The 57,671-nt window shown below is 58.8% G+C and carries 39 protein-coding genes and 1 other RNA gene (2 of these 40 only partly in view); 17 read left to right on the plus strand and 23 right to left on the minus strand.

Features of this window, described 5'->3' with window-relative positions:
• Positions 1-1,971: the 5' portion of a SusC/RagA family TonB-linked outer membrane protein gene (locus ROI90_RS13960; RefSeq protein ID WP_315998969.1), read on the minus strand. 1,299 nt of this gene lie to the left of the window's left edge; only the first 1,971 of its 3,270 coding nucleotides appear in the window; the start codon lies at positions 1,969-1,971; the stop codon falls past the left edge of the window.
• Positions 1,972-2,428: 457 nt separating this feature from the next.
• Here ROI90_RS13960 and ROI90_RS13965 point away from each other — a divergent pair, with 457 nt between their 5' ends.
• Positions 2,429-3,457: a LacI family DNA-binding transcriptional regulator gene (locus ROI90_RS13965; protein ID WP_315998970.1), complete on the plus strand. Its 1,029-nt coding sequence runs from the start codon at positions 2,429-2,431 to the stop codon at positions 3,455-3,457.
• A gap of 147 nt (positions 3,458-3,604) precedes the next feature.
• Here the strand turns inward: ROI90_RS13965 and ROI90_RS13970 are convergent, their stop codons facing one another.
• The 7 genes from ROI90_RS13970 to ROI90_RS14000 form a co-directional block, all read right to left on the minus strand.
• Positions 3,605-5,533, minus strand: coding sequence for a glycoside hydrolase family 88 protein (locus ROI90_RS13970; protein WP_315998971.1), 1,929 nt, complete (start codon positions 5,531-5,533; stop codon positions 3,605-3,607).
• 183 nt (positions 5,534-5,716) lie between these two features.
• A complete protein-coding gene (locus ROI90_RS13975; protein WP_315998972.1) occupies positions 5,717-8,056 on the minus strand; it encodes a glycosyl hydrolase family 28 protein in 2,340 nt (779 codons plus the stop codon).
• A gap of 278 nt (positions 8,057-8,334) precedes the next feature.
• Positions 8,335-8,517, minus strand: a complete 183-nt coding sequence (locus ROI90_RS13980) for a DUF2905 domain-containing protein (RefSeq protein WP_315998973.1) — start codon at positions 8,515-8,517, stop codon at positions 8,335-8,337.
• A gap of 48 nt (positions 8,518-8,565) precedes the next feature.
• Positions 8,566-9,516, minus strand: a complete 951-nt coding sequence (locus ROI90_RS13985; RefSeq protein WP_315998974.1) for a hypothetical protein — start codon at positions 9,514-9,516, stop codon at positions 8,566-8,568.
• A gap of 70 nt (positions 9,517-9,586) precedes the next feature.
• Entirely contained in the window at positions 9,587-12,133 is a 2,547-nt protein-coding gene (locus tag ROI90_RS13990) for a type IA DNA topoisomerase (protein ID WP_315998975.1), read from the minus strand.
• A 100-nt stretch (positions 12,134-12,233) separates the two neighbouring features.
• Positions 12,234-13,193, minus strand: coding sequence for a formylglycine-generating enzyme family protein (locus ROI90_RS13995; protein ID WP_315998976.1), 960 nt, complete (start codon positions 13,191-13,193; stop codon positions 12,234-12,236).
• 104 nt (positions 13,194-13,297) lie between these two features.
• A complete protein-coding gene (locus ROI90_RS14000; RefSeq protein ID WP_315998977.1) occupies positions 13,298-14,542 on the minus strand; it encodes a M20/M25/M40 family metallo-hydrolase in 1,245 nt (414 codons plus the stop codon).
• Positions 14,543-14,753: 211 nt separating this feature from the next.
• On the opposite strand from ROI90_RS14000, the gene ROI90_RS14005 reads away from it, so the two are divergent.
• On the plus strand, positions 14,754-15,191 hold the full coding sequence (locus ROI90_RS14005; protein WP_315998978.1) for an META domain-containing protein: 438 nt from the start codon (positions 14,754-14,756) through the stop codon (positions 15,189-15,191).
• A 74-nt stretch (positions 15,192-15,265) separates the two neighbouring features.
• Here ROI90_RS14005 and ROI90_RS14010 read toward each other — a convergent pair whose 3' ends face one another.
• Together ROI90_RS14010 and ROI90_RS14015 are read right to left on the minus strand one after the other, a co-directional pair.
• Positions 15,266-16,006 carry a hypothetical protein gene (locus ROI90_RS14010; RefSeq protein ID WP_315998979.1) on the minus strand — a complete coding sequence of 247 codons (741 nt, stop codon included), beginning with the start codon at positions 16,004-16,006 and terminating at the stop codon, positions 15,266-15,268.
• A gap of 77 nt (positions 16,007-16,083) precedes the next feature.
• Complete coding sequence (locus ROI90_RS14015) at positions 16,084-19,533, minus strand: pyruvate carboxylase (protein ID WP_315998980.1); 3,450 nt, start codon at positions 19,531-19,533, stop codon at positions 16,084-16,086.
• A 200-nt stretch (positions 19,534-19,733) separates the two neighbouring features.
• Between ROI90_RS14015 and ROI90_RS14020 the strand changes: the two genes are divergently transcribed.
• The 5 genes from ROI90_RS14020 to ROI90_RS14040 all read left to right on the plus strand — a co-directional run bounded on the left by ROI90_RS14020 (position 19,734) and on the right by ROI90_RS14040 (position 24,369).
• Positions 19,734-20,447, plus strand: a complete 714-nt coding sequence (locus tag ROI90_RS14020; protein WP_315998981.1) for an SDR family NAD(P)-dependent oxidoreductase — start codon at positions 19,734-19,736, stop codon at positions 20,445-20,447.
• 45 nt (positions 20,448-20,492) lie between these two features.
• Positions 20,493-21,161 carry a TetR/AcrR family transcriptional regulator gene (locus ROI90_RS14025; RefSeq protein ID WP_315998982.1) on the plus strand — a complete coding sequence of 223 codons (669 nt, stop codon included), beginning with the start codon at positions 20,493-20,495 and terminating at the stop codon, positions 21,159-21,161.
• Between the two features lie 153 nt (positions 21,162-21,314).
• A complete protein-coding gene (locus ROI90_RS14030; protein WP_315998983.1) occupies positions 21,315-22,631 on the plus strand; it encodes an ABC1 kinase family protein in 1,317 nt (438 codons plus the stop codon).
• Between the two features lie 114 nt (positions 22,632-22,745).
• Entirely contained in the window at positions 22,746-23,609 is an 864-nt protein-coding gene (locus ROI90_RS14035) for a dienelactone hydrolase family protein (RefSeq protein WP_315998984.1), read from the plus strand.
• Positions 23,610-23,883: 274 nt separating this feature from the next.
• Complete coding sequence (locus ROI90_RS14040; RefSeq protein ID WP_315998985.1) at positions 23,884-24,369, plus strand: Mpo1 family 2-hydroxy fatty acid dioxygenase; 486 nt, start codon at positions 23,884-23,886, stop codon at positions 24,367-24,369.
• Between the two features lie 202 nt (positions 24,370-24,571).
• Here ROI90_RS14040 and phhA read toward each other — a convergent pair whose 3' ends face one another.
• The 11 genes from phhA to ROI90_RS14095 form a co-directional block, all read right to left on the minus strand.
• Positions 24,572-25,330 carry a phenylalanine 4-monooxygenase gene (gene phhA / locus ROI90_RS14045; RefSeq protein WP_315998986.1) on the minus strand — a complete coding sequence of 253 codons (759 nt, stop codon included), beginning with the start codon at positions 25,328-25,330 and terminating at the stop codon, positions 24,572-24,574.
• Positions 25,331-25,595: 265 nt separating this feature from the next.
• On the minus strand, positions 25,596-26,330 hold the full coding sequence (locus ROI90_RS14050; RefSeq protein ID WP_315998987.1) for a phenylalanine 4-monooxygenase: 735 nt from the start codon (positions 26,328-26,330) through the stop codon (positions 25,596-25,598).
• A gap of 602 nt (positions 26,331-26,932) precedes the next feature.
• Positions 26,933-27,946: a 3-deoxy-7-phosphoheptulonate synthase gene (aroF, locus tag ROI90_RS14055; RefSeq protein ID WP_315998988.1), complete on the minus strand. Its 1,014-nt coding sequence runs from the start codon at positions 27,944-27,946 to the stop codon at positions 26,933-26,935.
• A gap of 63 nt (positions 27,947-28,009) precedes the next feature.
• The gene (gene trpA, locus ROI90_RS14060; protein WP_315998989.1) at positions 28,010-28,789 is read right to left on the minus strand and encodes a tryptophan synthase subunit alpha; all 780 of its coding nucleotides are present in this window, start codon (positions 28,787-28,789) and stop codon (positions 28,010-28,012) included.
• A 144-nt stretch (positions 28,790-28,933) separates the two neighbouring features.
• Positions 28,934-30,130, minus strand: a complete 1,197-nt coding sequence (gene trpB, locus ROI90_RS14065; protein ID WP_315998990.1) for a tryptophan synthase subunit beta — start codon at positions 30,128-30,130, stop codon at positions 28,934-28,936.
• 27 nt (positions 30,131-30,157) lie between these two features.
• Positions 30,158-30,841: a phosphoribosylanthranilate isomerase gene (locus ROI90_RS14070; RefSeq protein ID WP_315998991.1), complete on the minus strand. Its 684-nt coding sequence runs from the start codon at positions 30,839-30,841 to the stop codon at positions 30,158-30,160.
• Between the two features lie 13 nt (positions 30,842-30,854).
• Complete coding sequence (gene trpC, locus ROI90_RS14075; protein WP_315998992.1) at positions 30,855-31,667, minus strand: indole-3-glycerol phosphate synthase TrpC; 813 nt, start codon at positions 31,665-31,667, stop codon at positions 30,855-30,857.
• 172 nt (positions 31,668-31,839) lie between these two features.
• Entirely contained in the window at positions 31,840-32,832 is a 993-nt protein-coding gene (gene trpD / locus ROI90_RS14080; protein WP_315998993.1) for an anthranilate phosphoribosyltransferase, read from the minus strand.
• Positions 32,833-32,925: 93 nt separating this feature from the next.
• The gene (locus ROI90_RS14085; RefSeq protein ID WP_315998994.1) at positions 32,926-33,495 is read right to left on the minus strand and encodes an anthranilate synthase component II; all 570 of its coding nucleotides are present in this window, start codon (positions 33,493-33,495) and stop codon (positions 32,926-32,928) included.
• Positions 33,496-33,603: 108 nt separating this feature from the next.
• Positions 33,604-35,019 (minus strand): anthranilate synthase component I family protein, encoded by a 1,416-nt coding sequence (locus ROI90_RS14090; RefSeq protein WP_315998995.1) that lies wholly within the window; start codon positions 35,017-35,019, stop codon positions 33,604-33,606.
• Positions 35,020-35,286: 267 nt separating this feature from the next.
• Positions 35,287-36,591, minus strand: a complete 1,305-nt coding sequence (locus tag ROI90_RS14095; RefSeq protein ID WP_315998996.1) for an alpha/beta hydrolase-fold protein — start codon at positions 36,589-36,591, stop codon at positions 35,287-35,289.
• A gap of 1,062 nt (positions 36,592-37,653) precedes the next feature.
• On the opposite strand from ROI90_RS14095, the gene ROI90_RS14100 reads away from it, so the two are divergent.
• From ROI90_RS14100 to ROI90_RS14110, 3 genes are all read left to right on the plus strand, one after another.
• Positions 37,654-40,701 carry a SusC/RagA family TonB-linked outer membrane protein gene (locus ROI90_RS14100; protein ID WP_315998997.1) on the plus strand — a complete coding sequence of 1,016 codons (3,048 nt, stop codon included), beginning with the start codon at positions 37,654-37,656 and terminating at the stop codon, positions 40,699-40,701.
• Positions 40,702-40,720: 19 nt separating this feature from the next.
• Positions 40,721-42,337, plus strand: coding sequence for a RagB/SusD family nutrient uptake outer membrane protein (locus ROI90_RS14105; RefSeq protein ID WP_315998998.1), 1,617 nt, complete (start codon positions 40,721-40,723; stop codon positions 42,335-42,337).
• A gap of 99 nt (positions 42,338-42,436) precedes the next feature.
• The gene (locus tag ROI90_RS14110) at positions 42,437-43,243 is read left to right on the plus strand and encodes a SusE domain-containing protein (RefSeq protein ID WP_315998999.1); all 807 of its coding nucleotides are present in this window, start codon (positions 42,437-42,439) and stop codon (positions 43,241-43,243) included.
• Positions 43,244-43,458: 215 nt separating this feature from the next.
• Here the strand turns inward: ROI90_RS14110 and ROI90_RS14115 are convergent, their stop codons facing one another.
• Positions 43,459-44,547: a T9SS type A sorting domain-containing protein gene (locus ROI90_RS14115; RefSeq protein WP_315999000.1), complete on the minus strand. Its 1,089-nt coding sequence runs from the start codon at positions 44,545-44,547 to the stop codon at positions 43,459-43,461.
• Positions 44,548-44,901: 354 nt separating this feature from the next.
• On the opposite strand from ROI90_RS14115, the gene ROI90_RS14120 reads away from it, so the two are divergent.
• Entirely contained in the window at positions 44,902-45,750 is an 849-nt protein-coding gene (locus ROI90_RS14120; protein WP_315999001.1) for an N-acetylglucosamine kinase, read from the plus strand.
• 97 nt (positions 45,751-45,847) lie between these two features.
• On the opposite strand, the gene ROI90_RS14125 is transcribed toward ROI90_RS14120, so the two are convergent.
• Positions 45,848-48,736: a DUF4961 domain-containing protein gene (locus tag ROI90_RS14125; RefSeq protein ID WP_315999002.1), complete on the minus strand. Its 2,889-nt coding sequence runs from the start codon at positions 48,734-48,736 to the stop codon at positions 45,848-45,850.
• Between the two features lie 252 nt (positions 48,737-48,988).
• Here ROI90_RS14125 and ROI90_RS14130 point away from each other — a divergent pair, with 252 nt between their 5' ends.
• The 6 genes from ROI90_RS14130 to ROI90_RS14155 all read left to right on the plus strand — a co-directional run.
• Positions 48,989-49,924 carry a DUF2279 domain-containing protein gene (locus tag ROI90_RS14130; RefSeq protein WP_315999003.1) on the plus strand — a complete coding sequence of 312 codons (936 nt, stop codon included), beginning with the start codon at positions 48,989-48,991 and terminating at the stop codon, positions 49,922-49,924.
• 318 nt (positions 49,925-50,242) lie between these two features.
• Positions 50,243-51,358, plus strand: a complete 1,116-nt coding sequence (locus ROI90_RS14135) for a Smr/MutS family protein (RefSeq protein ID WP_315999004.1) — start codon at positions 50,243-50,245, stop codon at positions 51,356-51,358.
• A 738-nt stretch (positions 51,359-52,096) separates the two neighbouring features.
• A complete protein-coding gene (locus tag ROI90_RS14140) occupies positions 52,097-53,959 on the plus strand; it encodes a M1 family metallopeptidase (protein ID WP_315999005.1) in 1,863 nt (620 codons plus the stop codon).
• 59 nt (positions 53,960-54,018) lie between these two features.
• Complete coding sequence (locus ROI90_RS14145; RefSeq protein ID WP_315999006.1) at positions 54,019-54,399, plus strand: hypothetical protein; 381 nt, start codon at positions 54,019-54,021, stop codon at positions 54,397-54,399.
• A 27-nt stretch (positions 54,400-54,426) separates the two neighbouring features.
• An RNA gene (gene rnpB, locus ROI90_RS14150) (RNase P RNA component class A) lies at positions 54,427-54,907 on the plus strand.
• Positions 54,908-55,183: 276 nt separating this feature from the next.
• Positions 55,184-57,671: the 5' portion of a membrane or secreted protein gene (locus ROI90_RS14155; protein ID WP_315999007.1), read on the plus strand. It continues 149 nt past the right edge of the window; 2,488 of the gene's 2,637 nt are visible here — the first part of the coding sequence; the start codon lies at positions 55,184-55,186; its stop codon lies off the right edge, out of view.

Genomic DNA, 57,671 nt, shown 5'->3' on the forward strand with positions numbered 1-57,671 from the left:
CAGCTTCAAATCCGATACGGCCGTCAACGATTTAAAGAACTCCTCCTTGGAAATGCGCCAGGCTACCGAAGCCCCGGGGAAGTAGCCCCAGCGGTTACCCTCCCGGAATTTGGAAGAGCCGTCGGCCCGGAACGTGCCCGTGAACAGGTACTTATCATCGAAGGAGTACGTGAGGCGGCCGAAGCCCGAGAGCAAACGGTAGTCGGTGGGAATGCTGGTACCGGGCAGCACGGGCTGGGAGGTTACGCCGGCCGGCAGCACGCCCTGGTTGATGTTGGCCAGGGCCCGCTCGGCGGTAATGTCCAGGGGCAGGAAGTTGGTTTGGATGAACTGCTGCTTGGTTTGCTGCTGGTAGATTTCCTGGCCTACCAGCGCCCCTACCTGGTGCTTGCCCTTCTCCCAGCTGTAGCTCAGCGTGTTGGAGTTGTTGAGGGTGCTTTGGGTAGCCGAGGTAATGGTGGCGAAAGGCAGATTGAGGTACCCCCCGGCCGCCTGCCGGATAGTGGGTGAGTACCGGCCATTGAAGGTACCCAGCTCCGAATTCGTAATGTCAAAGCCGGCAATGGAGCTCAGCATCAGGCCCTTCGTCAGCTCCAGCGAGGCGTTGGCCCCGATGTTGAAAGTGCGGCGCTTGTCGCGGCGGTACTCGTTGTCGATGGTGAGCACCGGGTTTACCAGGCTGGAGTTCGTGAAGAACTCGTCATCGAAGGTGTTGGGGTCCAGCACCTGCCCCGTGGCGTTGGGCACCATCAGGGGCATGTACTGAATGGTGTTGCGCAGGCGGGACGTCACATTGGAACCCGAGGAGGAAGTGCCCGCCCCGTTCACCGTCTGGTCGTTGAAGCGCATGTTCAGGCCCACCCGCAGGCGGTCCATGGGCTTGGTATCAAAGCGGAAGTTCACCAGGTTGCGGGTGAAGTCGGAGCCCCGCTGAATGCCGTCCTCGTCGTTGCGCGTCAGGCTCAGCGAGTACGTAGTGCCCTTCACCCCACCCGAAACCGACAGGTTGTGGGTTTGCTGGAAGGCGTCGCGCCCGAATACCTCGTCCTGCCAGTCCATCACGGGGGCCTGGCGGGCCCGCTCCAGCGTGTCGCTGAGGTAGTTGCGGGAGCCGAACAGCTTGCCAAACGCCGAAAGCCCGCCCTGCCCGGTAGCGCCGGCCAGCTGGGCCCGCTCATACTGGTAGTTCAGGTAGTCGGCGGGCTTGAGCACGCCCAGCTTGTTGCTGATGCGGCGGAAACCGGCAAAGCCGTTGTAGCTGATAACGGTTTTGCCTTCGATGCCTTTTTTGGTGGTTATAATGACTACGCCGTTGGCACCGCGGGCCCCGTAAATGGCCGTGGCCGAAGCGTCCTTGAGCACGTCCACGGAGGCAATGTCCTGGGGCGCAATGACGTTCAGCGCGTTTTCAATCTGGATGCCATCCACCACGTACAGGGGCGAGTTATCCTGCGTTACCGAGCCGCCGCCCCGTACCCGCACCCGCACATCCTGGTTGCCCGGCGTACCCTCCGAGGACGTGAGTTGCACCCCGGCCAGGCGCCCCGTCAGGGCCTCGGCGGCAGAGTTCACCGGAATATCCTTGATCTGCTGGGCACTCACCGACGACACCGAGCCCGTCACGTCGCGGCGCTGCACGGCCTGGTAGCCAATTACCACCACGTCGTCCAGCGTTTTGCTGTCTTCCTTTAGCGCCACCGTCAGGTCGGTTTTGCTACCCACCGCCACCTCGTAGGGCAGAAAGCCGATGTAGCTGAAGCGCAGCGTGGCGTTGTCGGGCACGGCTAGGCTGAAGCGGCCTTCCCCGTCGGTAGAGGCCCCCAGGTTGGTGCCTTTCACCACCACCGTTACGCCGGGCAGCGCTTCTCCCTTGTCCGACTTAACAACCCCCTGTACGCGGCGCTGCTGCGCCCAGGCGGGTGCCACCGTTGCCACCAGAAGCGGCGCCAGTAACAGTAGATTTTTTTTCATGACGTGACGTGATGGTGTGGGAATTGATGTGGGAATGTGGGCCGGCTGGGTGCCTGGGTAAGCAACGCCCGAAACCGCAGGGTGCCAGCGAGGCTTCGGGCTGGCAGGTTTGCTTTTCGCGGCCAGCCGCTGGCGTCTTCCCCAGGGTAGCGTTGTATACTATTTGGAGAAGGTGGCTGCGTGGGGATTGGAGCCGGCCAGCGGTTGGCTTGATTAAGGTTACAGGAAGCCCCCGCGAAAAGGAAGAAATTGACCTGAATAATTTGTGCAAACGATGTCGGGAACGTGACCAATCAGTCACCGCCGGAGTTTTTCCGGGTCATTATTCCGGTTATTCGCCGAGTATGCCTATTTTTCGGGCCGGTGGGCACCTTTCCGGCAACGGGTACATTCTTGTACTTTAGTAAGTACCCACTCTCCTCTTGCCATTCCTTCCGTTCTAGCGCTGCTTCTTCTCGTGGAGACCTACACCATCAAAGACATTGCCCGGGAGCTGGGTATTTCTACCTCCACCGTGTCGAGGGCGCTGCGGGGCAGCTACGAAATCAACGCTGAAACCAAGCGCCGGGTAATGGAGTGCGCCGAGCGGCTCAACTACCGCCCCAACCCCATTGCCCTCAGCCTGAAAGGCAGCGCCAGCCGCGCCATCGGCGTGATTCTGCCCCAGATTGCCAACTACTTCTTCTCCCAGGCTATCAACGGCATCGAGGCCATTGCCTACAACCGGGGCTACCACGTCATCATCTTCCAGAGCCAGGAAAGCTACGAGCGGGAGATGGCCAACGTGCAGCAGGCCATGTCGCGGAAAGTGGACGGCCTGCTGATATCCCTCAGCAGCGAAACCGCCGACGTGGAGCACCTGCAGGAAGTGCTGGACAAAAACGTGCCACTGGTGCTGTTCGATAGGGTTTCCAGCGAGCTGAACGTGACCAAGGTGGTGGCCGATAACTTCGGCGGGGCCTTTGCCGCCACCGAGCACCTGCTGAAGGAGGGCCGCCGCCGCGTTGCCCACCTCACCATTCAGCCCTGGCTCAGCATCACGCAGGAGCGCCTGGCCGGCTACCGCGCCGCCCTGGAACAGTACGGGGTGGAGTTCGACGAAAATCTGATCCGCTACGGCACCTTCGGGCCCGATGAGGTAGGCCCCATGATTGATGAGCTGATGCACCTGGATACCCCACCCGACGCGTTTTTTACGGCCTCCGACCGTTTGGCCGTGGGGTGTTTGCAGGCTTTGGGGCAGCGCAACCTACACATCCCCGAGGATGTTTCCCTTATCGGCTTTACCAACCTCAACGTGGCCCATTTGCTGAACCCGGCCCTGAGCACCGTGGTGCAGCCCGCCCAGGAAATCGGGCAGGTAGCCGCCGAGCGCCTCATCGACCAGATTGAGCGCAAGCACCGCGCCCTTCCCATTGAAACCGTCCGCATCCCCACGGAGCTCATTGTGCGCAGCTCCACCCGGCAGGAAGCGGTGAAGCTGTAGTGTCTGCTACTCAACCAAGCCAAGGCAAAACGGCCGCTGCTCCACCCAACGCGTGGAACAGCGGCCGTTTTCGTCACTTCTTTTCCCTTCAACACGCAGGTGAGCCAGCAACTCACTCACCTAAACTGCTGGCCCGCCTACGCGCCGCTACTTGCGGCCAGACTGTTGCAGCAGCCAAGTCGCTAGGTCGCGGCCAGCGTTGTAGTTCTCGAACGAGGTTGGAATCTTGCGGCCGTCCACGTACTCATTATACAGCCATGGGTCGCCCACGGCCAGCACGGTTCCTTTGCCCATTTTGGCCGTGGCAATGACGGTGTGCTCCCCCATCTTCACGAGCGGCGTGGCGGGGGCCTGCACTTTCAGCGGGGCCAGCTCCTTGATGTAGGCCGATTTGGAGGTTTTGAACACAGCGTTGCCGGCCGGGATATTCACCCGGCCCTGTTCAAATTCGCTGCCCTTCACCATGTTTAGGTTCAGGGGCAGAAACTCCATCCCAAAGGCCCGGGCCAGGGTATTAAAGCGCGGGATTTCGCAGTTGCTGGTGTCGTTGGCCATCAGCATCAGCGTACCGCCATCCTGCACCCATTTCTTCAGGGCCTGCACGTCGGCGGGCTGCACGAAGTTGGGCTGCGGGGTTTCCTTTTTGGTGTCCGGGTCCACGATGATGAACACGTCCACACCTTTCAGCGCGGCGGCCGTAGGCGCAGCGCTGATGGTGGCAGTTTTCGCACCCAGGTCGCGGAACTGCTGGCCCCAGAAATAGAAGCCGCCGTGGGTTCGGTCGTCCCAGGTATAGTGCCAGGTTTCCTGCTGACCGCTCAGGGCGTTTTTGCGCAGCTCGTGGTTGAAGTAATTGTCCACGGCCACGGTTTTACCCTGGCCTACGGCATTGGCGGCGGTTTCCATCTCCACGCTGGCCAGAATGAACGGGCCCACGCCTTTCAGGTCGTTCTTGCGCAGCGGCTCGGTGAGGTAGTACTCGAAGCTGCCGTCGCGGTAGGGCTTGCCGCCGAGGCCGCCCACGCTCACGGTGCCGTTGAAGGTCAGCGCGCCGCTTTCTTCGGCCACAAACTGCTTCAGCAGGCCGTCGTAGCCTTTGCGGGCGGCGGCAGCGTACTTCTTGTCGAGGTAGCCCATACGCACACCTTTCTGCAGGAAATACACGAACATGCTGCTACCCGAGGCCTCCTGGTAGTTGCCCTTGCGCGTGGCCTGGTCCATCACCAGCGCCCAGGTGCCAGTGCTGGCCCCCTGGTACTTCACCAGCACCGGCGCCAGGCGCTGCACATCTTTGATGAGCTGCTGGCGCTGCGGATGGTTCTGGGGGAAATAATCCAGCACATCTACCAGCGCCATGGCGTACCAGCCCAGGCCCCGGTCCCAGAAATTGGGCGACTGGCCGGTGGTTTTGTTGGCCCACTGCTGCTCCCGGCTCTCGTCGTAGCCGTGGTACATGAGGCCGGTTTTGGGGTCGGTGAGGTTCTGTTCAATCAGGGCAAACTGCTTGGCCACATCGTTGAAGCCGGCGGGCTGGTTGAAAACCTGGCTGTACTCGGCATAGAACGGCTCGGCCATGTAGAGGCCATCCAGCCACATCTGGTTGGTGTAGATTTTCTTGTGCCAGAAGCCGCCGGCCTTGGTGCGCGGCTGCCCCTCCAGCTGCTTGCGCAGCTGCTGGGCAGCCAGCCGGTACTTCTCGGCCTGGGGCACCGACATCTGGCTGAGCGTGAGCAGGGCGTGGCCGGTGGTCAGGTTGTCGAGGTTGTAGTCTTCCAGCTTATAGGTGCGGATGCTGCCGTCGGGGCGCACAAACTGGTCGAGGTCTTTCTGGATATAGGTGAAGTAGCGGGCGTCGCCGGTACGCTGCCACACCCGCTCCAGCGCCTTCAGCATCAGGCCCTGCTCATAGTCCCAGCGGGCCGTTTTGCGGTTGCCAATAACAATGGAATCCGGATGCCAGCTGATAAACGCATCGGCCATGCGCTGCGACATCGGCCGCGCCGCGGGTGCGGTCTGGGCCTGGGTGGAAAGCGAGGCGAGCAGGAAACCGGCAAACAGGAAAGAGCGGAAGGACATGAATGGGAAGCTAGAGCTAGAAAACTAGTTCCCCTCCTTGGAAAGGAGGGGCTAGGGGTGGTTGATTCGTTGAACGACTCGGGGTCAGGTCGTTCGGGCAAACAACATCAGCACGCGGGTCAACCACCCCAGCGTCGGCTGCGCCGCCGCATCCCCTCCTTTCCAAGGAGGGGAGCTTCGTTCCTACAGTTTGCTTACCGTCACCGTTTTCTTGGCCACCTTCTCGCCCATTTCCACGCCCTTTTTGGCGGCTTTGGTGTCGGTGTTGCGCAGGGTTACGGCTTTGCTGCGGGCACCCGTTACGCGCAGCAGCAGCTCGGCGCCGGGGGCGTAGCGCAGGTTATCGAAGCTGATGTTGCGGCTGTTCTGCACTTCCAGCACGGGCTTGGTTTCCTTGGACAGCAGCGTCAGGTTTTTGAAGCGGATATCGTCGGCTTCCTGGCACACGAGGCCTTTGTTGCATTCCAGCACGGTGTTTTCGATTTCCACGTTTTGCACCGCCATTTCGGGGAGGCCGCGCACCAGAATACCAGTATTGGCTCCTTTGCACGTCACGTTGGTGATGCGGAAATTTTTGAATTGCGGCGTGCCTTCGCCCAGCGGCTCGGCCTTGATTTCGGGTATGCCAAACGCTTCACCATTTACCTGCACGGGGTCCTTGGCGGCGTAGTACATGTCGAACAGAATAGCCTCGCCGGCAATGTCGGTCATGTCCACGCCGTCCACGAAGATGTTTTCCACCACGCCGCCCCGGCCCCGGGCCGTCTTGAAGCGCAGGCCCACATCGGTGCCCATGAAGGTGCAGTTGCTCACGTACAGGTTGCGCGCCCCGCCCGACATTTCCGAGCCAATCACGAAGCCGCCGTGGGCGTGGTACACTTTCGTATCCCGAATGATGAAGTTCTCGGTGGGCACGCCGCGCCGACGGCCTTCCGCGTCGCGGCCCGATTTGATGCAGATGCCGTCGTCGCCCACGTCAAAGGTGCAGCCTTCCACCAGGCCGTTGCGGCAGGATTCCAGGTCCAGGGCGTCGGTGTTTTGGCCGTACCAGGGGTTACGGGCCGTCACGTTGCGTAGCGTGATGTTGTCGCAGAGCAGCGGGTGAATGGTCCAGGCCGGGGAGTTCTGGATGGTGAAGTCTTCGAGCAGAATCTGCTTGCAGCGCTGCAGGCTGAGCATGTTGGGCCGCAGAAAATCCTTGAACTCGGCAAACTTGCTAAAGTCGGGCTCTTGCCCGGCCGCATAGGTCCAGGGCTTACTGAGTGTCGAGCCTTTGAGGGAGCCGGCCGAGGGGTACCAGGTCGTGCCTTTCTCGTCCACCACTCCGCCCGATTTCACGAGGCGCTGCCACTGGCCGGCGTTGAGCTTTTCCTTTTTCACCATGCGCCAGGCGTCGCCGGCCCCATCGAAGGTGCCTTCGCCGGTAATGGCAATGTTTTCAAGGTCGTAGCCGGAAATGGGCGACTGGTTGCGCACGGCATCCTCGCCTTCCCAGTTGGTTTTGATGAGCTGATAATCGGAGAGCTTGTTGCTGAACTGCACCAGCGCACCTTTGGCTACGTGCAGGTTCACGTTGCTTTTGAGCTGAATGGAACCCGTGAGCCAGAGGCCGCGCGGCACCAGCACCACGCCGCCTTGCTGGCTGCAGGCTTCAATGGCTTTGCGGAAGGCCTCGGTGTTAAGCGTCTGCCCGTCGGCCACGGCACCGTACTTGGTGATGTTGAAGGTATCCTTGCGGAAGTATGGCTGCAGCACAATGGGCAGCTCATAGGCGTACTTGCCGGCGAAGGCCAAAGGCTTGAGGTGAGCGGCAATACCCAGGTTCTGTTTTTTCACGTCCTGGGCTACCAGCTGGGCCACCCGCTCGGCGCCGTAGGCCGAGAAGTGCGTGTTATCAAGCTTGGTGTTGTTGGCGCCGTTCTGGTAGCTCCAGAACAGCGGCTTGGTGCCCGCGTCGCCGAGTTGGGAGTACATGGTCCAGGTAGCTTCGTGGGCGTCAATCAGCGGCACTTTCTGGGCTTTGGCAACTTCGCGCACCACGCCGGGGTATTCGCCGTGGTCGTCCTTGCGCTTGCCGGCCTCGTCAAAGTAGCGGCGGCCGACGGGCGTCAGCAGCACCGGGTTGGCACCCTTGGCGCGGGCTTCCCGCACGTAGCGGGTCAGGTTCTGGCGGTAGGCGGTTTGGGGGGCGGCGTAGCGGGCGGTGTCCTCCTGCTTGCTGTCGTTGTGGCCGAACTGGATGAACACCCAGTCGCCGGGCTTGAGTTGCTCCAGCACCTTGGCCCAGCGGCCTTCGTGGCGGAAGTTGCGGGTGCTGCGCCCGTTCATAGCGTGGTTCTGCAGCGCCACATTCGCATCGAAATACTGCCGGAAGTACATGCCCCAGCCCCGCTCGGCCTTGTCCAGCGGCTTATCCGACATGGTGGAATCCCCGACGAGGAAAATGGTGGGGTTCCGGTTGTCGGCGGGCGGGCGGAAAGCCAGCAGCAGCACGGCCAGCAGCAGAGCACAGAGTTGCTTCATATCGGGCGGGAATGGGAAGGAGCGTAGAACGAAAAGCGGCTCACCAAACAGCAGTTTTCCGGGAAGCCGGGCTGGTGAGTGAGTGCTGAATAGTCGTTAAGGTTAGCGGAATAGTTGGCCCTCACTGCACCCCGGCCGGCTATTTTTTGCGCAAACGTTATCGGGCACGTTGCCGGAAGCGGCCGGCGCCTCTGCTTACAGTAGTAAAACAGCTCTGCTCCCGCACGGCAGAAGACCAAACAACCTGCTCAATCACACCCGTATTTGCACTTCCGCCCCTACTCTCCCAACCGCCTCACCAGCCACAGCAGCGCGCTCAGCCCCGCACTCACCACGAGCATCGACACCCACGGCACGTACAGCCGGAAGCCCGGCCGCTCCACCCGCACGTCGCCCGGCAGCCGCCCGAACCAACTGAGTAGGCTACCGCCGCCCAGCCACAGCAGCGCCCCCAGCACCATCAGGCCCAGGCAGGAACAGCGTTTTACCGAGGTGGGGAGGCATGGAAGTTACGGGCGGGCTAATTCATGGAGTAAGGCATACAGCCGTCGCAAACCCATCGTTCCGTATCCATTCAAATCATCAATACTCTTCTTTTCCCCATGTTCATTCTCTACCGTCAGCTCAACGTGGTTGGTATGATTAACATGAACACTACCGTAATTATTTCGCAGGGCGGAATAATTGATATAAGACAGCAATTGGACGAGCTGCTCCCGTTGCGCGGGCGTCAGTGGTTTTTGCCGTTGAGCTTGTGAATTCTGGGTGCTGTCATATCTATCCGTCCGTTGCTCCCAGAACTGAATAGAGTCCCCTTTTACTGCAATGCGGGTGCGGACAGTTTGATGGTAAGCGTTAAAGCTTTCGTACGTAAGCTGTCTGATGTGACAAGGGACAGGCCGGGGATTATATTCCACGAATCCACCCGCAACGAAGGATAACAGCGAGGTACGGCGGTCTACCAACTTCCCCCCCCGCCCTCTCCACCTGGTAAAATCAGCGTATTCCAGAAGGTCCTGACCATTGCGCACAACCACCCGAGCTACGGGCTGACGACGGCGCACACCATTAGCAAAATTGCGCGCTACCTGAAACTTGGTTCCCATATCCAGCACGCAAAACACAAACGGAATATCCTTACGCCGGGCCAGCACCAGTAAATCAGGCAACCCGTTGTGGTCAAAATCGGCCTTAAACCAAGTTTGTGCTCCGCGTACCGCAAATCGGGTAGAACGATAAGGTCGGTACGCCAACACTGCTGAATCACCCAGCACAACTTCTTCAAATTCCCAACCGAATGGCCGGATAAGTTCCAGCACCTGCGCATCCGTTTCTATGGCAGCAATCCGGCCGGGCACGTACTTCTGCGCCGCTACCTGGCAAAAAATATCTGATGCAGCCCCAAGCACTAACAAAATCAGGGCAGTCAGGAAAAGATATTTACCGAAGTAGGCAGGCATAGAAACTAGTATTGCATATAGTTAAGTAAATACCACGCTTGGGCTCTGATCGGCAGGTTCTTACCGCCCACTACCCCTTGTTATCAAACACCGGCTCAATGCGTCCGTCGGCCCCCACTTGCAACGCGGCTTCGTAGCGGTTGCCGGTTTTGCTGGAGATGAAGCCGCGGATGACGCCGGTTTTGCCTTTGCGCAGGAGTTGGTTCATCTGGGTGTCGGTGAGGGTTTTGCCGCCCCACTCGAACGGAGCCCGGAACTGGCAGTCCTCGCGGAATCGGGAGCAGCCCCAGGCGCTTTTGCCCTTCAGCATCTGGCCCAGGCGGCACACCGGGCAGGGTATCTGGCCAGGGTCCTGGGAGGTCGTGGGCTTACTCTCGGCGGCGCGTACCAGCTCCAGGGTACGTTCGGTCGTGAGCCGGATGGCGGCTCCGAACTTGTTGCCGGCATCGTCCAGGAAACCCTGCATGACCTGGGTACGGCCTTTTTTTAGCAGGTCGCCCACCTGCTTATCGGTGAACTTCTTGCCCTCAAACTCCACTGGCAGCCGAAACTGGCAACCCTCCTTCCACCGTGAGCAGCCAAACGCCGACTTCCCGCGCAGCACGTGACCACCACCGCAGGCTGGGCACGGGCCCAGTGCACCGGGCACAGCGGGCGTGGCCGCTGCCGCCGGGGTTGGACGAGTAGCAGCCGCTTTACCAGCAACTGGCGCGGTTTGCACGGCGTTGGCTACAGTTACGGCGCGGCCGGAGCCGTCGTGCTTTACCTCGTGCACCATCTCGCGCACCAGGTGTTTCAGCTCGCCCAGAAATTGCTCCTGGTCGAGCTGGCCGCCTTCAATCTGGCGCAGCTTCCGCTCCCACTGCCCCGTCAGTTCCGCCGACTTCAGCGTGGGGTTGCGGATGAGGCCGATGAGCTCCACGCCGGTGGGCGTGGGCACTATCTTCTTCCGGTCGCGGCGGATGTAGCCGCGCTTGAACAGGGTTTCGATGATGGCGGCGCGGGTGGAGGGGCGGCCGATGCCATTTTCCTTCATGGCCTGGCGCAGCTCATCGTCGTCCACGTTGCGGCCGGCGGTTTCCATCCCCCGCAGCAGCATGGCCTCCGTGTATTCGCGGGGGGGCTGGGTTTGCTTGGCGTCGAGGCGGGGCTTGTGGGGGCCGGTTTCGTCCTTCTGGAAGCTGGGCAGCACGGTGCTCACCACGTCGTCGTCGCCTTCACCGGCCGCTTTGGGGCCCGAGGGAGCCTGCTGCTTCTCCGGGTCGCCGTACACTTCGCGCCAGCCGGGGCTCAGAATCTGGCGGCCCCGCACCCGGAAGGTGCGCCCGGCTACGTCGGCCGTCACGGTGGTATTCGACACCTCGCAATCGGGGTAAAATGCGGCCAGGAAGCGGCGCACGATGATGTCATACACCTGCTGCTCGGTGCCGTGCAGGCTGCCCGCGCTGGCCCCGGTGGGGATTATGGCGTGGTGGTCCGTCACCTTCTGGTTGTTGAACACCTTGGTACTCTTGCGGATTTTGCCCCCCGCCAGCAGCGGGGCCGCCAGGACTGCGTGCTGGCCGCCCAGCCCGCGCAGAATGCCGGGAATTTTGGGGTACTGGTCGTCGGGCAGGTAAGTGGTATCCACGCGGGGGTAGCTCACTACTTTTTTCTCGTAGAGGCCCTGCACCGTCTTGAGCGTGTCCTCAGCCGAGAGTCCCAGCTGGTTGTTGCACTGCACCTGCAAGGAGGTCAAATCAAACAAAGCAGGTGGGGATTCTAAGGCCTTTTTGATTTCCACGTTCGTGACCGTCAGGGGCTGGCCGGTTACCTGGGCCAGAGCCGCGTCGGCTTCCTCCTGGGTCACGAAGTAGCCGCGGGCTTTCAGACGGGCTTTTTCGTCGGGCTCATCATCGTCCTTGCCCTTTTTCACCACGGCTACGTGGCTGAACATGGTGCCCCGATACTCAGTGCGCAGCACCCAGTACGGCTCGGGCCGAAAGTTTTGAATTTCGTGGTAACGGTCCACCAGCAGGGCCAGCGTGGGCGTTTGTACCCGCCCGATGCTAAGCACCTGCCGCTGCCCGGGCGCGTACTTGAGCGTAAACAAGCGGGTAGCATTCAGGCCCAGCAGCCAGTCGCCCACGGCGCGACTTTTACCGGCCTGGTAGAGCGAGTCGAACTCCGAGCCCTCGCGCAGGTTCTGGAACCCTTGGCGGATGGCTTCTTCGGTGAGCGAGGAAATCCAGAGGCGCTTAGTGGGCTTACGGTACTTGGCCTCCAGCAGCACCCAGCGCTGAATTACCTCCCCTTCCTGCCCGGCGTCGCCGCAGTTGATAACTTCCTCGGCGGAGGCCAGCAGGTTTTTAATCACGTTGAACTGGCGCACCACCCCGTCGTCGCGGCGCATGAGCTTGATGCCGAACTGCTCAGGCAGCATGGGCAAATCATGAATGCTCCAGCGCTTCCACTCGGGGCGGTAGTCCTCGGGCTCGCGCAGCTGGCAGAAGTGGCCGAACGTCCAGGTTACCTGGTAGCCGTTGCCCTCGAAGTAGCCGTCCATTTTGCGGTTGGCACCCAGCACCTGGGCAATTTCGCGGGCCACGCTGGGCTTTTCGGCAATGCAAACTTTCACTCGTTGGTTCTCTCAAGTATGTGATAGTGCTGACACTAGACCAGCGGAGAATCAACAAAGATAGGGTGCAGAAAGGTCGAAATACAGTAGGAAATATACCCTATTGTGTAACAGGTTTGGGTACTAGCCGCACGGTGGCTACGCACCGAAAGCCCAGCCAGCATTGTGGCCCTTGATACAGTTGCCGGGAACTTACCGTAATCTGCCGCACCGACGACCGAAACGAACCGCCCTTAGCTATTCCCTTCGTTGCCGTCAGCTCGGCCACGTTACCAATGACGTGGTATAGTTTGCTGGCAGTTGGTGGATGGTTATAGATATATTCCGTAAAGAACTCCTGATACGCAGGACAGAAAAACGGCTGACCATTCTCTTCCGAAATAAAGTTTTCCCGCAATGTATATGGAAGCTGAAACACGGGTTTGTCTCTAGGTAAAGCGAAGGCTGTTACGCAGGAATCCAAGTTCTTTTCTTTGCGTAGCAGTACGGGCCTAAGACTGAATTTGGGAGGCCAAGGCACCAACTCTAAAGGCTCAGTGCCAACCGGCTGGTTTCCAGTTACAGCTTGTTCCCATTCTGTCTCCGTGGGTAAACGGTATTCAGCCATTACGTTGAAGTTGCGTAGCTCTGGGTGCTTCTTTTGAAACTCTGCCGATTGAAAATAGCCGTTGTTCACCATGCTGCTCCGCCATCGACAGTAGGCTACTGCTTGCTCATAGCTTATGCCCACCAACGGGTAATATCGAAATCCTGGATACCTGAAATAGTGAGCAACAAATGGATCCATTAAACGGGCACCAAGCTCTTCAGCAAATGTCTTCCAGACAGTAGAATCGGGAATTTGGCTTTGATAGAAGGTGTATGAGGAGTCGCACCTAATGTACTGTAGATATTCCAGCCAGTGAATATTGGCTACCTCTGCCTCATCCATGAAAAGATTATCGGATACTCGAACGACACCGGGTGGTTCGGGTAGTATCTGAGCAGGCGTCTTCCGTTGTGCTTGCGCCCAGCTGGAAATAATTAAACATATCAATACTACTAATCGTAAATCACACATACCTCCTATTTTAACAAGAATGGATAAGAGCCAACAACGGGGAGAAAAGTCTATTACTCCAGACTTTTCTCCCCGTTGTTTAAAGCAGTAATTGCTCAATACCTCTACTGCTTCACCGTTTCGGGGGCAATGCGGGTGGGCGTTTGCTGGCCGCTGATGATGCCGGCGGCGGCCCGGCCGATGGCCGTAATAACGGCCGTCATGTTGGCCAGGTCCAGGCTCTCCACTTCATCATCCACGGAGTGGTACTTTTTGTCGGTCGGAATCTGGTCGGTGCTGATGGTGTGGGCGGGCACGCCCAGGCGGGCCAGGGTGGCGTTATCGGAGCGGTAGAACAGGTTTTGCTCGGGATACGGGTCGGGTTCGAAGCGGAATACGGAGCCCCTGGCATTAGCCTGCAGCATCTTGCCGAAGTCGGACCGCTCGAAGCCGGTGATGAAGGCTGTGTTGGGACCGAACTTAGCCTGCTTGCCAATCATTTCGATGTTGAACATGGCCACTACGTTCTGTGGGTCGAGCTGTCGGGAGAAGTGCCGAGCCCCGAAACCGCCAATTTCCTCGGCCGTGAAAGCCACGAACACCAGCGGCCGGGCATTGTCGTTTTTCTTCTTGAAGTACTCGGCCAAAGCTACCACGGCGGTAGTGCCGCTGGCGTCGTCGTCGGCGCCGTTGGCAATGGAGTCGCCAGCCACGGCGGGCAGGAAGCCCAGGTGGTCGTAGTGGCCGCTGAATACCACTTGCTCGGTGGCGCGGGCGGCATCCTTACCGGGCAATACGCCCACCACGTTGCGCAGCTCCACGGTGCGGATGGTAGTGGTGGCCGCTACCTGAAACTTTAGGGGCGTAGCAGCTGGCGGGGCCAAGATCAGCAGGGTGGTGAACGGGGCTGGTTTCTCGGGACGCAGGCCGCCGCGCTTTACATAGCTGGTTACGCGGTTAAAAGCCGCCGCTTGCACGGGGTCGATAAATACGATGGTGTTTTCTTTGGGGTCCAGCAACGGCCGGATTTCCTTCATCAGGTTATCCTGGGGGCCCACGGTTACTACCCGGGGCGCGGGCTCGTCGGCCTCCGTCCAGTTGAGGTGGGGCTGGCCCGAAATCAGCAGCATTTTATCGGGAGCTACTTTTGCCCCGTTAATGGACACAAAAGCGGCGGCAGTACGGGCTTCGTAGGCCGGAAACGTCTGCATAAAGTTTTGCAGACCCGGCAACGGCTCCAAGCCGATGCGCTGAAACTCGGCGGCCAGAAACTCGGCGGCTTTTACACTGCCGGGCTTGCCCGTGGCGCGGCCCTGCATGTCATCGGCGGCCAGCGTACGGATAATCCGCTCAACGGTGGCTTGGGGCACACTGGGAGTTACGGCAGCAGTTGCAGACTTTTTTTGAGCAAGAACCTGAGTGGCAAACAGAGCAAGTACTAGAACGAAGGGGGGAATTTTTCGCATACCGCAAAATAACCATTTTGTTCTTTATCCGGTACCATTTGTTACCGGCACCCAAGCTGCCATTTCTTCTTCTTGCTTTTCCCTGACTTTTCGTTTGCCAATGCTCCGTTTTTGTTTGCCTCTTCTGTTGTTTGCGGCTGCCTGCCAAAACACTGTTCCAACCACCGAAAATACTCCGAATACTACCGCTTCGGCGGCAGTGCCAGCCGCGGAGCTGCGGGGTACCCGGTGGGTGCTGCACGCATTGGCGGGACAGGCCATTACGCCCACTGACCCCAGAGAACTGTACCTGCAGCTCAGCGCTACGGAGCAGCAGGTAGAGGGACAGGCCAGCTGCAACCGTTTCCGGGGGGCCGTGGAACTGCCGGCGGCTAATCAGCTGCGTTTTGGGCCGTTGATGTCCACCCGTATGGCCTGCCCGGATATGGCGCTGGAAACGGGCTTTGTAGGCGCACTCAATACCGCCCGCTCCTACCAGATCAGTGGGGATACGCTACGCCTGTACGGTGAGCAGGCAACAACTCCGCTGGCCGAATTACACCGAGGCCGTTAGCTTTCAGAACAAATCAGCCCCGACTACCATCTGAAAGTAGTCGGGGCTGATTCGTTCTGGGAAAGTGCTGGTTCTTATTCGGCAGCTGCTTTAGCATCAATGGCCGCCAGCACCGCCGCCCATTCCGCTTCAGTTTTGGCTTGGCTAGAACCAGGCGCATTTTTCAGGGCCGGTGCCAGCTCGGGAGCGGCAGCTTGCAGCGCCTTCAGTGTTAGTTTTACTGGCTCCAGTTTTTGGTCGGGGCGAAGCAGGAAATAAGTAGGCTTATCCTCAATCTTGTCATACCGCTCCCCACTGCTGTAAGCGCCCTGATAGCTAGCCTTCAGTAGTGTTTTGCCGAAGCGTTTGAGTAGCGTGTACTTGCCGGCATGGAGAACTTCTACGTACTCGGCCCGTTGCGCCGGTACAGGCGACTCCAGGAAACGCCGGAAGGTGCGCTTGTGCGCGGGTTGCAGACCAACGGGCACATCTAGCTCAAAGCCTGCCAGCTTACGGTCGTCCAGAGCCAGCGAGTCGCGCCGGTTTAGGGGCCTCATCAGGAGCCGCCGATTCAATACGTCGTATTTCAGCGGGATAGGTGCTAAAGGTACGCCCGTAGTCATGAGCAAGTGGCCTTGTAGCCAACGGTTGTCAACATAGGGCGTTCCAATGGTACCGTAGGAGTTGCCCCGAGGCAGGACCGCTGCCGCCCCATCAACTAGGGCGTCCATGTTAGCTTGGGCTGCTGCCCCCGCCTGTCCGATGGAAGTCTGCTGGCCGAAGGCCGAGCCGGCCAGCAAAGACACACACCCAATTCCGAAAAACCGACTAAGCATTACGAGGTAGAAATACAGTAAATGAACGAGGAATGTTTGGTGCCCTAAACTACTGTTTTTCCGTTGTTCCCGCGCAATTATCCCAATGTCAGTACTAAGTCGTCGGCGTTGACTAGGCTGCCTTCCGTGAGGCTCACCGCTTGGATGGTGGTATCGTCGGGGGCGGTGATGGTGGTTTCCATCTTCATGGCTTCGATGATGAAGAGCGGCTCGTTTTTGCGCACTTGTTGGCCGTTTTCTACCAGCACGCGGCTTAGCATGCCCTGCAGCGGTGCGCCTACCTGGCGGGGGTTGCCTTTATCGGCTTTGGGGTTGAGGATGCGCTTCACCTCCACCGAGGTATCCCGGATTTCCAGGTTGCGCGTCTGGCCATTGAGGGAGAAGAAGATGGTGCGGCAGCCGTCCTCGTTCACGGGCCCGATGCTTTGCAGACCGACGATGATGCTTTTGCCCCGGGCAATATCGATGATGGTTTCCTCGCCGGGCTGCAGGCCGTAGTAAAACACGCGGGTGGGTATCACCGATACGTCGCCGTACTCCTCCCGGTGCTGCCAGTACTGCTCAAATACTTTGGGGTAGAGCAGCCAGGAAAGCACATCGGTGAAGGAGGTGCGGCGGCCAAACTTTTCCTCGAATTTCTGCCATTCTGCCTCAAAGTTGATGGGGGCAAGGTGCTCATTGGGCCGGTCGGTGAAGGGCTGCTCGTCTTTGAGAATCAGCTTCTGCACCTCGGCGGGCCAGCCACCCTCGGGCTGGCCAATGTCGCCCCTGAACAGCTCCCGCACCGATTCCGGGAAGCTGAGGCCCTGGCCTTTTTCCAGCACGTCGCGGGTGGTGAGGTTGTTGCTGACCAGAAACAGAGCCATATCCCCCACCACTTTCGAGCTGGGCGTCACCTTCACAATGTCACCGAAAAGCTGATTAACGTCGGCAAAAGTCGTTTTTACGGTTTCAAACTTGTCGAGCAGCCCCAACGAAGCCGCCTGGGGCCGCAGGTTGGAGTACTGCCCCCCCGGAATTTCGTGCTGAAACACCTCCGAAGTGCCCGCTTTCAACCCCGACTCAAACGGATAGTAGTACTCGCGTACGGTTTCCCAGTAGTTGCTGAATTCATTGAGCGAGAGTTGGTCGAACTCCCGGTGGCGCTCCTGCCCGCGCAGCATTTCCACCACGGAGTTGAAGTTGGGCTGCGCCGTCAGGCCCGAGAGACTGCCCAGGGCCACGTCAATGACGTCCACGCCGGCCTCTACGGCCTTGAGGTAAGTGGCGGCCTGCAGACTACTGGTATCGTGGGTGTGCAGGTGAATGGGCAGACTGATGGTGTCGCGCAGAGCCGTTATCAGCTCGGTGGCGGCGTAGGGCTTCAGCAGCCCGGCCATGTCCTTGATGCACAGTATATGCGCGCCGGCATCCTCAATCTGACGGGCCAGGCGCAGGTAGTACTCCAGGTTATATTTCTGGTTGCGCTTGGCGTCCAGAATGTCGCCGGTGTAGCAGATGCTGGCTTCGGCCAACCGGTCGGTTTTGTTGCGCACGAACCCAATACAGGCTTCCATGCCCGGCATCCAGTTCAGGGAGTCGAAGATGCGGAACACGTCGATGCCGGTTTCGGCGGCCTGCTGCACAAACCGCTCCGTGAGGTTGTCGGGGTAAGCCTTGTAGCCCACGCCATTCGCCCCCCGAATCAGCATCTGAAGCAGGATATTGGGCACGGCGGCGCGCAGCTTGGCCAGCCGCTCCCAGGGGTCTTCGTGCAGGAAGCGCAGGGCTACATCAAACGTGGCCCCACCCCAACACTCCAGGGAGAAGGTTTGGGGGTGCTGGTGGGCGTACCGCTCGGCCACCTTCAGCATGTCGAAGGTGCGCATACGGGTGGCCAGCAGGCTCTGGTGGGCGTCGCGGAGGGTGGTGTCGGTGTAGTGAATCTGCGGGTCGGCGCGCAACCACTTGGCAAACTCCTCGGGGCCCAGCTCGGTGAGCTTGTTCTTGGTGCCGGGAGACGGGGGTGTGCTAGGGTCGAATTGCGGGAGGCGGGGCTTGCGCAGGTCGCGCTTGGGGTCCACGAGGCCGCGCACGTCGGGGTTGCCATTCACAATTACGTCGCCGAGGAAGCTGAGGACTTTGGTGGCCCGGTCCTGGCGGGGCTTGAACTTGAACAGCTCCTGGTGGTCCTTGATGAAGTCCACGTTGGCCTCGCCGGCCATGAATACCGGGTGGGCAATGATGTTCTGCAGAAACTGAATGTTGGTACTTACCCCGCGCACCCGGAACTCATCAAGGGTGCGGGCCATCTTCTGGGCCGCACCGTCCAGAGTGGGCGCGTGGGCCGATACCTTCACCAGCAGAGAGTCAAAAAACGGCGACACTTTTACGCCGGTATACACCGAGCCCTGGTCGAGCCGGATGCCGAACCCGCCCGCCGAGCGGTAGGCCGTAATGGTGCCGTAATCGGGCTTGAAATCCTGCTCGGGGTCTTCGGTGGTGATGCGGCATTGAATGGCATAGCCCATCTTCAGCGGCGTGATGTCCGGCCCTAGCCCAATTTCGGCGTCGGTGAGGCGGCGGCCGTCGGCAATGTGCAGCTGGGTTTTGATGAGGTCCACGCCGGTTATCATCTCCGTCACGGTGTGCTCCACCTGAATACGCGGGTTCACCTCAATGAAGTAGATGCGGTCCTGCTCGGGGTTCACCAGGAATTCCACGGTGCCCACGTTGTTGTAGTTCACGGCCCGGCCTAGGCGTAGGGCGTACTCATACAGCAGGTGGCGCAGGTGGTCGGGCAGGTGCAGAGACGGAGCCACTTCCACCACTTTCTGGTAGCGGCGCTGCACCGAACAATCCCGCTCGTAGAGGTGGGTAAGGCCGCCGTGGTTGTCGGCCACCAGCTGCACCTCAATGTGCTTGGGCCGCTCCACAAACTTCTCCAGAAATACGGTATCATCGCCAAACGCTTTCAGGGCTTCGTTGCGGGCCTCAAAAAACCCTCGCTCCAGCTGCTCATCATCCCGAATCACGCGCATACCGCGCCCCCCGCCCCCACTGGCTGCTTTCAGCATCACGGGGTAGCCAATGCGGTGGGCTTCCTCCAGGGCCACGTCCAGGTCGGTCAGGTCTTGCTCACTGCTCTCGATAATGGGCACCTGGCACTCCACGGCCACCCGCTTGGCGGCCACTTTGTCGCCGAGGGCTTCCATTACTTCCGGGCGCGGACCCACGAAAATGATGCCCTCCTCGCGGCAGCGCCGGGCCAGAGTGGCATTTTCGCTCAGGAAGCCGTAGCCGGGGTGAATAGCATCGGCCCCGTTTTCCTTGGCCGTCCGGATAATGCCTTCAATATCCAGGTAGGGCTTCAGCGGCTCATCGTCGCGGCCCACCTGGTAGGCTTCGTCGGCTTTGTAGCGGTGCAAGGAGTAGCGGTCCTCGTAGGTGTAGATGGCAACCGTTTGAATGCCCAGTTCGGTGGCAGCACGCAGCACGCGAATGGCAATTTCGCCCCGGTTAGCGACCAGCAGTTTGCGGATGTTCATCAGTTTCAGGAGAAGAGGGAAAGTGGAACAGAGAAGCGGTGCAAGCTACGCAACGAAGGCGGGATTCATCAGCGAATATTTGCTAAATGTTTATTTTTCGCAGAACATCGAGTACCGTATGCCTGATTTTGAAGTTGTGAAACCAAAGCTGTCTGGTCGAGTTAATCAACTACAGCTTTCTGATTTCTACAATTTCTACCATGCATTTCTCCGGTAAAAACATTCTTATCGTGGGCGCTTCCTCGGGCATTGGCCTGGCTACGGCCCGACTGCTGCACGGCCTGGGCGCCAGCCTATATACCGCCTCCCGCCACCAGTCGGCCGAGTTGGCCGAGCTCAGCACCACCTTTTTGCCGCTCGACGTGACCCAGCCCTTCGGCACGACGCTGGACGGCCTGCCCGAGATACTGCACGGCGTGGTGTACTGCCCCGGCAACATCAAGCTGCGGCCCTTCGAGCGGATTCCGGTGGAGGATTTCCGCGGAGATTTTGAGTTGAACGTGCTGGGCGCGGTGCAGGTGCTGCAGGCCAGCATGAAGCGGCTGAAGAAAGCGGGCGGCGCCTCGGTGGTACTGTTCAGCACCGTGGCCGCCGAAACGGGCATGGCGTTTCATGCCAGCATTGCCACCGCCAAAGCCGCCGTGGAAGGCCTCACCCGCGCCCTAGCCGCCGAGTACGCCGCCAGTAATATCCGGGTGAATGCCGTGGCCCCCTCCCTCACCAATACGCCCTTGGCCGCCGCCTTGCTCAATACCCCCGAGAAGGCCGAAGCCAGCGCCAAGCGCCACCCGCTCCAGCGCATCGGGGAACCCGAAGACCTGGCGTACATGGCCTCTTTCCTGCTCTCCGACCACGGCTCCTTTATTACCGGCCAAGTGCTACCCGTGGATGGGGGCATGGGTCGGCTAAAGTAGGGCGCTTCACCTCAACTTTATCATCCAAATCAGGGTTATACCACTATGGAACCGCAACCCACCCCTCCCGCCGAATCGGCCACGGCACTGAAAGCCCGCATCAAGCAAGCTTATCTGGAATACGTGCAGCGCAAGGGCGCGCCGCCGGCTTCGGTGTTCAAGCTTACGCACAAGCTGGGACTACCCGAACAGGATTTCTACCGCTTCTATGCCAACTTTGAGGGTATTGACCGGGAAATCTGGGCCGACTTCGGGCGTGATGCGCGCACGGTAGCTGCCCAGGAGCCCGTGTGGGAGCAGTACGGCAGCCGCGAAAAGCTGCTCGGGTTCTACTACACCTTGCTGGAGCTGCTAAAACGTAACCGTAGCTATGCCCTCCAGAGCCTGCGCCGCTCTCTGCACAGCATGCCAGGGCTTACCCCCCGGGTGCTCGCTGATTTCCGGCAGGAGTTTGAGGTGTTTGTGGGCGAAATCCTGCGGGAAGGCCGCCGTACCGAGGAAGTAGCCAGCCGCCCGCTGCTGCAGGACCAGTACCCCCGCGCTTTCTGGCAGCAAATGCTGTTTGTGCTGGGCTTTTTCGCCAAGGATGATACCGTGGACTTTGCGCGCACCGATGCCGCCGTGGAAAAGGCGGTTACCCTGAGCTTTGACCTGGTGGGCCGTAACACCCTGGATTCGGCGACTGATTTCATCCGGTTTCTGGTGCGCCGGTAGCTTCTTTCCGAACGATAACACTTCAACCAGCAGTCATCCTGCGCAGCACGAAGGACCTTACAGCGTAAGCACAAGCCGTTAGCGCGATAATCCGGCAGGCGTGGTTAGGTTCTTCGCGCTGCGCAGGATGACAAGCGCAAACGGTCTATTTATATGGACGATACCCCCAAGCCTCTCACTTCCCTTCCTACCACCAAAGTAGCCCGGGCGGCGCGCTTCGCCAAAACCGGCCTCAACGTGGGGGCCAACTACGTGAAGCACTACGCCAAGCGGGCCGTGGGCGCTGATAGCCCTACCGCCGACCTGCACGCCGCCAACGCGGCCGAGCTGTACGGTACGCTCAGCGAAATGAAAGGCTCGGTGCTGAAAGTGGCCCAGATGCTGGCCATGGAAAAAAACCTGCTACCCACCGCTTACGCCGACCAGTTTGCCCAGGCCCAGTACCAGACCCCGCCGTTGTCGGGCCCGCTGGTAGTGAAGGCGTTTCGGGATGCGTTTGGCAAGTCGCCGTTTGAGGTGTTCGATGAGTTTGACATCAACGCCCGCCAGGCGGCCAGCATCGGGCAGGTGCACGCGGCCCGCAAGCAGGGCTTGCAGCTGGCTGTAAAAGTGCAGTACCCAGGCGTGGCCGACAGCATCCGTTCTGATATTAGACTAGTGAAGCCTATTGCGCTGCGCGTACTGGGCCTTGATGAGGCCACCGTGCGCCCCTACATGCAGGAAGTGGAAACCCGTTTGCTGGAGGAAACCGACTACGCCCTGGAGCTAAACCGGGGCCAGCAGATTGCCGCCGCTTGTGCCCACTTGCCTCATCTGCAGTTCCCCATGTACTACCCCGAGCTGTCTTCTAGCCGCATCCTGACCATGGATTGGCTGCCCGGTCAGCACATGAAGGAGTTTCTGGAAACTACCCCCGGCCAGGCAGTGCGCAACCAGCTTGGCCAAGCTCTGTGGGATTTCTACATGTTCCAGCTCAACGAACTGCGCCAAGTGCACGCCGATCCGCACCCCGGCAATTTCCTGCTCACTGACAACAGCGGTGGCACCGTGGGCGTGCTGGATTTTGGTTGCGTAAAGGAAATTCCGGCCGAGGTGCATCGTCTGTTCACGGCCCTGCTCACGCCTGCAACCCTCGCCGACCCCGCCCGCCTGGCGGCGCTGCTGGAAGAGGGTGGCGTGCTACGCCCCGATGACCCCGCCGCCCGCCGCGAATTTTACGTGCGCACCATGCAGGCCTCCCTGGAGCTGGTGGGCCGCCCCTTCCGCCAGCCCACCTTCGATTTTGGCGACCCGGCCTACATGCAGAGCCTCTATGCCCTCGGCGACGACCTGATGCAGGAGCCCGAGCTGCGCCAGCAGCGTGAGCCCCGGGGCTCCGAGCACTTCATCTACATCAACCGCACCTATGTGGGCCTCTACGCCCTGCTTACGGAGCTGCGCGCCTTCATCCGCACCACTCCTACCGAATAATTGATAGGTTGTCAAACCAAACCGGCACACCAGAGTTTAAGCATCCTGACCAACCTGTGTATTTACACGAGTTGCGTCAGGATGCTTTTTCTCTCCCACCTCTATTTCCCTTTCATGAAAAGAATCTGGACCCTCTGCGCGGCGCTGTTAAACCTAGTATCGGTAGCCTCGGCCCAATCGACGATGAGCTGCTGCACCAAACCCGCTGCCGGCCAGGCTGCTACCGAGGTATTCGCCATGCTGGCCTCTAACGAGGACTTCTCGGGGGGCCATGATGCTCCACTGCCTTTCACCTACGCCGGCGAAGGCCGCCTGATTGAGTTTAAAACCACCGACGGTCAGCCAGGTAAAGCCTTCGAAATCAAAAGCAAAGCCAAGTCGGATAAATACCTCTTCGTGATTCATGAGTGGTGGGGCCTGAATGACTACATCAAACAGGAAGCCGGCCGCTTCGCCGAGGAGCTGCCCGGCGTCAACATCATTGCTCTCGACCTCTACGACGGCCAGGTAGCCACCAACGCCGACCAAGCCGGCAAGCTGATGCAGGGCGTAAAAACCGAGCGTGCCCAGGCCATCATTAACGGGGCCCTCACGTACGCCGGCCCCAATGCCAAAATCAGCAGTATCGGCTGGTGCTTCGGTGGCGGTTGGAGCATCCAGACGGCGCTATTGGCTGGCTCCAAAGCAAAGGCTTGCGTGGCTTACTACGGCATGCCGGAGAAGGACGTGGCTAAGCTCAAAACGCTGAACACCGATGTACTGTTCGTGTTTGCCAAGCAGGACAAGTGGATCAACCAGGAAGTAGTAGACCAGTTCCGCAAGGACATGGCCGCCGCCAAAAAAGGCCTCACGGTGAAAACCTACGATGCCGACCACGCCTTCGCCAACCCTTCTAACCCCAAGTACAACAAAGCCATGGCCGCCGACGCCCACGCCGCTGCCGTCACCTACCTACAGAAGAACCTGAAGCTAAAATAGCTTTCGGAGGTATCAAGGACAGTAGCGCCGACTTTGTGGTTTGCGCTACTGTCCTTGAATTTGCCACAAAGAGAAGGCTGCCCGAGCGGGCAGCCTTCTCTTGTTTCAGCCTGAATGATTGTAGAGACGCGACACTTCGCGTCTTCTGCCAGAACAACCGGAACCACACCACCGCAACAACGTCAGCACGCACCGGGACGCACACGCGCCTCTTCCTGATTTTCCATACCGCAGAGAATCTGCTACCTTTTAGCTCCCACTAGCGTCCCGCGCCATGTCTACCATTCTCGCTTCCCCGGTTCAGCAACTGCTGAACGAGTACGCCGAAAGCCACCAGAACCCCACTAATAAGCTGGTACATTGGGTGTGCGTGCCATTGATTATGTTCGCCATTCTGGGACTGTTGTGGTCAGTGCCAGTGCTGGCGGCCGTGCGTGTTCTGAGTCCGTGGCTGAATTGGGGCACGGTGGTACTGGTGCTGGCGTTGGGGTACTATGTGCGCCTGAGCCCCCGTCTGGCGGTAGGTATGCTGTTGGTGTGGCTGCTGATGGCCGGCATGCTCCGCTTCGTGGGCAGCTACGCGCCCCTGCCTCTGTGGGCCATTTGCCTCATCATATTCGTGCTGGCCTGGATTGGCCAGTTCTGGGGCCATAAGGTGGAAGGCAAGAAGCCCAGCTTCCTCAAAGACCTGCAGTTTCTGCTCATCGGCCCGCTATGGCTGCTGCATTTCATCTACCGCCGGCTGGGCTGGCGGTATTGATGGTTTGTTGGATGCAGTAAAACGTCATGCAGAGGCGCAATCGAAGTATGTCGCGTGCTGATGTATGAATGATATTGCACCGTCAACCACTCCATGGCCCGGGGTTTAATCCCTGGGCTATTGAAACAATGTCAGCACGCGAGATGCTTCGATTGCGCCTCTGCATGACGTTCTACCTTGTCCATCACCTCACCCCAAAAACCTACTCCAGCAGTCGGGCCTGAAGCTGAGCCAGGCTTTCGGGCAGTTGCTGCAGGTCATCGAGCACGAAGTAGAGGTCCTGGAATTTGTCTTTCTCGAAGGGGGTGTCCAGCACACCATTGAGGGTAAAGGGCAGGCGGGTGGGCGCGTCACTGAGGCTAAATTTCACTTCGCCGTGCGAAGACAGCAGCCCCGCCCCGTAGATGCGCAGGCCATCGGGCTGCTGCATCAAGCCAAACTCGGCCGTAAACCAGTACAGGCGCGTGAACTGCTCCAACGTGCCGGGCCAGCGCCGGCCGTGGTGCACGGCGGCCGCACCCAGCTTCTGCAGAAAATCGGCAAAGCTGGCATCCGTCAGCAGTGGTACGTGCCCGAACACGTCATGGAACATATCGGGCTCTTCGAGGTAATCAAGCTGCTCCAAGGTGCGCAGCCAAGTGGTAGCGGGGAATTTGCGGTCGGCCAGCAGCTGGAAGAAGATGGCGTCATCTACAATGCCCGGCACCACCACCAGCTCCCAGCCCGTCAGTTCCCGCAGGCGCGGGTTCACCTCCTGGAAATCGGGAATAGCATCCCGCCTGAAGCCTACCCGGCGTACGCCCTCCAGAAACGCCTCGGCGGCGCGGCCGGGCAGGAGCGCCATCTGGCGGTCAAACAGCAGCTGCCACACGTGTTGGTCGGCGGCAGTGTAGTGGGAATAAGCTTGCGTGAGCAGCGGCAAGGTGGCGGAAGCAACGGGAGCGGCAGAAACAGACTGCATAAAACGAGAACAAAAAAGGTAGAAAAAGAAAAAGCCTGCCTCCGCAGGAAGCGGAAGCAGGCTTGAAAAGACGTTGGGAGGGTGAAGTGCTATGCTCAGATCCTCGCGTACGCCGTGGCCGCTCCGCTCCGGAGGGGAGCGTAATAAGTGGCGGCGTAATAATAGCGGGACGTGAACAGCAGCATGGGCAGCAAAGGTAAGCAGGTTTTTGGTTTATCGGCTTTAATAAAGCCCCCTCGTGCTGAGCACAGCCGAGCAAAGGGCGCTACTCCACTGGCTGCAGCTCCCAGCCGCTCGACAGCAGAGCGGCCAGCTCAGCTACGCTTTCGGTGAGCTGTTCCCAGCTGTTGAGCACGAAATACTGGTCCTGTAAATGAGCCTCGCTGTAGGACGTGTGCAGCACGGTGGCCAGGTCGAAAGGGAAGCGGCGGGCAACGTCGCCGATGCAATGGTGAATTTCACCGGAAGAAGAGAGCAAACCGGCCCCGTACATCCGCGTCTGCCCGTGCTCCTCTACCAACCCAAACTGCACCGTGAAACCGTAGAGCCGTTCCAGGCGAGCCAGGGCAGTGGGGTCGTCGAGGTGCTGCGCCGCTACCTGACCCAGGAAGTGCAGAAAATCGGCAAAAGCCTGATCCATGAGCAGTGGCACGTGCCCGAACACGCCGTGAAACAGATCAGGCTCCTCAATGAAATCAAACTGCGCCATGCTCCGAATCCAGACGGTGGCCGGGAACTTGCGCTGGGCCAACAGCCCAAAGAACTCGGCATCGTTCAGCATGCCCTGCACGGGCTCCAGCTGCCAGCCGGTGGCCTTACGCAGCCGCTGACTTACCTCCCCAAAATCAGGAATGGCGTTGCGGTGAAACCCTACTGCCTCCAGGCCTTTGCCAAACGCCGAGCAGGCTCGCTTGTGAAGCAGGGCCGTCTGGCGGTCAAATAATACCTTCCAAACCAACTGATCCTGGGAAGTGTACTGGTCGTAGCGTTGCTGTATCATAGCGGAAAGGGCAGAAAAAAAGCCCGGCTCCTTGCGGGAGTCGGGCTCTTGTGTGGATTTCAGAGGAGAAACATGCTGCTGTTCTCCCTATCCGCAAAAGCGCCCGACCTCGTCCTGGACAGGACGATTAATGGTCATAAAGCACTTCACAGATAGATTCAGCATGTTGATGCAAATATAGAAGAATTTCAGAATACACAGTTTTTAAGCCCCTCTATTTTTTACGGCTATTTCCCCTAAATACATCTATTTAGTTCATAACGTACCCTGTATTGCAGGGTCTATGATGGAAAATACAGTCGTTCATTAGCTCATCCCCCATCAAGTAAGGGAGCCACACATTCAAACATGCCAGTTCTGCTAAACCTAGTCCAAACGCGACGCTTGATATTCCAACCACGGTCAGTCAATCAGTTGACGGTATCACGTAGCAACGAGTTGAGAAGTGGCGGGTGCTACTGCGTGCGGAGTTAAATCAATCAGGTTGTTCTGCGGAGCGAAGTTGAGGTGCTGCCAGCGCTTCGTTAAATAGCGCAGGTAAAGCGGGGGTGATGTTCCAACTTTGCTCCGTCGGAAGTTCCTATGTAGCCTGCCTAACGCACTTACTCCAACTCCTCGCGCAGCTGGTACACTTTGCGCAGGTTGCGGATCAGGCGCTCTGATTCCTGAAAATTCAGCGTTTGGGCGCCGTCGGAGGCGGCTTCTTCGGGCTTTTCGTGGGCTTCGTAGATGATGCCATCGGCCCCGGCCATTACGCCGGCTAGCGCCATCGTGGGCACGTACTCCCGGATACCGATGCCGTGGGAGGGGTCGACGATGACGGGCAGGTGGGTTTTCTCTTTCAAAATGGGCACAGCATTCAAATCCAGTGTGTTGCGCGAGGCCGTTTCAAAGGTCCGGATGCCCCGCTCACAGAGGATTAGCTTCTCATTGCCCCCCGAAAATACGTACTCGGCTGAGGAGAGCAACTCTTCCAGAGTACCCGAAATTCCGCGTTTAATCATTACGGGTTTATCCACGCCGCCCAGCGCATCTAGCAGGTTGAAATTCTGGGTGTTGCGCGCCCCCACCTGGAATACATCCACGTAGTCGTGCATCTCCTCCACCTGCGACACCTGCATTACCTCCGTCACGATTTTGATGCCCCGCTCCCGGGCCATGCGGTGGAAATCCTTGAGGCCTTCCATACCCAACCCCCGGAACGCGTACGGCGACGAACGGGGCTTGAATACGCCCCCGCGCATAATGCGCACATCGTTATCCACGAGGTGCTGCATGATTAGCTCCATCTGCTTTTCGCTCTCGATGCTGCACGGGCCGGCCGCCAGCGTGAGTGAGCCTTCCCCGATGCGTACTCCGTCACCGAGGTCGAGTACGGTGGGGCGCACGCGCCATTTGCGGCTCACCAGCTTGTAGTCGTCGGATACGCGGTGGATGTCGAGGATGCCGGGCAGCTGGCCGATGGTACGCAGGTCGATATCGGCTTTGCCGATGGCCACCAGGTAGTGGGCACGCTGGGTTTTAACTTCCGTGGTTTTATACTTGAGCCCCGTGATGCGGGCCAGAATATCGGCCTTCGAGGTTTCGGTGATATGGGGGTCGAGTTGGATGATCATGTGGGGAGGGAGAATCGTCTGTCATCCTGCGCAAGCGCCGGATGACAGATTCATAACTGCTACTTACTTGAGGACAGAAGAAACAAACTGCTTGGCGGCGGCTGGGGCGTCGTCAACACCTTCCAGCGCGCGGATGAAGGCGGAGCCGATGATGGCGCCCTCAGCGTACTGGCAGGCATTCTGGAACGAGGCTTTGTCGCCGATGCCGAAGCCGATGAGGCGAGGGTTGCGCAAGTTCATGGCTTCGATGCGCTGGAAATACGCTTCCTGCACGCCCTCGGCCTGGGTGTTGGCCCCGCCCGTGGTGCCGGGCCCCGACACGAGGTAGAGGAACGAGTCGGTTAGCTCATCAATGCGACGGATGCGCTCCGGGGCGGTTTGCGGAGTAATCAGGAACACTGGCCGCAGGTTGTGGCGGCGGAAGATATCCTGATACTCGGCCACATAATCGTCGAGGGGCAAATCGGGCAGGATAACGCCGTCGGCGCCGGCAGCAGCGGCTTCGCGGCAGAAGTTGTCCACCCCAAACTGCATCACCGGGTTGAGGTAGCCCATCAGCAGAATCGGCGTTTCGGGTACCTCCTGGCGAATTCCTTTCAACTGCTCAAACAGCACCCGCAGGTTCATGCCATTGGCCAGGGCCACCGTGCTGCTCGCCTGAATCACCGGCCCATCAGCCAATGGGTCCGAAAACGGCATCCCAATTTCGATGAGGTCGGCCCCGGCTTCGCTCAGGGCTTTAAGCAGGGGCACCGTATCGTGCAGGCTGGGGTAGCCAGCCGTGAAGTAAATGTTGAGCAGGTTCTTCTGCTTTTTGTTGAAGGCGTCTTTGATGCGGTTCATGTCACGTGATAATATCTGTCATACTGAGCGAAGCAGAGCCTAAGTCGAAGCGTCACGCGTGCGGACGTTGCAGCAGTAGCTCAACGCTTTAAGCGAGATACTTCGACTCCGCTCCGCTGCGCTCAGCATGACAATGCCATTGCCTTACATAATAGCGTCAGCGTACTTGATGTAGGTTTCCAGGTCCTTATCGCCGCGGCCGGAGAGGTTGATGACGACCACATCATCGGGCCCCGCCCCTAACTGACTTAGAGCCGCCAGGGCATGGGCCGTTTCCAGGGCTGGGATGATGCCTTCCAAGCGGCTGAGCTCTGCCACGGCTACCAGAGCTTCCTCATCTTCGATGCTGATAAACCGGGCCCGACCCGAATCGGCCAGAAACGCGTGTAGCGGCCCAATGCCGGGGTAATCAAGGCCCGCCGAGAGGGAATATGGCTCGGTAATCTGCCCGTCCTCGTCCTGCATGAGCAGGGTGCGGCTGCCGTGGATGATGCCCGGTTTGCCCAGCACCGACGTAGCCGCCGAGTGGCCCGAGTTGACGCCGTGCCCGGCTGCTTCCACGGCCACCAGCTGCACAGCCGGCTCTTCCAGGAAATGGTAAAACGCCCCGGCCGCGTTGGAGCCGCCGCCCACGCAGGCCACCACGTAATTGGGCAGCTCGGAGCCCGTTTTCTCCAGCAGCTGCCTGCGCATTTCCTCACTGATAACGGCCTGCAGGCGCGCCACTAAGTCGGGGTACGGGTGCGGGCCCACCACCGAGCCGATAATATAGTGCGTATCCACGGGGTTGCTGATCCAGTCCCGGATGGCCTCGTTGGTGGCGTCTTTGAGGGTGCGGCTACCACTCATGGCCGCCCGTACTTCGGCCCCAAGCAAGCGCATGCGGTACACGTTGGGCTTCTGCCGCTCCATGTCAATTTCGCCCATGTACACAATGCACTGCATGCCCATGAGGGCGCACACCGTAGCCGTGGCCACGCCGTGCTGCCCGGCGCCGGTTTCGGCAATAATGCGCGTTTTGCCCAGGCGTTTGGCCAGCAGAATCTGCCCCACGGTGTTGTTTACCTTGTGGGCGCCGGTGTGGCAGAGGTCTTCGCGCTTGAGGTAGATTCGGGTGTTGTACTTGGCCGAGAGGCGCTTGGCCTCGAACAGCGGCGTGGGCCGGCCCACGTAGTCGCGTAGCAGCAGCTGGTACTCCTGTTGAAACGCGGGGTCGGCCAGAATATGCAGGTATTGCTGACGCAGCTCTTCCACGTTGGGATAGAGCATTTCGGGGATGAACGCGCCCCCGAACTGGCCGTAGTAGCCGCGTTCTGTGGGTTGTTGGTAGGTTGGGGTCATGGTTGGGAAGCCAGGGGCTTATGGCGGTTAGCTGTTCGGTTGTGAGGGGATGCAGCCTGCGGGGCCGGCAGCGCGAATGGCCGTGAACATCTGCCGCAGCGTATCAACGTCTTTCAGGCCCGGCGCAAGCTCAAACTTGCTGTTCAGGTCTAGGGCAAACAAGCCCGGCAGGCGCAGGTTCCGCAAAGCATCGGCCTGGGCCAGCTCCAGCCCACCGGCCAGAAAATAGGGTACCGGCAGGTTGTACTGTTCCAGCAGCGCCCAGTTGAAGGCTGTGCCGTTGCCGCCCGGCTGGGGGCCAGCGGTATCAAACAGGAGGTAATCGACGTGGCCTACGTAGGGCAGCAAGGCCGTTTGGTCGAGCTTCTCCCCTACGGCAACGGCTTTGAGCACCGTAAAGCCCGCCGCCCGGAGCGCCTGGCACTCCGCCGGCGTTTCCGAGCCGTGCAACTGCACCGCGTTCAGGCCCAGCTCCGTTGCCCGGGCCTGCACCTCCGCCACAGGCGCATCCACGAACACGCCCACTTTGCAGATGTTAGCGGGCAGGTGCGCGAGGCTCTTGGGCGTGAGGCGGCCTCCGGCGTATCGGCTTGATTTCGGGTGGAAGATGAACCCCAAAAAATCGGGTTGCAGGGCGGCTACGGCGGCTATGTTGGCCGCCTCGCGCATCCCGCAGACTTTCAGGCGCAGGCCGGTCGGGTAGGCTGGCATTGGGTGGAGTTGGTTAGAGCAGGGTAATGGCTTCGGTGGCGCGGAGTTGCTGCACCAGGGCGGCGCAGGCTTTTTCGGGGCGGGCGTGACGCATGAAGGTTTCGCCCATCAGGAAGCCCCGGTAGCCTACGGCCCGCAGCGCCTCAATGTCCGCCGCCGAGGTCAGGCCGCTTTCCGTCACTTTCACGTACTCATCAGGAATGCGCTGGGCCAGCTCTCCGGAAACATCCAGGCTCACGGAGAAATCGTGCAGGTTGCGGTTGTTCACGCCCACCAGGCTCACGGCGTCGGGGTGAAGAGTTTTGTCCAGCTCCTCGGCATTATGAATTTCCAGCAGCACTTCCAGCCCCAGGCTCTTAGCCAGGCGGCCCAGGCGCAGCACCTCTTCGCCGGTCAGCACGGCGGCAATCAGCAGCACGGCATCGGCTCCCAGGCTTTTGGCTTCTAGCACCTGATACTCATCTACCACGAAATCCTTGCGCAGAATAGGGCAGAAATTATAGCGCCGGGCCGTGGTGAGGTCCTCATTTTTGCCGCCGAAAAATTCCGAATCCGTGAGTACCGACAGCGCCGAGGCTCCGGCCTGCATATAGCCCAGCGTAGTGCGTTCCACCGGGGCATGGGCGTTGATGATGCCTTTGCTCGGTGATTTGCGCTTGAACTCAGCAATGATGCCGCTCAAGTCGTCGCGCAGCAAGTAGTGGCGCAAGCTCAGCGGCTGGGAGTTCATGTAGAGGCTTTTTTCCAGCAGCTTGACCGGGGCCAGACTGAGGCGGTCGGCTACTTCCTGGCGCTTATGGGCAATGATGGTATCGAGGATGGTCATGGGGTATAAGCTGTTAGCTACTGGCTGTTGCCTGGTAGCTGTTTTCAAAAATCGGGTGACGTGCTGGGCGGAGCGAAGGATCTTGTGCCGTCCGCACGAAGCGTAACAACAGTCGTTCAGGTTTGATAAGGTCCTTCGCGCCGCTCAGGATGACAAGACCTGTTTACTGGGGTCAAATAGCCGCAACCAGCCGGGTAAGCGCCTGCCGGGCCCGCCCCGAATCCAAGGACTCCTGGGCGGCAGCCAGGGCCTCGGCGAAGCTGAACGTGGGTTCCAGGCAGCTGATGGCCAGGGCCGCGTTGGCCGTTACCACGTCGCGCTGGGCGCGGGTGGCCTGCCCATCCAGCACCGCCAGAAACAGCTTCGCCGATTCAGCGGGCGTTTTGCCACCGGCCAGTTCCTCCGGCGTGGTGGTCGTCAGTCCCAGGTCCGCAGCCGATACCAGCTGCTCGCCGGTGGGCGTGGCCAACTTAGCGGCGGCCGTCAGCGAGAGTTCATCGTAGCCGTCTAGGGCGTGCACCACGGCGTAGCGGGTGTCGGTTTGCTGTAGCAGGTAGTGGTAGAGGCGCAGCAGCTCCAGGCTGAACGTGCCGGCCACCTGATACTTAGGGCGGGCCGGATTTACGAGCGGGCCCAGGATATTAAAGAAGGTGCGCACGCCCAACTCCCGGCGCACCGGCCCGGCGTGGCGCATGGCCGGGTGGAAGGCCGGGGCGTGCAGAAAGCAGATATTTGCCTCCGCCAGCTGCCGCTGCAGCACCGAGTTGCTCACCCCAAACTCCACGCCCAGCTGCGCCAGCACATCCGAGGAGCCGCAGGTAGACGATACCCCGATGTTGCCGTGCTTGGTAACCTTGTAGCCGGCCCCGGCCACCACAAAACAGGCCAGGGTGCTGATGTTGAGCGTGTCCTTGCCGTCGCCGCCGGTGCCCACAATGTCCACCGTATCGTGGGTGCCCAGCTCGGGGCTGCGGGAAAGGCTGAGCAGGGCTTCGCGGAAACCGGCCAGCTCGGGCACCGATATGGGGCGCATGCGGTACACGGTCATGAAAGCGGCCATTTCGGCGGCGTTGGCCTCTCCCTGCCCGATACGCAGCATGGCCTCCCGCGCCTCAGCGTGGTTCAGGAGCTGCTGCTCAAACAACTGATTCAGTAAGTGTTTCACTTTGTGGGCTGACGGCCGGCTATTAGTCGGCTGGCCAGTGAGTTAAAATGCGGAGTAGATGAAGTAGTACGGAGGCGGGGCGCAGGTTTCTGGCTACTCAGCCAGCCAGTTGCGCAGCATCTGGTGGCCGTGCTCCGTCAGAATGGACTCCGGGTGAAACTGCACGCCCCGCACATCATAGTCGCGGTGACGAAAAGCCAGCACCTCCCCGTTAGCGTCGCGGACGGTTACTTCCAGCGCCGCCGGCATGCTTTCGGGCCGAACACTCCAGGAGTGGTAGCGCCCTACCTGGAAGTGGTCGGGCAACCCGGCAAACAGCCGGTCTTCGGCTACTACCTTGGCATCGGTGGCAATGCCGTGGAGCACCGCGGGCAGGTTGTACAGCTCACCCCCAAAGCTCTCGGCCAGACCCTGGTGGCCCAGGCACACCCCCAAAATTCGCTTGGTAGGCGCGTACTGCCGAATGATTTCGGGCATCAGCCCGGCTTCCGTGGGCACGCCCGGGCCGGGGGAAAGCAGCACGGCATCGTAAGCGGCCACGTCCTCCACCTTCAGCTTATCGTTACGAATCACCGTCACGTTGTCGGTATGCCCCAACTCCCGCAGCAGCTGCACGAGGTTGTAGGTAAAGGAGTCGTAGTTATCAAGAACGAGAATGTTCATCCAGAGCTAGTTGTCAGTTGATAGTTGTCCGTTGCTAGTTGTCGGGTTGCGGGCTGAAAGGAGACGAAATCGAGCCTAACAACCAGCAACCAACAACTGACACCTCATTTACACTTGCTCCGCTTCCTGCAAGGCCTTGCGCAGCGCCGCCAGCTTGTGGTGCACTTCCTGCAGCTCCGACTCCAGATTAGAAGCCGCCACCACGCCCGCACCGGCCTGGAGATAGAGTTGCCCGCCCGTGCTCAACATCGAGCGAATCATGATGGCGTGGTTGAAGTCGCCATTGAAGCCCAGATAGCCAATAGCCCCGCCGTAGTATCCGCGGGCAGTGGGTTCCAACTCATCAATCAGCTGCATGGCGCGGTGCTTGGGTGCCCCCGAGAGCGTACCGGCCGGAAACGTATCAGCCACCACTTGCAAGGGCGTAGCCGTGGGCGTCAGCCGAGCCGTCACCTCGCTTACCAAGTGAATAACATGGGAGTAGTACTGCACCTCCCGGAACACTTTTACCTCTACCTGGTCGCCGTGGCGGGCCAGGTCGTTGCGGGCCAGGTCCACCAGCATCACGTGCTCGGCGTTTTCCTTGGGGTCTTCGGCTAGTTTCTGGGCCAGCGCGGCATCTTCAGCATCGTGGCCGGTGCGGCGGAATGTGCCCGCAATGGGGAACAGGCTAGCCTGGCGGTCTTTAATGAGCAGCTGCGTTTCGGGCGAGGAACCGAAGATTTTGAAGGAGCCGTAGTCAAAGTAGAACAGGTAAGGCGAGGGATTGATGGAGCGCAGCGCCCGGTACACGTTGAACTCGTCCCCCGAAAACCCCTGCTGAAACCGCCGCGACAACACAATCTGGAACACGTTGCCGCGCAGGCAGTTTTGCTGGCCCTGGGTAAGCACCTGCATAAACTCGGCATCAGTCTGGTTGGTTTGCTCCTCTCCCACCCGCTCAAAGGTAAAGTCGGGCAACGAAGGATTCTTAATCAGGTTCACCAAACGCGTCAGGCCGCTGTTTTCCTCCGGCTCTCCGGCCAGCGTATGTTCAAACACAAACAGCTCGTTGCGGAAGTGGTTGATGGCAATAACGTAGCGGTAGGTGCAGTACAGAATATCCGGAATCTGACCGGCCACCTGCTTCTCCGGGTTCAGGGTCAACTCCTCAAACGCCTGCACCGCCTCGTAGCCCATGTACCCGAACAGGCCGCCGGTAATAAAGTCGTGGCCGGTGGGCTCGGTCTGGAAGGCCGCCGAAAACTCCTGCAGGCGGGTCAGGGCCTCGCGCGGATCCGCCAGGGTTTCTTCGTGTAAGGTTTCATCGGGCAACTCCACCATCAGGTCCCGGCCCCGCAGCTCAAACCGGGCCAATGGGTCGAAGGCCAGGTAGCTGAACGCATTTTGCTGGCCGTGGTAGTCGGAGCTTTCCAGCAGCAGGCAGTTAGGGTACCGGTCGCGCAGGCGCAGGTAGAGGCCCACGGGCGTTACAGTATCGGCCAGAACGCGCAGGAAGCGGGTAGTAAGCTGGAAGGTTTGCATAAGGCAGCTGGTTGTGTAGAGGAAGGCCAGTGCCGGGCAACAAAAAAAGCCCGGCTGGTCGGCCGGGCTTTCTGGTGAAGTATTGCGAAGGTATTCAGATGACCTTAGCGCGCACACAGGTTGTCCCGTCCGGATTCTCCGTAGGGCCACCACCATGCTTGCAGGTTCATTGAAAGAGTCATTTCCGAAGAGTTGTTGTCGGGCTTGAACGCCACAAAGGTACTGTGGGTTGCGAAACTTGCAACCAACGCCCGCTTTTTTTCAAATTTACTCTTTTACCAACACCTGGGAGCCGCGACGGGAGCCGGCCGTAAGCTGCAACAAATAGGTCCCTTTGGCTAGTCCGCTTACGTTGAGCACGGCACCGGCCTTCACTTTCTCCCGCAGTACACTACGGCCAGCCATATCCAGTACCTCGGCCTTGGCCTCCCGCACATCGGCGGGCAACTGCACCGTTAGCTGGTTTTTGGCCGGATTGGGGTAGGCGCTGAACGCCAGAGCCTGTGCCTTGCGGGTGCCGGTTACCACGGCCGGCTGTAGCAGCCACTGATAAGCCGCTGAAAACTCCCGCTTCCAGAACCACTCGGCGTGCTGCCCGTCGGCCTTGGCGTTGAAGCTCAGGTTGGCGGCCGGCACGCCGCCTTTTGCCAGCGAGTCGCGCATGGCCTGCATCAGGGGCACCATCGTCTGGCTTTCGGAGCTGCCGCTCACGAAGTAGAACCGGGTGGCGGGGTTGGCCGGGTGCTGCCGCAGGTACTGGAACAACGGCTTCTCAGCAAACCAGAACGCCGGCGAAAATACGCCCACTTTGCTGAACACCTGCGGATATTTCAGGGCCGCATAGGTCGAAATCAGCCCACCCATGCTGCTACCGGCAATGCCGGTAAACTCCCGCCCAGTGAGGGTGCGGTAATTTTGGTCGATGTAGGGTTTGAGCGTTTGCACCAGGAAGTCCACGTACTGGTCGCCCTGCCCGCCGCCGTACTGGGGGTTATTCCAGGGCGAGTACTCGTTGAGCCGGTCGGAGCCGCCGTTGTCAATAGCCACCACAATGGAGCCGGTGGCATCTACGCCCTGCTGTTGCAACTGGCTCAAAGTTTCGTCCACGCCCCATTCCCCCGAGAAGCTGGTGCAGGCGTCAAACACGTTCTGCCCATCGTGCATGTACAGCACGGGGTAACGCTTGGCAGCAGCCGTACCGTAGTCGTTGGGCAGATATACCCACACCCGGCGCGTACGGTTCAGTTGAGGCACTTGGAACGTAGCGCTGAGCACCTGCACATTGGGCTGCAAGGCCGTACTCTGGCAGCTACCGCCCCCGCTGCTCAGATCCTTCCAGCCAGCTACCTGCAAGTCTACGGTAGCAGGGCCACTCCCAATGGTGTAGCGCCGGTTGCCAATATCGGCGCTTTGCGCATCGGCCTCAACGGTGGCCCAGGAGCCGCGGGTAAACTTGAACTCAACTGTCCCGGTAACTGAAGCCGGAAGGGTAAGCTGGTAACTCCCGTCGGTAGCCCGGACCAAGACGTGGGAAGTACTGGCTGGATTCCAGTTGTTAAATGATCCAGCCATATACAAAGCGGCATTGGCAGGTGTGGCAGCCGGCACTGAGGTCAGCCGGAAAGTTGTTTGAGCGTGTGCGCTGGATGCAAAAAAGGCCAGTGCGGCGGCGGGAAGAAAGCGTATCATAGTGTGGGAGGAGAACAAGGAGTAAGCAAGCTACCAACAAATATCCAAGCCTCGGATATGAGCAAGTTGGCGCGCCCATAACCACTTGACAGGTGAAGCTGTAGCACCTAAAGCCAACCTGTACTTTTCCGGGAAAATACAGTTATCTGGTACCTGGCCCAACATACGGATTACAGTGAGTAAGCCCTTACGGCAAGCCTCCTTTTAATCTTACAGGTAGTGCCCAGCAAGGGGAACAAGAAGAAGCACCAACCGCCCTTTCCGCTGACTAAAATTTATACAAAAATCCTTGTAATAAGATGTCAAATTTCCATCAACCAATCTAATACTATATTATCCACCACTGTTACTCTATTTGCTTTCTATTATCGATGACCGCATTCAGCTCACAGAGTAGAAACCTGACGCAATCAGGCTATTTTCGATATTCAGCGATATTTTTAGATCAATACACTATCATTCGTCGCTGTTTGATCCTTACCAACACGTCGCTGAATGATTCCTCTGCTTCATAACAACCTACGACCATTTGAATCAATACAGCACCTAAATTCAACTATACCTTAACAACTAAGAGGCAGGTGATTTCAAGTCAAATAAGCCGGTGAAAAGGGAGTTCCGAGCTTATTTTATCATTCCCTTTCTCCTGCCTGCAGCACTATAACTGCCGGTGCAAAGCTGCATTTTACCTCTTCGATACCCTTCGGCGCTGTAAAATGCAATTATAACGAAACCATCTTCCCTTACTTCAACCATTGTTTTTGTCTAGCCGAACCCCGTAACTTGCGCTGTTTCTTAATAATTTGGTGACGTTGAACCCGAATGCAATGGCTGGTGTAGAATGAGTCACTCACCGTTCTACTCGTTACTATCGGTGCCTAGGACCACTAAATTCCCACTCCGGTTTGTCCGGAAAAATCCATTTCAACCCCTAACTTTTTTTCCATGAAACACCCCTATCTAGCGAAACTGGCGCTGCCCCTCCTCTGCGCTGGTGTGAGCGTGAGCAGCGCGTACGCTCAGGGAACTGGAACGGTAAGCGGCCGTATTCTCGATGAGAAAGGCGAAGGCATGCCGGGTGTTACCGTTATTATTGAAGGCACCACCCTGGGTGGCTCCACCAACTCTGACGGTACCTTCTCCATTCAGAATGTTCCTGCCGGGCCCCGTACTCTGGTGCTGTCGTTTGTGGGTTATACCACGCAGCGGCAGAGCATTACAGTAACCACTGGGCAAAACACGGCGGTTAACAACTTCACGCTGTCCGAAAACACGACGCTGCTGAACGAGGCGGTAGTTATTGGCTACGGTACCCAGCGCAAGCAGGACCTGACTGGCGCTGTAGAACAGATTTCCGAGAAGCAGTTCGTGAAAGGCCAGGTTACCAACCCCGAGCAACTGGTGCAGGGTAAAGTAGCCGGCGTGCAGATTACAACGGGTGGTGGTGCTCCGGGTGCCAACTCCCAAATCCTGATTCGCGGGGGCTCTTCCCTATCGGCCTCCAACTCGCCCCTGATTATCATCGACGGTGTACCCGTGGATAACAACGGGCTGGCTGGCGCCACTAACCCATTGTCGCTGATTAACCCCAACGACATTGAGAGCATTACCGTCCTGAAAGATGCCTCTTCCACGGCCATCTACGGGGTACGGGCCTCGAACGGCGTAATTCTGGTAACCACCAAAAAAGGAGTGCAAGGTGATGCTTTCCACGTGAATGTGTCCACGCAGCAGTCCATTGCTACGGTTGCCAAATACTCGGATGTTCTCTCCGCTGATGAATTCCGGGAACTAGTAAATGCCCGGGGCACGGCTGGCCAAAAAGCCACGCTGGGCACGGCCAGCACCGACTGGCAGCGTGAAATCTACCGCTCGGCGTACACCTCCGACAACAACGTGAGCATCAGCGGCAATGCTGGCAAGGTTCCTTACCGTGTTTCGGGCGGGTATCTGTCGCAGGAAGGTTTGCTGAAGGCTAACGACCTGAAGCGCTTCAGCGGGGCCCTGAGCCTGACGCCGGTGCTGCTGGATGGCAACCTGCGCGTGACCCTGAACGTGAAGGGCTCCTGGATCGACAACAACTTCTCCAACCAGGGCGCCGTGGGTAACGCCGTTACCTTCGACCCCACGCAGCCCGTTCAGGTGAATGGCACGGAAGGCAACCCCTTCGGCCTGACGCCAGCGCAGTTGGCTGCCTATGGTGGCTACACCGAGTTCAACAATAAGGACGACAACGGGGTTGTTTCGCTGAATACCCTCTCGCCCCGCAACCCGGTAGGTCTGATCAATCAGCGCCGCGACCGGAGCACCGTGAAGCGCAGCATCGGTAACATTCAGCTGGACTACAAGCTGCCCTTCCTCTCGGGCCTGAGCGCCAACCTCAACCTGGGCTACGACATTCAGCGCGGCCGGGGTACCACGTTTGTACCCGCCACGGCTGGTTCCGATTTCAACCGCCAAGGGGTAAACAACAACTACTCCCAGGATCTGAACAACACCCTGCTCGAAGCCTACGCCAAGTATGAGCGTACCCTCGGGCCGGGCCGGGCAGAATTGCTGGCTGGTTATTCTTACCAGAAGTTCGAGAACCGCAGCTACGTATTTGATGACTTCCGCGCCGACCGCAGCATCTTTGCTCCCGTGTCGTTGAGCTACTCCGGCGAGGATACTTACCTGAACTCGAACGTGCTGTTGGGCTTCTTTGGCCGCCTCAACTACAACATTGCCGATAAGTACCTATTCACCGGTACGTTCCGGGCCGACGGTACTTCCCGCTTCAACCCTGACCACTTCGGTTATTTCCCTTCGGGCGCCTTTGCTTGGCGGATCAAGGGGGAAGATTTCCTGAAGGATGCTTCCGCTATTTCGGATCTGAAAATCCGCCTGGGCTACGGCCAGACCGGTCAGCAGGACCTGGGAACTAATTTCTACCCCTTCCTGGCCAACCTCTCGCTCAGTAACCTCACGGCACAGTACCAGCTCGGCTACAACGCCGATGGCACTCCCCGCTTCCTGCGTACCCTGCGTCCTGATCAGTACAACCGCGACATCACCTGGGAAACCACCACGACGTACAACGCCGGTCTGGACTACGGTTTCTTCGGTGGCCGTTTCTTCGGTTCCGTGGACTTCTACAAGCGTGATACCAAGGACCTATTGAACTTCCGCACGGTGGCGGCCCTGGCCGGCCTCTCGAACGGGGGAACCTTCAACACCGGCTCCCTCACCAACAAAGGGGTGGAATTGATTGCCAACGTGGATGTAGTGAAGGGCGACCGGCTGAATATTACGGTTAACGCCAACGCCACCTACAACCAGAACCGCCTCACCAAGCTCACTGGCTCCGATTCGCCGAATGACGTTGGGCAGCTGACGGGTGGTATCGGTGGTGGTGTAGGTAACACCATCCAGGTGAACACCGTGGGGTACTCTACCCAAACGTTCTATGTGAACCAGCAGGTGTACGGCCAGAATGGCAAGCCCCTGGAAGGCGTGTACGTAGACCGGGACGGTAGCAACACCATCACCAGCTCCGACCGGTACCGTTACAAGTCAGCTCGTCCGGATTATGTGCTGGGTGGCGGCGCCAACATTTCCTATGGCGGTGCTAACCTGGCCTTCACGCTACGCTCCAACCTGGGCAACTACGTGTATAACAACAACCGGGCAAGCAGCTTCTATGATTTGAGCACCAGCGGCTTCGTACCAAACCGGAACCGGGAGGTGCTGAACTCCGGCTTCTCCAGCGCCCAGTACTTCTCCGATTATTTTGTGGAGAACGGCTCGTTCCTGCGTATGGAAAACGTCACGCTCGGCTACAATTTCGGCGAAATGGTGCGCAAAGGCACGAACTTAAGCCTCTCGTTTGCAGTTCAGAACGTGTTCCTCGTGACCAAGTACAAAGGTCTTGACCCAGAGGTGATTGGTGGCATCGACAATACGATTTACCCCCGCCCTCGTACGTTCACCGTTGGCCTGAATCTCGGTATCTAATTTTCCCATCATTCGCTTTATGAACCGCAATACATTCACCCGCATGTTGGGAATGCTGGCCTTGACTGCCGGGCTGTCTTCTCTGACTACTTCCTGCATCAACGACCTGGACCAGATTCCGGACTATTCGGCCAACTCCGAAGTAGTATACCGTGACCCCGCTCAAATTGAGCAGGTACTAGCTCGTCTGTATGCCACCTTCGCTGTGAGCGGCCAGTCGGGTCCCGCTGGCTCCCCCGACATTACCGGTATTGATGAAGGCTTCTCCAACTACATTCGTCAGTACTGGCAGCTGCAGGAAATTACCACCGATGAGGCCGTACTAGGCTGGAATGATGGTAACCTGCCTTCTGTCAACACACTGCAGTGGAATGCCGACAACGAGTTTGTACGGGCTACTTACGACCGTATCTACTACGAAATTGGCCTCTGCAACGAGTTCATTCGCCAGACGACGGATGCCAAGCTTTCCGAGCGGGGTATCACCGGTGATGCTGCTAACACGGTACGCACATACCGGGCCGAGGCTCGTTTGCTGCGCGCCCTGTGCTACTGGCACGCCATTGACCTGTTCGGCGGCGGACCGTTTGCTACCGAGGAAGCCGCTATTGGCACTAACCCTATTTACCGCACCCGAGCTGAGCTATTTACCTTCGTAGAATCGGAGTTGCTGGCCCTGGATTCAGGTACGGAGTTACTAGCTCCCCGTGCCGTGTACGGCCGCGCCGACCAAGCCATGTGCTGGACGCTGCTTACCAAGCTGTACCTGAACGCGCAGGTGTACACTGGCACCGCTAAGAACACGGAAGCCATTACCTACGCTAAAAAAGTACTGGCTGCCGGCTACACCCTCAGCCCGGTATATGCCAACCTGTTCCTGGCCGACAACAGTACATCTAGCGCCAAGAACGAAATCATCTTCCCCGTCACATTCGATGGCCTGCGTACCAAAACGTTTGGTGGCATGACCTTCCTAGTGCACGCTCCCGTAGGCCGGGGCGTGTCGCCAACCAGCGCGGGCATCAACAACGGCTGGGCCGGTTTGCGCGCCAAGCAAAACCTGACGCAGATTTTCAGCCGCTCCAACGCGGATGATTCCCGCCGGGCCATGCTCTTCACCCGGGGTCAGAACCCGAATGTTGACTCCCTGGACCAGTTCAGCAGCGGGCCGCTGGTTACCAAGTGGCGCAATGTTACCTCAACGGGTAAAGGTGGCTCCGACTCCCAAGAGCAGGGCGGTGAAGGCAACTTCGCCGATACCGACTACCCCATGTTCCGCTTGGCCGACGTGCAGCTGATGTACGCCGAAGCCGTACTGCGGGGTGGCTCCGGCGGCAGCGTTGCCCAAGCTACTACATACGTAAACGACCTCCGCACCCGTGCTAAAGCTCCGGCAGTAACCACGCTGGCCCTGAATGATATTCTGGACGAGCGGGCCCGGGAGTTGTTCTGGGAGGGTCATCGTCGTACCGACCTGATTCGCTTTGGCCGCTACACTACTGGCAACAACTGGCCTTTCAAAGGCGGTGTGCGGGCTGGCCGCGACGTGGAAGCCACGCGTGTGCTATTCCCCATTCCGAACACGGACATCGTAGCAAACCCCAACTTGGCTGGTCGTCAGAACCCTGGCTACTAAGCTGCACAGTTTATTTCTGGTCCTCGGAATTCATTCCTAGCAGGAATAGTTGAGGACCAGAAATACTTGCTGAATTTTCCCACTCATTATCGACTTTTCATGAAAACTTGGATTACTCGGACTTTTGCTGGTGCGTTTGCGCTGGCAACTGTAGCTCTGGCATCTTGTGAGAAAGACGAGGATAAAGTAGTCATTAACTCTAATGCAGCTACTGCCTTAACTGCCTCAACCACCACGGCTAATATTACCACTTCTAACTCCAGCAGTCAGGCAGTAACTTACAACTGGAGCAAAGTAGACTTTGGCTATAATGCAGCGGTGGTATACACCTTGCAATTTGCCAAGCGGGGCACTGACTTTGCTTCAACGCAGGATTTCAATGTTGGCAGCAGCCTGAGCAAATCATTCACCAACAAAGAGTTGAATGATTTGTATAATGCTATTGACTGCAGCCTGCCCGCAACGCCAGCAGCATTTCCTTTGGAAGTGCGCGTAAAGGCAACGGTTGGCGATGCTGTCACCCCAGTGTACTCGGCTGCACAGTCGTTGGTAGCTTCTCCTTATCCTGACTTTGTGGCTCCTACCGACCGTTGGGGTTTGGTAGGCCCAGCCGGTGACGGCTGGCCTGGTGCCACCGCTACCGACCGTAACATGCCCTATGATTGCCGGGTACGTGGGTACGTGGCTCGCATGACCCTCAATGCTGGTCCCTTTAAATTCCGTCGTAATCAAGACTGGGGCACTAACCTCGGCGGCACCACCGGCGACTACACCAAAGGAGTAACCTTAACCCCTGGCGGTTCGGATTTGACAATCACTACACCTGGCACCTACACGGTGAAGCTGGAAGTAACCACTGATGCTGCTGGTGCTACCACCGGCGGCAAGGTGACTATCACCCCCTAGTACTTCTCTACAGAGTATAAAAAGGGCTGCTAACGTGTTAGCAGCCCTTTTTTGTTGCTATCATCTCACCACATTTGATTGCAAAATACTATTGTGCATTAGGCATTGGTGGAGTGTTAAAGGCAGCTTCATTTCCTTTAACTTGTACACTTGTAGCCAAAAAAAGGGACGCTCTGCGGAGAGCGTCCCTTTCTCTTTTGGCTTAAGCCTCGTTGTTATTGAATAACAACTTTTTGGCTGGTGCTTTGGTCACCTACACGCAGTTTCACTAAGTAAGCTCCAGCAGTAAGGTTGTCCAGTGGGAAGCTCTGAGCACCATTCTGTTTGCCGGAAGCTACCGAGCGTACCCGCTGGCCCAGAGAGTTGAACACATCCAAGGCAACATCCTGCTGGCCGCTCACTACATAGTCGATAGTAGCTGCTTCGGAGCTAGGGTTGGGGTAAACACTGAACTTCAAAGCCGAGGCAACAGCGTTGCGGTTAGCCAGAATACCGGTAGTCAGGTTGTACGTGACATTTTGCCGGCCGGTCAGGGTAGAGAAGTCGGGCGAAGAGCCAAGGTCAGCAGTCTGGCCAACCACCTGAGGAAGCACATCGGAAGTGAAAGCACCACCGTCTTTTACATAGCCTACCATCAGGTTGATTTGGCTGGTAGCAGTCAGGCCCATAGCAGCCAGATCAAACTCCATTTCCAAACCTGTACCAGCGGCCGTAGCAGCCGTGAGGTCAGTTGATTTCATCAGGGCGGTACGCGCGCCAGTGAAAGGACCCGTGGTAGCAGAGAAAGTCAAGGCAGTACCATCCTTTTTGCCGGCACCCTGGTAGCTGTCGGATACAGGAGCCGTGTTGCCAGCGGTGTAATCAACGAAGCTGTAATATACGTCGGTCATGTTGGAGGGCGAGAGGGTAGCGCGCACGCCGTAATCCGTCTCCATATCCATGGTAGGCGTATGCTTCAGTGGGCTGTCACCAGCCGAGCCACCTTTGAGTTGAGTACCTGCGGCTACACCAGTTTTACCGGGTACGTTAAGATACAGCACGTAGCCAGGGTAGTCAGTAGCCGTTTCGGCCGATCCGACAATCATTACGTAGAGCTTGGTGCTGCTCGAGCCAACGTACAGAGTCTGCAAGCCCTTGCCAGCCACAGAGTGCGTGCCGGTATAGGTGCTAGCCAATTGATATTTATTGGCGCCAGTACCAATTTCGGTGGCGGTTACTTTGCCGTCGAGTGTAATCTGCGCGCTAGCCGAAAACGACGTAGCAGTCAGTAAGCCGAGAGCAGCTAGAGTAAACTGTTTTTTCATGATAAAAAGAGAAGGGTGAATGTATATGGCGCTGTCCGAAGGTAGGTAAGCACTTACCCCCCCGACTGCGCTATAAAAATACTACTTATTAAGACACATAAAAGTTATATCTCAATAATAAAAACAGGGTGTATGGAGCAAAATGTCATATTATTTGGCGCTAAGCACACTTATTCCAGGTCCCGGGCTGTATCCATAACCAGCCCGAATAGCAGAAGGCAGATGAGATTAAGGAAGCATTTTTCTCTACCAGAATCTTTTTCGTGCTTCGTTGCTGATAACTGCAGAACTTGCGCTTCATACTGCCTTTTCAAGTAGTAACCGGATACTTCACTTCCTTTTTCCTGATCCAACATGATTCTAATTGCTGATGGCGGCTCGACCAAGAGCAACTGGTGCCAGCTTGACAACACCGGTAACCGGGTGTACTTCAACACCGAAGGCTACAACCCCGACTTTATGGGCACTGCCGCTATTGCCGCCTCGCTCGACAAAAACCTGCCTGACACGCTGCCCCGCCAGGAAGTAAGCAAAGTGTACTACTATGGCGCGGGCGTACACAACGCCGAAAAGGCGGAGCGCGTGGCCGCCGCCATGCGCGAGATTTTCCCCAATGCCAATGTGTTCGTGGCCGAAGACCTGCTGGCCGCCGCGCACGCCCTGCTGGGTGATAAGCCTGGGTTTGCCGCCATTTTGGGCACGGGTACCAACTCCTGCCTGTATGATGGGGAGAAGATTACCTACAACGTGGACTCGCTGGGCTATTTCCTAGGCGACGAGGGCTCCGGTTCCTTTATTGGCAAGCGGCTGCTGCGCGACTACCTGCGCGGTCTGCTGCCCGATGGGTTGCAGGAGATTTTCCAGGAGGAGTTCAAGTTCACCCGCGACGAAATTCTGGACCGGCTCTATAACCAGCCGCTGCCCAACCGCTTCCTGGCCAGCTTTGCCAAGTTCACCTACGACCATAACAACATCAGCTACTGCCGCGAGATTGTGCTGCAAGGGTTCGAAACCTTCTTCGCCAACATCGTGCAGCACTACCCCAACTACCAGGACTACACGTTCAACTGCGTGGGCTCGGTGGGCTACAACTTCCGCGACGCCCTGACGCAGGTAGCGCGCAGCCACAACATGGAGGTGGGCAAAATCATCCGCTCCCCCATCGACGACCTGGTTTCCTACCACGAGGCCAAGCTGAAGTAAGCAGCGGTTTAGCCGTAGCAGCTTCGTTTCAGCTCAAACAAAAGCGGCCGCCCCACATGGGGCGTCCGTTTTGTTTGCCATTAGTTGCAGCTCAGGCTTAGTGCTGTACTACCAGACGAATGGTTTGTTGCTGCTCACCGGCGGTCAGGCGCACCAGGTACACACCATTGCTTAGGTTGTTAAGTGGTAGTTCTACTTCCCGGTTGCCGGCGGCCTGGCGGGTAGCGGGTAGGGTTTGCACGGTGGCACCCAGCAAATTGGTTACCGTAACCTGCACGGTACCCGCCTGGGGCAGGGTGTAGCGCAGTTGGGCGGCAGTAGCGGCCGGGTTGGGTGCGGCCGTCAGTTGCAGGGCCAAAGCCTCGCGGCGGGTTTTGCTGCTCAGTACCGTACCGGCCGGAATGGCAATCCGGCGCGAGGTGTACACGGCGTACTGCCCGGGAGCCAGCGTGAGCGGAGCAGCGGTATTGGTAACCGTCAGGGCCTCGCCGGTGAGGTAGTTGTACCACGTGCCGGCGGCCTGGAAGTTAGGCACCACCGTAGCCGTCTGCACATCGAAGTTGCCCACAATGGTCACGTTCAGGCGGGGGTCGGTGAGCTGCATGGTTTTCACCGCCCCGTTCAGGTTCTGGGTGAAGCTGGCCGGATTCTCAAATGCGGGCTCCTGAGTTTTGAGCGTAATGAGGCTGCGGTACACGTCGTAGAGGCGGCGGCGGCTGGCGTTCTGGTAGTAGGTCCACTCGGGAGCCTTGTTGCTCAGCTTGCAGTCATCCTTGGGGTACGGCTGGGGAATGGTCCCATCGGGGCAGGAGAAAATCGACTTATCGTAGCCGACTTCCCCGAATTGCCAGATCATTTTGGGGCCGGGTACCGGGAAGAAGAAGGCGGCGGCCAGCTCCTGCCGGGCCAAGGCCGTGGGCAGGCTTTTCACCGAGTAATTGCCAGCCACGTTGCCGAAAGCCAGGTTCTTGTACATGAGCCGCTCCTCGTCGTGGCTTTCCATGTAGGTAATTAGGTTCGGGGCGCTCCAGCCGCGGCCACCCTGCCCGGTGCCGTAGTAGCCGTAGCTGAAGTTCGATTTGCCGTTCTCGTTGTAGCCCATGGTGCCTTCGTTGTAGGCATCCGTCATCTTGCCCCACAGCATCAGGCCCATATCCGACAGCACTTTTTCCTCGTCGTTGTTGCCTAAGTGCTCCAGGATGGAGTAGGATGTAGGGTCTACGCTCACCAGGAAGTCCCGGTAGTCTTTCCAGATGTTCACGCGCGACTGGTCGTACTGACTCCAGGCACCGGCATCGGTGGTCACCTTCTGGGTGAAGCCTTTGCTCAGGTCGAAACGGTAGCCGTCGATGTTGTATTCTTTCAGCCAGAACTCCATCACGCGCTTGCTGAAGTAGCGGGTGAAGGCGCTTTCGTGGTTGAAGTCGTAGCCCACGTTGAAGGGGTGGGTGGCAGTGCGGTTAAACCAAGGGTTGGAAGTGGAAGGGTTGCCATCCTCGAAGTACATCTGCACCATGGGGCTCTGGCCGAACGACTGGTTGAGCACCATGTCCAACACCACGGCCATGCCGCGGCGGTGGCACTCGTCAATGAAACGCTTCAGGTCGTTTTTAGGCCCGTAATATTTGTCGGGCGCGAAGTAGAAGGACGTGTTGTAGCCCCAGCTCTCATTGCCCTCAAACTCATTCACCGGCATCAGCTCGATGACGTTCACGCCCAGGCGCTGCAGGTAGGCCAGCGTGTCCACCAGCGTCTTGTAGTCGTGGCGGGCAATGAAGTCGCGCGGGAGCAGCTCGTACACCACCATATCCTCTTTCTTGGGACGCTGGAAGTTGGTGGTCTGGAACGTATAGCCGGGGGCATTGCTTTGCAGCACTGATACGATGCCGGTAGTCCGCCCGGAGGGGTAGGCCTTCAGGTTGGGATAGGTAGCGGCGGTAATGTACTGGTCGTTATTGGGGTCAAGTACCTTCTCGGTGAGGGGGTCGGGCACGCGCAGGCCGCCGTCTACCTGAAACTGGTAGGCGTACTCCTGCCCGGGCGTGAGGCCATCAATCTGAATCCACCAGCGGCCATCCACCGAGTTATCGGCGGTACCGGCGGCGTTGGGCGTGCGCTTCATGTACGAAGCATCGTTGGCGGTCCAGTTGTTGAACTCCCCAATGGCGTGAATGAACTGCTTGTTGGGGGCCGTGAGGCTGAGGATGGCGGAGGTGCCGTTGTTGATGTAGGTCACTCCGTCGCGCTTGGCGCCGGCGGGCAAAGCGGCCAGCGTTACGGCCGAGCGGGTTTGCAGCACGAGGTCGGAAGAAGCCGTTGCGGTACCGTTGGTAGCCGTCAGGCGCACCGTGTTGGCCCCGGCCTGGGTGAGCGTCACGCTGGCACTAATACTGGTGGTATTGGCCTGCTGCGCAATCTGGGTGCCGTTCAACGACAGCGTGAGCGTAGCGGGCACGGCCGAGGTGCCGGTAACGGTAGTGGGCGTGTTCAGCGGCACCGACGTGGCACCCGGGCCCGTGGGAGCCGTAAAGCGCAGGTCAAACTGGTTCTGGGCCACATCCACGTAAATGTCGCCGCTGGGGCCACGACCCACCAGGGTACCGTCGGCATTCTTGAAGATCATGCCCAAGCGGTAGATAGTCGTACCCGCTGGAATGGGATAAAACGTGTTGGGCGTAAACGTAATGGTGTACACGTTGGCGCTTACCCGGGTCATTTTGGCGGCGGGGTCGGCCTGGTTGAAGCTGGGGCTTTTGACATTGGTCCACTGGGTGCCGGTGGGGCTGTCAATCACCACACCCGTCCAGATGTACACGTCGCCGGTGAAGTTGGCTAGTGCTGCGTTGCCCTGGGTGGCATTATAGGTGATGGTTACCGCCTGACTGGCCAGAAACGGCGCGGGCTGCGTAGTGACCACCTGCGCCCGCAAAACCGGTCCTGCGGCCAGTATTGCCACCAGACTCAGAATAAGTCGAAGTGCTTTCATGAAAAAAGGAGTTGGGAATTTAAAAAATGGATGCTCATATTTGGTGCCCCATTGACCATATCAGAAAGAGAATAACCAATACGGGCGCAAGAGGGCATTAAAGATACGGTAAGTACTCACGTACTCCCAAGTCAATAGCGGCTTTTCTCGTAGATTTAAGTCCGTTTTAATTTCACTTCGCCCTTTAGCGTGCAACGGTCGTCCGGCTTTCTTTTTTCTGCATGGCGACTTGCTCAGCCAACCCGCTTTATCGTGGCAGCGCTGTTGCTGACTGCCAGTGCGGCGCAGGCGCAAGCTCCCACGGTAGCTCGGGCCGAGGTGTTGTTGCACTCGGCTCAGACTACATTGCCTACTGATTCCACTCAGCCAGCACCGCCCTCCCGCCTCAGTCAGCGGCTGCCGGTGCTGGCCGGCGGTCTGGTAGTCTCGTATTCAGCCACTATGTATCTGCTTAGCAAGGGCTGGTATACGGGGGAGCGGAGCCGGTTTCACTGGTTTAATGACCTGCCCGAGTGGAAGCAGATGGACAAAGCCGGCCATTTCTGGGGGGCCTTTCACGAAAGCCGGGGCGCGGTGGATATGCTGCGCTGGGCCGGCGTGCCCGACCGGCGGGCCACCTGGTACGGGGGCTTCGTAGGGTTTCTGCTGCAAAGCCCCATTGAGCTACTCGATGGCCGCGACCCAGAGTATGGAGCCTCCGCCACCGATTTGGCCGCTAACTTCCTGGGCTCGGCCGGTTTGATTGGGCAGCAGCTGGCCTGGAACGAAGTGCGCATCATGCCCAAATACTCGTTTCATACTACCCGCTACTCCGCCCTGCGCCCCAACGTACTGGGCCGCAGCCTGGCCGAAAAGCACCTGAAGGACTATAACGGCCAGACTTACTGGCTCTGCGCCGACGTGGGAGCTTGGTTGCCAAGCACCTCGCGCTGGCCCCGCTGGCTGCAGCCGGCCCTGGGCTACGGGGCCCAACAGATGGTCTACAACGACCCGGACGCCAACGCCGCCTTGGGCCTGCGCCCCTACCGCCAGTTTTACCTCAGCCTGGATGTAGACCTGCGCCGTATTCCGACCCGTAGTAAAGTGCTGAAACGGGTGTTTTACGTGGCCAGCATTTTTCATTTGCCTGCACCCGCGCTGGAGTGGAACGCCCGGCGCGGTTTCGTGGCCCACGGGCTGTATTACTAAATCACAGATGGTGCAGGTAAGGCGGATAGCACAGACTCATTCTGCATCACCTAGTAGGGCAGCCAGCATTTGAAAAGCGCCGTTTTCTGAGCAGCAGCGGCCGGAAGCCTGCGTGGTGCCGGGAACCTGACTTTTTACGAAAAGACTTGCAGCAACTCCTTCCAGCGGGCCAGCCGATTAGATCGGGCAGCCATACCTGGCGCATCTTTTTACAGGTTTTTCGTGTTATACTCCGAACTTCGCCTGTTTCGGGGCTAAGCCGTTGTTTCACCCAGCGGTATCTGTGAAATCAGCCTAATCAGCGCTAATCTGTGATTTATGAACGTTGGAGACCGTGTACGCCTGCTCACCGGGCGCGAAGAAGGCATTGTAACCCGCCTGCTCAGCGAGGAGTTGGTGGAAGTAGCCATTGATAACGATTTCACCATTCCGGTGCTGCGCCGCGAAGTGGTGGTAGTAGCGGCCGAGGAAACCAAGGCGTTCGGGCAAAGTGCCGCTGCCATTGCCTCTGAGAAGAAGGCAGCCGCAACCGGTGCCGCCCACGCCGCCCGGGCCGCCAAGGCCTCGGGCAACCCCACCAGCGCCCCCCAGCCAAGCAAATCGGAAGGACCGGCTCCGGTGAAAGCCGACAAAACCGTAGCCCCGCCCGTGCAGAAAGGCTTGTATCTGGCCCTAACGCACCAGTCGCCGGAGCTGCTGGCCCTGCACTTGGTCAACCACACCGACCGGGACGTGCTTTACACCTTCGGGGAGGAGCGCCAGGGCAAGTACCGGGGCCTGAAGGCTGAAAAGCTGGAAGCCAAGGCCGCCAGCCCAGCGCTGGGCCACTGGCACCTTAAGGATTTCGACCAGTGGCCGGCGGCGGTGGTGCAGCTGCTACCTTACCAGTTCAACGGTGCGGAGGCCTACGCGCTGCTCACCAAGCGGCTGCAATTCAAGGCCGCCAGCTTCTACACCAGCCGCCAGCCCAACGTGCCGGTGCTCCAGCGCGAGGCCTACCTGTTCCAGCTGGACGAGAAGCCCGCCGCTCCGGTAGCCATTGCGCCCGAGAAACTGGCCGAAACACTCAAAGCTCAGCTCAGCGGCAACGCCCCGGCTAAGCCCGCCGCCGTAGCCCCGTCCCCCGAGCCCGCCAAGGCCCTGGTAGCCCCGCCCCACGAGGTGGACCTGCACCTGGAAGCCCTGCTGCCAGAAGGGGCCGAGGGCCTGAGCAACACCGCCATCCTCAAGCTCCAGCTCGAAGCCTTCGAGGATACCCTGAGCCGCGCTCTGGCCACCAACATGCACGAAATCGTGTTCATTCACGGCTCCGGCAACGGCACCCTGCGCAAGGAGCTGCACAAGCTGCTCAGCCGCAACCGGGACATCAAGTTCTTCGAGGACTCCCGCAAGGAGAAGTTTGGCTACGGAGCCACGCTGGTGCGCTTGAAATAGAAGAAGCAAACAGTCATTCCGAGCAAAGCGGGGAATCTGAGATACTATCGTAAGATGGATTCAGATTCCTCGCTTTGCTCGGAATGACTGTTTTTATAAATAGCAGTGTGTGGTATCCGAAACTATATCAACCTATGCGTTGGACTATCTTCATGCTTCTCATTTCTCTGCTGATAGTAGGCTGTGACAAGGACTTACAACTCGCGAAGGCCACCAACACTAGGGCTAGATTTAGACAGCATATCCCATTATTTAGCCGACATTTTCGCGTGGCTTCGCAACCGGAATACGTTTTCATAAGAGACAGATGCCTGTGTCGGCCAGAATTATTCAGGCAGTTTGCCAGTCAGTATTCGCAAATCCGAACGAAGGCCTTAAAACGCCCGATGGTTTCAGTGGTCGGTATCAAGCCTATAGCCATTACTTCCCAATGCGTGGGTATCTACTTTTTTGATTACCCAAGCATATATAGGCAACGGTGGGTGCGTCCGGTTTTTCCTTTTACCACTTTTATCATTTCCAGAGAAGGTAAGCTAACCTTTCTCTCTAACGACAGTCTGAAAAATCAGCAGTTGGTCAATCCTTTTCGAGGTACACCCGTCTATGATAGTATACGACAGTATCCGGATATAATAAGGAGTGGGAAATTACGGGTGGACGTCAACTAGGCTATTCCTCCTACTCGCCGCAACCCTCCGCCGGCATCTGGTTACTTTGCGGCTGAAACCAGTTCGCTTTATGAAATTCCCCGCGCTTCTCGCCGCTTCTCTCCTCCCCTTATTGCTGGCCGCTCAGCAACTGCCCATACCGCGCAACCTGCAGGCGACCTACGCCAAAGGTACCCGCTCAGCAACCGGCCAGCCCGGGCCTAACTACTGGCAGAACTCGGCGGATTACAAGCTCAAAGTCAATTTTGACCCCACCACGCGGCTGGTGAAGGGCACGGCCGATATTACTTACCACAACCAGAGCCCCGACTCGCTGCGGCAGCTGTGGTTCAAGCTCTATCCCAACCTCTACAAGAAAGGTGCCCCCCGGGCCAGCGGCATGAGCCCCGAGGACGTGGGCGAAGGCATGAAGCTGGAGAAGCTGACCATCAACGGCCAGCCCCTGGACGTGGCCAAACTCAAGGCCGATTTCACTAACCTGACGGTACCGCTGCGCCGGGCCATCGGGGCCCGGCAAACAGCCCAGATTTCGGTTACGTACAGTTACGCCCTCAATAAGGGCTCCCATATGCGTACCGGCGAGGTGGAACCGGGGGCCGATTTCGTGGCCTACTTCTTCCCCCGCGTGGCCGTGTACGACGATATTGACGGCTGGAACCGCCACCCCTACCTCGGCAGCCAGGAGTTCTACAACGACTTCGCCAACTTCTCGGCCGACATCACCGTGCCCCGCAACTTCGTGGTGTGGGCCACCGGCGACCTGACCAACGCCGACAAAGTATTAGGCAAAAAGTACGCCCAGCGCCTGCGCGAAGCCGAAACCAAGGACGGAATTACGAGTATCATCACTGCCGCCGACCTCAAAGCCAAGGATCTGACGGCCCCCGCCGCTCAGAATACCTGGCACTTCGAGGCCAAAAACGTGACGGACTTCGCCTTTGCCACCACCAACCACTACGTGTGGCAGGCCAGCAGCCTAGTGGTGGACCCCGCTACCAAGCGCCGCACCCGCGTGGATGCCGTGTACAACCCCGAGCACAAGGACTACGAGGAGGTGGTGCACTTTGCCCGCAAAACGGTGGAGGCCATGAGCTACACCTTCCCCAAATGGCCCTTCCCCTACGCCCACGAAACCATCTTCGACGGGCTGGACCAGATGGAGTACCCGATGATGGTGAACGACAACCCCACCAGCACCCGCGAGGACGCCATTACGCTCACCGACCACGAGATTTTCCACACGATGTTCCCGTTCTACATGGGCATCAACGAAACCAAGTACGGCTGGATGGATGAGGGCTGGGCAACCATCGGCGAATGGCTGATTTCGGGCATGATTGACCCCAAGCTGGACGATGACTACGGCATTGCCCCCTACGCCGCCGCCGCCGATACCGAGGTGGACCTGCCCATCGTCACGCTCAGCACCCAGCAGACGGGCACGCCCTTCTTCCTCAACTCCTACCCCAAGCCGGGCCTGGGCTACCTCTACGTGAAGGATTTGCTGGGCGACGAGCTGTTCACGAAGGCCCTGCACACCTACATCCGCCAGTGGAACGGCAAGCACCCCATGCCCTACGACTTCTTCAACTCGATGAACGCCGGGGCCGGCCGCAACCTCAACTGGTTCTGGCAGCGCTGGTTCTTCGACGGCGGCTACCCCGACTTGGCCATCCAAAACGTGAGCAAAACCGCCAGCGGCTACGATATCGTAGTAGAAGCCAAAGGCACCAAGCCCGTTCCCGTGGACCTCACCGTAACCTACCAGGACAACTCCACCGAGAAGCTGCACCGCACCATCGGCGTGTGGGAACAGGGCGCGAAAACCGTAACCGTGCCCCTGCCCACCACCAAAGCCGTGAAGCAGCTGAAGCTGGGTGCCACCCTCGTGCCCGACAGCTACCCGAAGGACAACGTGTGGGAGGGGAAGTAAGGCCTGTGTTTAAAAACTGTAGCTTGCTTAAGTACTTTAACAACTAACTGTCTTCCCACATGACTACAGAACTAACTATAAAGAATGTTGTCAAGGAACTACTGATGTATGATGTTTTGCGTTGGCATAAATGGGAAGCTTTCAATAGAGCAAATATTGAGGTTCATGCTTATGATAATGAGAATCCTCTTGAATTAGCTTTAGATCTGATGGGGTTTCCTAAGGACAATTCAAGCCAGTATTCTTCCAATCCGAGTTCACCTCAGGCGGAAGGAGACTATGACAAAAACTTCTTTTGTCATGATTACTTCTCAGATTTAGTGCATACGTTCTCGCAACAAGAACCACTTGCAGATATAGAAATTTTGTATCAGCAGCTTCTAGAAGAGCTTGAAGAGACTAGAAATGAAGCGCCACACTTGTTCATGCACATTTCATGAATTTGATTTAACGTACCTTTACCCCCAGTGATGGGTCGCCCCACCGCGGCGCTGCAAGGCGACGAGGAAAGTCCGGGCAACGCAGAGCACCCTGCTTCCTAACGGGAAGGACTGGGCGGCGTAAAGCTTCTCAGGACAGCCAGTGCCACAGAAAACTACCGCCAAGCGGTGGATGAGTAAGTGAGCGAATGAGTGAAGCATTATTTGTTCTGCGCAAGCGAAACGAATAACTCACTCAACCACTCATTCACTCAATCACCTTTGGTAAGGGTGAAAAGGTGCGGTAAGAGCGCACCAGCGGCTGGGTGACCAGTCCGGCTGGGTAAACCTCAGGGGTTGAAAGACCAAATAAGCCAGTACGTGGCCCTTCGGGGGCGCACCGGGCGGCTCGTCCGGCGCTGGCGGGTAGGTTGATGGAGCCCGCGCGCAAGTTCGGGCCTAGATAAATGGTGGGGCCGCGTGCTTTCGGGCGGGCGGACAAAACCCGGCTTACAGACTCATCACCGTCTTCAAACGGCCGCCGCATCTTCGGGTGCGGCGGCCGTTTCGGTTACTGGATATCGTAGGTTGCGGGCAATAATTAGGGCTAGTTCCCCTCCTTGGAAAGGAGGGGTTAGGGGTGGTTGATTATTCCTGAACGATGATTAGAACTAGCTCTAAAACCTGTTCTGGCAGCATCAGCCACCCCTAGCCCCTCCTTTCCAAGGAGGGGAACTAGCCCTAATTATAATATCCCTCAAATCGGGTTAAATAGTGTTATTTCGCATACACAAACGTTTGCATAATGTCTGAATTGATACGTGTAGTACCCATACTTTCCCGCCGTTGGTCGTTGGTTCTGGCTGGTTTCGGCTGGCTGCTGCCCCTGCTGATTTCTCTTCCCACCTTCGCCCAGAAAGCCCCGCCCAAAGCCGCCGACGTGTACGTGGATGCGGCCGGGGTGCTGCGCTGGCAGGGCACGAAACAGGAAGTGGCGCTGTTTGGGGTGAACTATACCACCCCCTTCGCTCACTCCTACCGGGCCCACCGCCGCCTGGGCGTCACGCCTGAGCAGGGCATCGACCGGGACGTGTATCACCTTTCCCGGCTGGGCATTGATGCGTTCCGGGTGCACGTCTGGGACGTGGAAATTACGGATACGCTGGGCAACGTGCTGGAGAATGAGCACCTGCGCCTGCTCGATTACCTGTTGCAGCGGCTAAAGCAGCGCGGTATCAAAACGATGCTGACGCCCATAGCCTATTGGGGCAACGGCTACCCCGAGCCCGACACTGCCCAGACCGGCTTCTCGGCTATTTACCCCAAGGGCCGCGCCTACAACAACCCGCGCGCCATCCGGGCCCAGGAAAACTACCTGCGGCAATTCCTCAACCACCGCAACCAGTACACCGGGCTGCTCAACCGCGAGGACCCCGACATCATTGCCTACGAGGTGTGCAACGAGCCCCATTACCGCCAGCCGGAAGCTGAAGTAAGCGAGTTTGTGCAGCGGATGGTGGCGGCCATGAGGGCCGCCGGCTATAAGAAGCCTATCTTCTACAACTTGGCCGAAAGCCCGGCCGTGGCCAATGCCATTCTGAGCAGCCCGGTGCAGGGCTTCACATTTCAGTGGTACCCCTCGGCGCTGGTGAATGGGCATACGCTGCGCGGCAACCTGCTGCCGCTGGTGCAGCAGTACCCGATTCCGTACGCCCGGGACCCGCGCTTCGCCGGCAAGCCCCGGCTGGTGTACGAGTTTGAGTCGGCCGATATTCTGCAGCCGGTGATGTACCCGCTAATGGCCCGCAGCTTCCGCAGTGCCGGCTTTCAATGGGCCACCCAATTCGCCTACGACCCGCTGGCCCTGGCCTACGCCAACACCGAGTACCAGACGCACTACCTCAACCTGGCCTACACCCCCGCCAAAGCCATCAGCTTGCTGATTGCGGGCAAGGTGTTCCGGCAAGTGAAGCGCAACCAGCAGTTCCGGGCTTACCCCCAGGATTCCGCATTCGGAAACTTCCGGGTGAGCTACCGCAACGGCCTGAGTGAGCTGAACACGCCCGAGGAATTCTACTACACCAGCAGCACTTCTACCGTCCCGCGCAAACCAGCCGCTTTGCGCCACGTAGCCGGCACCGGCTCTTCACCAGTTGTTTCATACGAAGGTACCGGAGCTTACTTCCTCGACCAGCTGGCTCCCGGTGTGTGGCGGCTGGAGGTGATGCCCGACGCCATTCAGCTGCGTGACCCATTCGCCAAAACATCTTTGCGCCAGACCGTCACGCGCATTGCGTGGAACACCCAGCCCCTACGCCTTGCGCTGCCGGGTTTGGGCACTGATTTCGCGGTACGCGGCCTGAACGAAGGCAACGCCTTCCAGGCTCAGGCCAACGGCGGCACGGTGGCGCTACGGCCGGGCGTGTACATAGTAGCGGCCCGGGGCAAAAGCACCACCGCTTACACCGCGCAAACCCAGTTGGGTGCCATCAAACTGGGCGAGTTCGTGGCCCCGGCAGCCACGGCGCTACCCACGCAGGTGATGCACACAGCTCCGGCCCAGCTGCCCGCCGGGCAGCCGACAGTCCTGCGCGCTACCATTGCCGGGGCCGAACCAACCGATTCGGTGCTGCTGATTGCCCAGCATTTCTACGGGCAAACGCGCACGATTCCGATGCGCCGCCCTACCCTCACCACCGCCGAAGCCACCGTACCCGCCGAGCTGCTCTACCCGGGCCTGCTACGCTACTGGGTGGTAGTGAAGCATAACCAGCAAACCACCACCTTCCCCGGCGGCTTTGCCGGCAGCCCCCGCGACTGGGACTACGCCCCCCAGGACCACTGGGAAGCGCCCATCGTGCCGGCCGGAGCCCCGCTGCCCTTGTTTGAGGCGGCCCACGACCAGCAGCGGGTGGAAACCGGCGGCGTCAACGGCTCCGGCTGGACGGATTACGTAACCACCAACACCGGCCACCTGGCCCTGCGGCTGCTCCAAGCTCCCAAGCCCGCCAGCCAACCCGCCTTCTTCGACCCAGCCGCGCCGGTGGCGTTTCTGCGGGCCTACTTCGGTGACCGGCTGGCCGTGCGGGCCAGTGAGGCCGGCAACTTTCGGGAGCTAGTGCTGCGCGCCCGGCAAGGCGGCGCGGCCGGCCCCGTTCGCCTCGTGCTCACCACCCGAGACGCGGCAGCTTATTCAACGGAAGTAGCCGTAGGAGCCGATATGCAGGAAATCCGGGTGCCGCTGGCGGCGTTTCGGCCGGCGCAGCAGGTGCTGCTGCCGCGCCCGTACCCCA

It is taken from the genome of Hymenobacter endophyticus (assembly GCF_032464715.1).
Classification (GTDB): Bacteria; Bacteroidota; Bacteroidia; order Cytophagales; family Hymenobacteraceae; genus Hymenobacter; species Hymenobacter endophyticus.

Coding starts and splice junctions, on each gene's coding strand:
- ROI90_RS14105 (WP_315998998.1), top strand. CDS start 40,721: ATGAACCGCAATACATTCACCCGCATGTTGGGAATGCTGGCCTTGACT.
- ROI90_RS14085 (WP_315998994.1), bottom strand. CDS start 33,495: ATGAACATTCTCGTTCTTGATAACTACGACTCCTTTACCTACAACCTC.
- aroF (WP_315998988.1), bottom strand. CDS start 27,946: ATGATCATCCAACTCGACCCCCATATCACCGAAACCTCGAAGGCCGAT.
- ROI90_RS14120 (WP_315999001.1), top strand. CDS start 44,902: ATGATTCTAATTGCTGATGGCGGCTCGACCAAGAGCAACTGGTGCCAG.
- ROI90_RS13980 (WP_315998973.1), bottom strand. CDS start 8,517: ATGGTGCTGGGGGCGCTGCTGTGGCTGGGCGGCGGTAGCCTACTCAGT.
- phhA (WP_315998986.1), bottom strand. CDS start 25,330: ATGCAGTCTGTTTCTGCCGCTCCCGTTGCTTCCGCCACCTTGCCGCTG.
- ROI90_RS13995 (WP_315998976.1), bottom strand. CDS start 13,193: ATGTGTGATTTACGATTAGTAGTATTGATATGTTTAATTATTTCCAGC.
- ROI90_RS14100 (WP_315998997.1), top strand. CDS start 37,654: ATGAAACACCCCTATCTAGCGAAACTGGCGCTGCCCCTCCTCTGCGCT.
- ROI90_RS14090 (WP_315998995.1), bottom strand. CDS start 35,019: ATGCAAACCTTCCAGCTTACTACCCGCTTCCTGCGCGTTCTGGCCGAT.
- ROI90_RS14015 (WP_315998980.1), bottom strand. CDS start 19,533: ATGAACATCCGCAAACTGCTGGTCGCTAACCGGGGCGAAATTGCCATT.
- ROI90_RS14020 (WP_315998981.1), top strand. CDS start 19,734: ATGCATTTCTCCGGTAAAAACATTCTTATCGTGGGCGCTTCCTCGGGC.
- ROI90_RS14030 (WP_315998983.1), top strand. CDS start 21,315: ATGGACGATACCCCCAAGCCTCTCACTTCCCTTCCTACCACCAAAGTA.
- ROI90_RS14145 (WP_315999006.1), top strand. CDS start 54,019: ATGACTACAGAACTAACTATAAAGAATGTTGTCAAGGAACTACTGATG.
- ROI90_RS13970 (WP_315998971.1), bottom strand. CDS start 5,533: ATGTCCTTCCGCTCTTTCCTGTTTGCCGGTTTCCTGCTCGCCTCGCTT.
- ROI90_RS13975 (WP_315998972.1), bottom strand. CDS start 8,056: ATGAAGCAACTCTGTGCTCTGCTGCTGGCCGTGCTGCTGCTGGCTTTC.
- ROI90_RS14095 (WP_315998996.1), bottom strand. CDS start 36,591: ATGGCTGGATCATTTAACAACTGGAATCCAGCCAGTACTTCCCACGTC.
- trpA (WP_315998989.1), bottom strand. CDS start 28,789: ATGAACCGCATCAAAGACGCCTTCAACAAAAAGCAGAAGAACCTGCTC.
- ROI90_RS14010 (WP_315998979.1), bottom strand. CDS start 16,006: ATGCTTAGTCGGTTTTTCGGAATTGGGTGTGTGTCTTTGCTGGCCGGC.
- trpC (WP_315998992.1), bottom strand. CDS start 31,667: ATGACCATCCTCGATACCATCATTGCCCATAAGCGCCAGGAAGTAGCC.
- ROI90_RS14070 (WP_315998991.1), bottom strand. CDS start 30,841: ATGCCAGCCTACCCGACCGGCCTGCGCCTGAAAGTCTGCGGGATGCGC.
- trpB (WP_315998990.1), bottom strand. CDS start 30,130: ATGACCCCAACCTACCAACAACCCACAGAACGCGGCTACTACGGCCAG.
- ROI90_RS14135 (WP_315999004.1), top strand. CDS start 50,243: ATGAACGTTGGAGACCGTGTACGCCTGCTCACCGGGCGCGAAGAAGGC.
- ROI90_RS14035 (WP_315998984.1), top strand. CDS start 22,746: ATGAAAAGAATCTGGACCCTCTGCGCGGCGCTGTTAAACCTAGTATCG.
- ROI90_RS14110 (WP_315998999.1), top strand. CDS start 42,437: ATGAAAACTTGGATTACTCGGACTTTTGCTGGTGCGTTTGCGCTGGCA.
- ROI90_RS14125 (WP_315999002.1), bottom strand. CDS start 48,736: ATGAAAGCACTTCGACTTATTCTGAGTCTGGTGGCAATACTGGCCGCA.
- ROI90_RS14025 (WP_315998982.1), top strand. CDS start 20,493: ATGGAACCGCAACCCACCCCTCCCGCCGAATCGGCCACGGCACTGAAA.
- ROI90_RS14040 (WP_315998985.1), top strand. CDS start 23,884: ATGTCTACCATTCTCGCTTCCCCGGTTCAGCAACTGCTGAACGAGTAC.
- ROI90_RS14115 (WP_315999000.1), bottom strand. CDS start 44,547: ATGAAAAAACAGTTTACTCTAGCTGCTCTCGGCTTACTGACTGCTACG.
- ROI90_RS13985 (WP_315998974.1), bottom strand. CDS start 9,516: ATGCCTGCCTACTTCGGTAAATATCTTTTCCTGACTGCCCTGATTTTG.
- ROI90_RS14140 (WP_315999005.1), top strand. CDS start 52,097: ATGAAATTCCCCGCGCTTCTCGCCGCTTCTCTCCTCCCCTTATTGCTG.
- ROI90_RS14050 (WP_315998987.1), bottom strand. CDS start 26,330: ATGATACAGCAACGCTACGACCAGTACACTTCCCAGGATCAGTTGGTT.